The 57671-nt window shown below is 71.8% G+C and carries 50 protein-coding genes (1 of these 50 cut by a window edge); 18 read left to right on the forward strand and 32 right to left on the reverse strand.

What is annotated here, in order from left to right:
* Positions 1-241 precede the first annotated feature (241 nt).
* The 11 genes from M8I34_RS05175 to M8I34_RS05225 all read left to right on the forward strand — a co-directional run bounded on the left by M8I34_RS05175 (position 242) and on the right by M8I34_RS05225 (position 13661).
* Positions 242-1012, forward strand: a complete 771-nt coding sequence (locus M8I34_RS05175; RefSeq protein ID WP_250048105.1) for a GntR family transcriptional regulator — start codon at positions 242-244, stop codon at positions 1010-1012.
* A gap of 76 nt (positions 1013-1088) precedes the next feature.
* Complete coding sequence (locus tag M8I34_RS05180; RefSeq protein ID WP_030982496.1) at positions 1089-1316, forward strand: ferredoxin family protein; 228 nt, start codon at positions 1089-1091, stop codon at positions 1314-1316.
* Between the two features lie 13 nt (positions 1317-1329).
* Positions 1330-2775, forward strand: a complete 1446-nt coding sequence (locus tag M8I34_RS05185) for an ABC transporter substrate-binding protein (RefSeq protein WP_250048106.1) — start codon at positions 1330-1332, stop codon at positions 2773-2775.
* Positions 2772-3662 (forward strand): ABC transporter permease, encoded by an 891-nt coding sequence (locus M8I34_RS05190; RefSeq protein WP_250048107.1) that lies wholly within the window; start codon positions 2772-2774, stop codon positions 3660-3662. Before M8I34_RS05185 ends, M8I34_RS05190 begins: the two co-directional genes overlap by 4 nt.
* On the forward strand, positions 3659-4441 hold the full coding sequence (locus tag M8I34_RS05195) for an ABC transporter ATP-binding protein (protein WP_250048108.1): 783 nt from the start codon (positions 3659-3661) through the stop codon (positions 4439-4441). The genes M8I34_RS05190 and M8I34_RS05195 overlap by 4 nt, the downstream gene beginning before the upstream one ends.
* Positions 4442-4547: 106 nt before the next feature.
* On the forward strand, positions 4548-7328 hold the full coding sequence (locus M8I34_RS05200; RefSeq protein WP_250048109.1) for a fumarate reductase/succinate dehydrogenase flavoprotein subunit: 2781 nt from the start codon (positions 4548-4550) through the stop codon (positions 7326-7328).
* A 165-nt stretch (positions 7329-7493) separates the two neighbouring features.
* Positions 7494-8618: a PP2C family protein-serine/threonine phosphatase gene (locus M8I34_RS05205; protein ID WP_250048110.1), complete on the forward strand. Its 1125-nt coding sequence runs from the start codon at positions 7494-7496 to the stop codon at positions 8616-8618.
* 209 nt (positions 8619-8827) lie between these two features.
* Positions 8828-9013: a hypothetical protein gene (locus M8I34_RS05210; protein ID WP_244417136.1), complete on the forward strand. Its 186-nt coding sequence runs from the start codon at positions 8828-8830 to the stop codon at positions 9011-9013.
* A gap of 705 nt (positions 9014-9718) precedes the next feature.
* A complete protein-coding gene (locus M8I34_RS05215; protein WP_244417137.1) occupies positions 9719-10024 on the forward strand; it encodes a hypothetical protein in 306 nt (101 codons plus the stop codon).
* 448 nt (positions 10025-10472) lie between these two features.
* The gene (locus M8I34_RS05220; protein ID WP_250048111.1) at positions 10473-12284 is read left to right on the forward strand and encodes a M4 family metallopeptidase; all 1812 of its coding nucleotides are present in this window, start codon (positions 10473-10475) and stop codon (positions 12282-12284) included.
* Between the two features lie 177 nt (positions 12285-12461).
* Complete coding sequence (locus M8I34_RS05225; protein WP_250048112.1) at positions 12462-13661, forward strand: MFS transporter; 1200 nt, start codon at positions 12462-12464, stop codon at positions 13659-13661.
* A gap of 108 nt (positions 13662-13769) precedes the next feature.
* On the opposite strand, the gene M8I34_RS05230 is transcribed toward M8I34_RS05225, so the two are convergent.
* Positions 13770-15038 (reverse strand): cytochrome P450, encoded by a 1269-nt coding sequence (locus M8I34_RS05230; RefSeq protein ID WP_250048113.1) that lies wholly within the window; start codon positions 15036-15038, stop codon positions 13770-13772.
* Between the two features lie 339 nt (positions 15039-15377).
* On the opposite strand from M8I34_RS05230, the gene M8I34_RS05235 reads away from it, so the two are divergent.
* The gene (locus M8I34_RS05235) at positions 15378-15662 is read left to right on the forward strand and encodes a hypothetical protein (RefSeq protein ID WP_250048114.1); all 285 of its coding nucleotides are present in this window, start codon (positions 15378-15380) and stop codon (positions 15660-15662) included.
* An 80-nt stretch (positions 15663-15742) separates the two neighbouring features.
* On the forward strand, positions 15743-16570 hold the full coding sequence (locus M8I34_RS05240; protein WP_250048115.1) for an alpha/beta fold hydrolase: 828 nt from the start codon (positions 15743-15745) through the stop codon (positions 16568-16570).
* A gap of 96 nt (positions 16571-16666) precedes the next feature.
* On the opposite strand, the gene M8I34_RS05245 is transcribed toward M8I34_RS05240, so the two are convergent.
* The 7 genes from M8I34_RS05245 to M8I34_RS05275 all read right to left on the reverse strand — a co-directional run bounded on the left by M8I34_RS05245 (position 16667) and on the right by M8I34_RS05275 (position 25254).
* Positions 16667-16924 (reverse strand): hypothetical protein, encoded by a 258-nt coding sequence (locus M8I34_RS05245; RefSeq protein ID WP_250048116.1) that lies wholly within the window; start codon positions 16922-16924, stop codon positions 16667-16669.
* A 362-nt stretch (positions 16925-17286) separates the two neighbouring features.
* Complete coding sequence (locus tag M8I34_RS05250; RefSeq protein ID WP_250048117.1) at positions 17287-18618, reverse strand: MFS transporter; 1332 nt, start codon at positions 18616-18618, stop codon at positions 17287-17289.
* Positions 18615-19706 (reverse strand): 4-hydroxythreonine-4-phosphate dehydrogenase PdxA, encoded by a 1092-nt coding sequence (gene pdxA / locus M8I34_RS05255; protein ID WP_250048118.1) that lies wholly within the window; start codon positions 19704-19706, stop codon positions 18615-18617. The genes M8I34_RS05250 and pdxA overlap by 4 nt, the downstream gene beginning before the upstream one ends.
* A gap of 25 nt (positions 19707-19731) precedes the next feature.
* Positions 19732-21021, reverse strand: coding sequence for a four-carbon acid sugar kinase family protein (locus M8I34_RS05260; RefSeq protein ID WP_250048119.1), 1290 nt, complete (start codon positions 21019-21021; stop codon positions 19732-19734).
* A 127-nt stretch (positions 21022-21148) separates the two neighbouring features.
* Positions 21149-21946 carry a DeoR/GlpR family DNA-binding transcription regulator gene (locus tag M8I34_RS05265; protein WP_250048120.1) on the reverse strand — a complete coding sequence of 266 codons (798 nt, stop codon included), beginning with the start codon at positions 21944-21946 and terminating at the stop codon, positions 21149-21151.
* A 136-nt stretch (positions 21947-22082) separates the two neighbouring features.
* On the reverse strand, positions 22083-22475 hold the full coding sequence (locus M8I34_RS05270) for an SHOCT domain-containing protein (RefSeq protein ID WP_244417148.1): 393 nt from the start codon (positions 22473-22475) through the stop codon (positions 22083-22085).
* A 49-nt stretch (positions 22476-22524) separates the two neighbouring features.
* Positions 22525-25254 (reverse strand): SpoIIE family protein phosphatase/ATP-binding protein, encoded by a 2730-nt coding sequence (locus M8I34_RS05275; protein ID WP_250048121.1) that lies wholly within the window; start codon positions 25252-25254, stop codon positions 22525-22527.
* 448 nt (positions 25255-25702) lie between these two features.
* On the opposite strand from M8I34_RS05275, the gene M8I34_RS05280 reads away from it, so the two are divergent.
* A complete protein-coding gene (locus M8I34_RS05280; protein WP_250048122.1) occupies positions 25703-26041 on the forward strand; it encodes a hypothetical protein in 339 nt (112 codons plus the stop codon).
* Between the two features lie 59 nt (positions 26042-26100).
* Here the strand turns inward: M8I34_RS05280 and M8I34_RS05285 are convergent, their stop codons facing one another.
* Positions 26101-27558 (reverse strand): APC family permease, encoded by a 1458-nt coding sequence (locus tag M8I34_RS05285; RefSeq protein ID WP_250048123.1) that lies wholly within the window; start codon positions 27556-27558, stop codon positions 26101-26103.
* A gap of 315 nt (positions 27559-27873) precedes the next feature.
* Positions 27874-29958: a SpoIIE family protein phosphatase gene (locus M8I34_RS05290; RefSeq protein ID WP_250048124.1), complete on the reverse strand. Its 2085-nt coding sequence runs from the start codon at positions 29956-29958 to the stop codon at positions 27874-27876.
* Between the two features lie 446 nt (positions 29959-30404).
* Between M8I34_RS05290 and M8I34_RS05295 the strand changes: the two genes are divergently transcribed.
* The gene (locus M8I34_RS05295; protein ID WP_250048125.1) at positions 30405-31952 is read left to right on the forward strand and encodes an AMP-binding protein; all 1548 of its coding nucleotides are present in this window, start codon (positions 30405-30407) and stop codon (positions 31950-31952) included.
* A 55-nt stretch (positions 31953-32007) separates the two neighbouring features.
* Here the strand turns inward: M8I34_RS05295 and M8I34_RS05300 are convergent, their stop codons facing one another.
* From M8I34_RS05300 to ligD, 3 genes are all read right to left on the reverse strand, one after another.
* Positions 32008-32343, reverse strand: a complete 336-nt coding sequence (locus tag M8I34_RS05300) for a hypothetical protein (protein WP_250048126.1) — start codon at positions 32341-32343, stop codon at positions 32008-32010.
* 153 nt (positions 32344-32496) lie between these two features.
* Positions 32497-33723 (reverse strand): SpoIIE family protein phosphatase, encoded by a 1227-nt coding sequence (locus M8I34_RS05305; RefSeq protein WP_250048127.1) that lies wholly within the window; start codon positions 33721-33723, stop codon positions 32497-32499.
* Between the two features lie 294 nt (positions 33724-34017).
* On the reverse strand, positions 34018-35031 hold the full coding sequence (gene ligD / locus M8I34_RS05310; protein WP_250048128.1) for a non-homologous end-joining DNA ligase: 1014 nt from the start codon (positions 35029-35031) through the stop codon (positions 34018-34020).
* A gap of 121 nt (positions 35032-35152) precedes the next feature.
* Between ligD and M8I34_RS05315 the strand changes: the two genes are divergently transcribed.
* Positions 35153-36214: an ATP-dependent DNA ligase gene (locus M8I34_RS05315; RefSeq protein ID WP_250048129.1), complete on the forward strand. Its 1062-nt coding sequence runs from the start codon at positions 35153-35155 to the stop codon at positions 36212-36214.
* A gap of 39 nt (positions 36215-36253) precedes the next feature.
* Here the strand turns inward: M8I34_RS05315 and M8I34_RS05320 are convergent, their stop codons facing one another.
* From M8I34_RS05320 to M8I34_RS05335, 4 genes are all read right to left on the reverse strand, one after another.
* Entirely contained in the window at positions 36254-37246 is a 993-nt protein-coding gene (locus M8I34_RS05320) for an MASE1 domain-containing protein (RefSeq protein ID WP_284049952.1), read from the reverse strand.
* Positions 37247-37300: 54 nt separating this feature from the next.
* Complete coding sequence (locus tag M8I34_RS05325) at positions 37301-38134, reverse strand: PP2C family protein-serine/threonine phosphatase (RefSeq protein ID WP_250048130.1); 834 nt, start codon at positions 38132-38134, stop codon at positions 37301-37303.
* Between the two features lie 405 nt (positions 38135-38539).
* Entirely contained in the window at positions 38540-40168 is a 1629-nt protein-coding gene (locus M8I34_RS05330) for an APC family permease (protein ID WP_374210854.1), read from the reverse strand.
* Positions 40169-40398: 230 nt separating this feature from the next.
* Complete coding sequence (locus M8I34_RS05335; RefSeq protein WP_250048131.1) at positions 40399-41169, reverse strand: helix-turn-helix transcriptional regulator; 771 nt, start codon at positions 41167-41169, stop codon at positions 40399-40401.
* Positions 41170-41536: 367 nt separating this feature from the next.
* Between M8I34_RS05335 and M8I34_RS05340 the strand changes: the two genes are divergently transcribed.
* The gene (locus tag M8I34_RS05340) at positions 41537-42751 is read left to right on the forward strand and encodes an MFS transporter (RefSeq protein ID WP_250048132.1); all 1215 of its coding nucleotides are present in this window, start codon (positions 41537-41539) and stop codon (positions 42749-42751) included.
* 93 nt (positions 42752-42844) lie between these two features.
* Here the strand turns inward: M8I34_RS05340 and M8I34_RS05345 are convergent, their stop codons facing one another.
* A complete protein-coding gene (locus tag M8I34_RS05345; protein WP_250048133.1) occupies positions 42845-43315 on the reverse strand; it encodes an acyl-CoA carboxylase epsilon subunit in 471 nt (156 codons plus the stop codon).
* Positions 43316-43607: 292 nt separating this feature from the next.
* Between M8I34_RS05345 and M8I34_RS05350 the strand changes: the two genes are divergently transcribed.
* A complete protein-coding gene (locus tag M8I34_RS05350; protein WP_250048134.1) occupies positions 43608-44870 on the forward strand; it encodes a Dyp-type peroxidase in 1263 nt (420 codons plus the stop codon).
* Between the two features lie 69 nt (positions 44871-44939).
* Here the strand turns inward: M8I34_RS05350 and hypE are convergent, their stop codons facing one another.
* The 14 genes from hypE to M8I34_RS05415 all read right to left on the reverse strand — a co-directional run.
* Positions 44940-46064, reverse strand: a complete 1125-nt coding sequence (gene hypE / locus M8I34_RS05355) for a hydrogenase expression/formation protein HypE (protein ID WP_030982431.1) — start codon at positions 46062-46064, stop codon at positions 44940-44942.
* Positions 46057-47181, reverse strand: coding sequence for a hydrogenase formation protein HypD (gene hypD / locus M8I34_RS05360; RefSeq protein ID WP_244417163.1), 1125 nt, complete (start codon positions 47179-47181; stop codon positions 46057-46059). The genes hypE and hypD overlap by 8 nt, the downstream gene beginning before the upstream one ends.
* A complete protein-coding gene (locus M8I34_RS05365) occupies positions 47178-47546 on the reverse strand; it encodes a HypC/HybG/HupF family hydrogenase formation chaperone (protein ID WP_250048135.1) in 369 nt (122 codons plus the stop codon). Before M8I34_RS05365 ends, hypD begins: the two co-directional genes overlap by 4 nt.
* A 52-nt stretch (positions 47547-47598) precedes the next feature.
* Positions 47599-50049, reverse strand: a complete 2451-nt coding sequence (gene hypF / locus M8I34_RS05370) for a carbamoyltransferase HypF (protein ID WP_250048136.1) — start codon at positions 50047-50049, stop codon at positions 47599-47601.
* Positions 50046-50915, reverse strand: a complete 870-nt coding sequence (gene hypB, locus M8I34_RS05375; protein WP_250048137.1) for a hydrogenase nickel incorporation protein HypB — start codon at positions 50913-50915, stop codon at positions 50046-50048. Before hypB ends, hypF begins: the two co-directional genes overlap by 4 nt.
* Before the next feature lie 3 nt (positions 50916-50918).
* The gene (locus M8I34_RS05380) at positions 50919-51299 is read right to left on the reverse strand and encodes a hydrogenase maturation nickel metallochaperone HypA (RefSeq protein WP_250048138.1); all 381 of its coding nucleotides are present in this window, start codon (positions 51297-51299) and stop codon (positions 50919-50921) included.
* Positions 51300-51427: 128 nt separating this feature from the next.
* Positions 51428-51532, reverse strand: a complete 105-nt coding sequence (locus M8I34_RS41835) for a hypothetical protein (protein WP_374210855.1) — start codon at positions 51530-51532, stop codon at positions 51428-51430.
* Positions 51526-52092: a hydrogenase maturation protease gene (locus M8I34_RS05385; RefSeq protein WP_250048139.1), complete on the reverse strand. Its 567-nt coding sequence runs from the start codon at positions 52090-52092 to the stop codon at positions 51526-51528. The genes M8I34_RS41835 and M8I34_RS05385 overlap by 7 nt, the downstream gene beginning before the upstream one ends.
* A complete protein-coding gene (locus M8I34_RS05390; RefSeq protein ID WP_250048140.1) occupies positions 52089-53510 on the reverse strand; it encodes a hypothetical protein in 1422 nt (473 codons plus the stop codon). Before M8I34_RS05390 ends, M8I34_RS05385 begins: the two co-directional genes overlap by 4 nt.
* Positions 53507-54211 carry a DUF6084 family protein gene (locus tag M8I34_RS05395; protein WP_250048141.1) on the reverse strand — a complete coding sequence of 235 codons (705 nt, stop codon included), beginning with the start codon at positions 54209-54211 and terminating at the stop codon, positions 53507-53509. The genes M8I34_RS05390 and M8I34_RS05395 overlap by 4 nt, the downstream gene beginning before the upstream one ends.
* A complete protein-coding gene (locus M8I34_RS05400) occupies positions 54208-54876 on the reverse strand; it encodes a DUF5947 family protein (protein ID WP_308371905.1) in 669 nt (222 codons plus the stop codon). Before M8I34_RS05400 ends, M8I34_RS05395 begins: the two co-directional genes overlap by 4 nt.
* The gene (locus M8I34_RS05405) at positions 54873-55535 is read right to left on the reverse strand and encodes a hypothetical protein (protein WP_250048142.1); all 663 of its coding nucleotides are present in this window, start codon (positions 55533-55535) and stop codon (positions 54873-54875) included. The genes M8I34_RS05400 and M8I34_RS05405 overlap by 4 nt, the downstream gene beginning before the upstream one ends.
* Positions 55532-57316, reverse strand: coding sequence for a nickel-dependent hydrogenase large subunit (locus M8I34_RS05410; protein ID WP_250048143.1), 1785 nt, complete (start codon positions 57314-57316; stop codon positions 55532-55534). Before M8I34_RS05410 ends, M8I34_RS05405 begins: the two co-directional genes overlap by 4 nt.
* An 84-nt stretch (positions 57317-57400) precedes the next feature.
* Positions 57401-57671 carry the final stretch of a hydrogenase expression protein HypE gene (locus M8I34_RS05415; RefSeq protein WP_030982412.1) on the reverse strand. The gene runs 815 nt beyond the window's last position, so the window shows 271 of its 1086 coding nt (coding positions 816-1086); its start codon lies beyond the right edge, outside the window — the gene reads right to left on this strand; its stop codon occupies positions 57401-57403.

The following is a 57671-nucleotide window of genomic DNA, read 5'->3' on the forward strand; positions in this document are numbered from 1 at the left end:
CCGGACGGCCGCATCCGCGGTGCCACGGGGGCAACTGGAAAGGCGGCCGCGGGAGCGCCGGAGGGGGCGGCGCGGGGGTGCCGGAGGGTCGGCGCGGGGGTGCCGGGCGGCCGTGTCCGGGGTGGCAGATCTTGCCGCGGCAGCGCCGTACGCCCAGGTCACAGCCGCTGCCCGGACGGCGGTAGGTGGCGCAATACTGCGGCAACACCACGGGCCGGATCCGCTCGGTAGGGTCCACCGCATGCCAGCCGAACGCACCCGCCAGCACACCACTCCGGTAGCCGCCGCGCGCCGTCGCCGCCTCCGTGCGGACCGCGCCCGGCAGCTCGCCGACCTGCTGCGGCACCAGGTGCTCGGAGGCCTCTTCCCCGACGGGGTACTGCCGCACGAGGAGGTGATCGGCGCGGACTACGGGGTGTCCCGCAACACCGTCCGCCAGGCTCTCGACCTGCTCCGTGCCGAACAGCTCGTGGCCCGCCAGCCGGGTGTGGGAACGGTGGTCGTGGGCCAGAAGTATCCGCATGCGCTCGACCGGTTGATGGGTCTCGCCGAGACCCTGCATTCGCACGGCCGGGTCACCAACGAGGTACGCACCATCAGCCCGGTCTCCGCACCGGCCCCGGTGGCGGACCGGTTGCGGATCCCGCCGCGCGGCGAGGTGCTCTACGTGGAACGGCTGCGCAGGCTCGACGGCCTGCCCCTCTCCCTGGACCTCACCTATATCCCGATGGACATCGGGCTGCCCCTGCTCGACGCCGATCTGGAGAACAACGACGTTTTCCGGCTGATCGAGGAGACCGCGGGACAGCCGCTGGGCACCGCCGAGATCACCCTGGAGGCCGTCAATGCCGACGCGCACTCCGCCGCCGTGCTGGAGGCGCCGCGCGGCACGGCCGTGCTGATGCTCGAACGCCTCACCCATCTCGCCGACGGCACCCCCGTCGACCTGGAGTTCATCCGCTTCCGCGGTGACCGTCTCACCATGCGGGGCCTGTTGCACCGCACCATCTGAGTCCCCGCCCCGCTCCGCCCCGACCGCTTCCCTTCCCCCCGCCATGCCCCTCCCCCGCCATGCCCTGGAGACCGCCATGCCTCTTGCGCCCCAACGCGCCGATGTGCCCGTGACCATCGACGAATCCAAGTGCATCGACGGCTGCACGCTGTGCGTCGACATGTGCCCGCTGGACTCGCTCGCCATCGACCCGGCGAGCAGCAAGGCGTACATGCACGTCGACGAGTGCTGGTACTGCGGGCCGTGCGCCGCGCGCTGTCCCACCGGCGCGGTCACGGTCAACATGCCCTATTTGTTGCGATGAGAGGCCCCCGTTCATGAGCTCCCGACTCACGGGCTCCCCGTTCGTGCCGTCCCCCTCCCCCTCCCGGCGCCCGCCCGCCCCTTCTTCCGCCGCACGCCGTACCGCTCGCCGCAGGGCGCTCGCCGCGGCGCTCCCTGCCGCTCTGCTGGCGGCCTCGCTCAGCGGCTGCGGCACCGCCGCGGACGCCTCGGACGACAAGACCGTCACCGTGACCGTCGGCTACCAGTCCAAGACCATCAACACCGTCACCGCCGGCACCCTGCTGCGCTCGCTGGGCTTCTTCGAACGTGCGCTGCGCGCCCAGGGCAAGCGCGACGGCAGGACGTACAAGGTGCGGTGGCAGGACTACGCGACCGGTGCGCCGATCACCGCGCAGATGGTCGCGGGGAAGGTCGACATCGGCTCGATGGGCGACTTCCCGCTGCTCATCAACGCGGCCCGTGGCAGGCAGCTGCACGCACCGACCCGGCTGGTCTCCGTCACCGGCTACAACCTGCGCGGGGCGCTCAACACCATTGTCACCAAGCCCGGTTCCCGCCTGCGCTCGCTGGCGGACCTGCGCGGCAAGACGGTCTCCAGCAGCGTCGGCTCGGCTTCCGACGGCACTCTCGTACGGGCCCTGCGGCAGGCCGGGATCGATCCGGAAGCGGACATCCACAAGCTCAACCAGCAGCCGGCCGTGGGGGCCTCGGCGCTCCAGTCGGGGACCGCGGACGCCCTCTCCCAGTTCGTGGCCTGGCCGGGGCTGCTCGCCTTCCAGGGCAAGGCCCAGGCGCTCTACGACGGGGGCGCGCTCGGTCTGCCCACCTTCCACGGGGTGACGGTACGCGACGCCTTCGCCGCGCAGCGCCCGGCCGTGGTGCGGGCGTTCCTCACCGCGCAGCGGCAGGCGACGCGCGCGTTGCAGACCCACCCGGTGGATGCCGCCCGGCGGGTCGCCGGGGCCACCGGTCTGCCGCCCGAGGTGGTCTACCTCTACAACGGCGCCGGCGGCCTCGCCACCTTCGATCCGACCCTCAAACCGCAGCTGGTCGCCGCGCTGAAGAAGGATGTGACCGTGCTGCGCGCGGCCAAGCTGACCGGCCCGGTCAATGTTGACTCCTTTGTCAATGACCGTTACGTCAAGCAGAGTTACGGCAGCGGATACGCCAAGGCCCGCAACAGCACCGCCCACCCGTCGCCCGACGAGGTGTGGCTGCGCGGCGAGGACCGTACCCACTCCTTCACCGGCCCGGACGCCCTGCTGCGGTTCGCCGCCGCCCACCACGGCAAGGTGCGGGCCGCGTATGTGGCCGACGCGACGACCGGCACCCGCTGGTTCGCCGACAAATCCGTCTGGGTCCGTGACGGCGCACGGCTGCTGCCCTTCGCCGCGCGGGCCACCGCCGACGCCTGGACGCGCAAGCACCGTGGTGCGCGCCCCCTCAGCTACGCCGCCGCTCTGGAGCAGGCCCGGTGAGCGCGCCCGCCACGGCCGCCCGGACGGGACGGGCGGGCCCGCGCCGGTGGGCCTGGGCCCGCCCTGCCCGCCGCACGGCAGCGGTCCTCGCGGCGCTCGCCGTATGGCAGTTGCTCGCCCAGTTCCGGGTGAACCTGTGGCTGCGGTTCTCCCAGTTCCCGACCGTCACCGAGACGGCCCACGAGTTCGCCCGCCGGCTCGGCACGGCCGCGTACTGGCAGGACGTCTCCGACAGCGTGACCCGGATCGTCGGCGGCTTCGCCCTCGCCGCCGTCCTGGGCGTCGCCGTCGGCACCGCCGTCGCCCGCTCCCCGCTCGCCCTCGACCTTCTCGGCCCGCTGCTCGAAGTGCTGCGCCCCATACCGGCGATCGCGCTGGTACCGGTGGCCATCCTGCTGTTCCCCAGCAATGAACAGGGCATCGTCTTCATCACGTTCGCCGCGGCGTTCTTCCCGGTGACGGTCTCCACCCGGCATGCGGTACGGGCGCTGACGCCCGTCTGGGAGGAGGCGGTCCGCACCATGGGCGGAGGCCGGTGGCGGGTGCTGTGGTCGGTGGTGCTGCCGGGGGCGCTGCCGGGCATCCTCGGCGGGCTGTCGGTGGGCATCGGGGTCTCGTGGATCTGTGTGATCTCCGCCGAGATGATCTCCGGCGAGTACGGCGTGGGCTACCGCACCTGGCAGGACTACACCATCGTCGACTACCCGGGGGTGTTCGTCGGCATGGCCACGATCGGTCTGCTCGGCCGGCTCACCTCCACGGCGGTGGAACGGCTGGGCCGGCGCGCGACGCGGTGGCTGCCGCGGACCGCGGACGACCCGTCCGGATCCACGGGCGGCCGGGTCCGGTGGCGGGTGGCCCGCACGGCGGTCGGAGAGCCCTCATGACCCGTACCGAGATCTCCGCGGCGGTGCCGGCGCAGGAACCCGCCCCTGGCCTCCGGCTGGTCCTCGACGACGCCGTGCTGGGCCGGCCCGGCGCCCCCGTGCTGGACGGTCTGGACCTCGATGTCGCCGCCGGTGAGATCCTCACCGTCGTCGGGCCGTCCGGCTGCGGCAAATCCACTCTGCTGCGCACTCTGGCGGGCCTGCTGCCACTGCTCGGCGGCCGGCTGAGCCAGGACGGCGAACCGGTCACGGGGCCCGCCGCCGACCGTGCGCTGGTCTTCCAGGAGGACGCGCTGCTGCCCTGGCGCACGCTGCGGGCCAATGTGGAACTCCCGCTGGCCATCCGGGGGGTGGCGCGCGCGGAGCGCCGCGCGCGGGCGGACGACTGGCTGGCCCGGGTCGGACTCACCGAACACGCCGCACGTCTGCCGCACCATGTCTCCGGCGGCCAGCGGCAACGCGCCCAGCTGGCCCGTGCGCTCGCCGGGCGGCCGCGTGCGGTCCTGATGGACGAGCCGTTCGGGGCGCTCGACGCACAGACCCGGGCCGGTATGCAGGACTTGCTGGTGACGGCGCTGCGCGGTACCGGCGCCACCGTCGTCTTCGTCACCCACGACGTGGACGAGGCGCTGTTCCTGGGCGACCGGGTGGCTCTGCTGGGCACCGGCCGGGTGCTGGACGTACCGCGGTCACGGGCACGCGCGGCACATGCCGATCCGGCGACGGTCGCGCTGCGCCGCGAAGTCCTCGCGTCGCTGGGCGACCGGCCCGGCCCCTGACCTGCTGTCGATCCCCGGTATGACCCACGACATGACCCATGTGACGGGCGCGTCATACGACGTGACCCGGCAACCGAAAGGCACCGCCATGCCGCAAGGCACCGCCATGGAGACCACGGAAGCCATGGAGATCCCCTCCCTCGACACCGCCGAGGAGCTGTCCTGCGACGTCCTCGTGATCGGTGGCGGCACCGCCGGGACCATGGCGGCGCTCACCGCCGCCGAACACGGCGCCTCCGTGCTGCTGTTGGAGAAGGCACATGTCCGTCACTCCGGTGCGCTCGCCATGGGCATGGACGGGGTCAACAACGCCGTCGTCCCCGGCCGCGCGGAACCCGACGACTATGTCGCCGAGATCACCCGCGCCAACGACGGCATCGTCGACCAGTCCACCGTCCGCCAGACCGCGACCCGCGGCTTTGCGATGGTGCAGCGGCTGGAGTCGTACGGCGTGAAGTTCGAGAAGGACGAGCACGGCGAGTACGCGGTCCGCCAGGTGCACCGCTCCGGCTCGTACGTGCTGCCGATGCCGGAGGGCAAGGACGTCAAGAAGGTCCTCTACCGGCAGCTGCGCCGGCGCGAGATGCGTGAGCGCATCCGCATCGAGAACCGCATCATGCCGGTGCGGGTGCTGACCTCCGGCGGCCGGGCGGTGGGCGCGGCGGGCTTCCACACCCGTACGGGGCGGTTCGTCACGGTCCGGGCCGGCGCGGTGATCCTCGCCACCGGTGCCTGCGGCCGCCTCGGCCTGCCCGCCTCCGGCTACCTCTACGGCACCTACGAGAACCCCACCAACGCGGGCGACGGCTACGCCATGGCGTATCACGCGGGCGCCGAACTGACCGGCATCGAGTGCTTCCAGATCAATCCGCTGATCAAGGACTACAACGGCCCGGCCTGCGCCTATGTCGCCAACCCCTTCGGCGGCTACCAGGTCAACCGGCACGGCGAACGGTTCGGCGAATCCGACTACTGGTCGGGGCAGATGATGGCGGAGTTCGCGGCCGAGGTCGCCTCCGAACGCGGTCCGGTCTATCTGAAGCTCAGTCACCTCCCGGAGGAGTCCGTCTCCGCCCTGGAGACGATCCTGCACACCACCGAGCGCCCCACCCGCGGCACGTTCCACGCCGGGCGCGGCCACGACTACCGCACCCATGACGTGGAGATGCACATCTCCGAGATCGGCCTGTGCGGCGGGCACTCGGCGTCGGGCGTACGCGTCGACGACCATGCCCGCACCACCGTGCCGGGCCTCTATGCGGCGGGCGACCTGGCCTGTGTCCCGCACAACTACATGATCGGCGCGTTCGTCTTCGGCGATCTCGCGGGTGCGGACGCGGCCCGCCACCGTGCGTATGAGGGCAAGTTGCCCGCCGACCAGCTGCGCGAGGCCCATGAACTGGTCTACCGGCCGCTGCGCCACCCCGACGGCCCGCCGCAGCCGCAGGTGGAGTACAAGCTGCGCCGCTTCGTCAACGACTATGTCGCCCCGCCCAAGAGCGGCGCCCGGCTGTCGCTGGCCGTCGAGCACTTCGAGCGGATGCACGCCGATATCGCCGCCATGGGCGCCCGCACGCCGCACGAGCTGATGCGCTGCGCCGAGGTGGGCTTCATCCGCGACTGCGCCGAGATGGCCGCCCGGTCGTCGCTGGCCCGCACGGAGTCCCGCTGGGGCCTCTACCACGAGCGCACGGACCACCCGAAGACCGATGACGAGGACTGGCTGCACCACCTCGATCTGCGCAAGTCGGCCGCGGGGGCGATGGAGTTCACGGCCAGGCCCGTGGCGCCGTATCTCGTCCCGGTCGACGAGTACACCCCGGTGGGCGGCACCCCCCGGTTCCTCGGCGAGGTCCACCCCGAGCAGGTCGCCACGGCCGGGCGGAGGGACACGCCCCCGGTGGGGTCCACGGGCGCGGGCCCGGAAGGGGCGACCGCTGCGGTGCCGGACGGCGCGGCATCAGGGGACGGCATCACGGCCGGGAACCCTCCCGGGGACGGCTCCGCGCCCGGCCCCTCCCCCCGCATCCTCGAACTCCTCGCCCTCGCCGAGGACCAGCCCGACCTCCCGACGCTGCGCCCCTATCTCGCCGACCCCGACCCGGCCGTCCGTCGCGCCGCGGTCGACGCGCTCACCGAAAGCGTTCCGCCCGGCACGGGACGGGCCCTGGCCGCCGCCCTCGCCGATCCCGACCCGGCTGTACGGGCCGCCGCCGGTGCCTCGCTGCGGGAACTGATCGAGGTCCTGACACCGGAGCCCGACCTGCGTACGCCGCTGACCGCCGCCGTGCACGGCCCCGACGCCGTGGTCCGCTCGGCGGCCGTGGAGGTGCTGCGCACGCTCCGCCTCGGCGACCGGGCCCTCTTCGTCACCGCGCTCACCGATCCGGCCGTGGAGGTGCGGATCCAGGCCGTCCGCGCCCTGGTCTCCGTCGACGCCTCCGACGCTCTGCAACGCGCTGCCGCGGACCCCTCGCGCGAGGTCCGGGTCGCCGCCGCGCACGGCCTCGGCACGGTCGGCGGCCCCGACGACCTGGCGGTGCTGCTGCACGACGAGGACCTCCTCGTACGGGCCGCGGCGCTCGCGGCGCTGGCCACCACCGGCTGCCCACCGCCGTACGACACGGCGGCCGTCGCGGCGCTCGGCGACCCGGCCTGGCAGGTCCGGGCCGGCGCCGCCACGGCCCTGGCGGCCGCCGCCCCCGACGTCGCCGTGCCCGCGCTGCGCTCCGCGCTCGCCGACCCGCACGCGGATGTGCGCAAGGCCGGGGTTCTCGCGCTGCGCCCGCACTCCGGCCGCGAGGACGCCCGTCAGGCCTGGGCCTCGGTCGCGGACGACCCGGACGCGGATGTCCGCGCCCACGCCCGGCTCGCCTCGAAGGAGTGACACACGTTCGGGCGTCCCGGGTGCCGGTGGGCCGCGGACTGTGGGCCGAGGGCGCACGGCGGGCGACGCGCCGGCATCGCCCGACCACCGAAGCGCGCTGTATAAATCGGCCCGGAACAGGCATATTCCTGACTACCCGACATGGATGGCTGGTCAGGAATATCTATGCCTTCTTTCTCCCCACGATGGCCCCGATACGTCGAGTTCGCTCCGAGCGTCCTGGTCGCCGGAGGGCTCATCTGGGACGCGTTCTCGCCTGCGGACTACTGGGGCGACCCGATGCTGACGGCGGCCAGCGTGACGGCCGGTGCGCTGCTCTCCCTGCGGCACACCCTGACGATCGGCGCCGCCATCATCGTCGGCGTCTTCGCGCTGACGGTGAAGGACGGCACCGCCGACATCCTGGAAGGCCATCTGGAGCTCATCAACACCCTCTTCGCCGCGCTCATGGGCGTCGGGGTCAACCGGGTGATCGCCCGTCACGGACGCCACCTGGATGTCGTCCGGTCGGTGGCGGAGGCCGCTCAGCGTGCCGTGCTGCCCGCACCGCCGGACCGTATCGGTCCGCTGACCATCGCCGCCCGCTACCAGGCCGCACAGAGCGAGGCCCGGATCGGCGGTGACGCCTACGCCGTCCAGCGCACCCCGTTCGGCGTCCGGCTGCTGATCGCCGATGTGCGCGGCAAGGGACTGGGGGCGGTGAGCGCGGTATCGGTGCTGCTCGGCGCGTTCCGGGAGGCCGCCGAGCAGGAGCCGGAGCTGACGGTGCTGGCCGACCGGATGGAACACGCCCTGCTGCGGGAGAGCGAGCACACCTCGGAGGAGAACCGGCTCGAAGGCTTCATCACGGCCCTGATCTGCGAAGTCGCCCCGGGCGCCACGGCACTGCGACTGCTGAACTGCGGCCATCCCGCGCCGTATCTCTGCCACGACGACGAGGTGCGCGCACTGGAGGTCGGCAATCCGGGCCTTCCGCTGGGGATGGGCGCGCTGGGCGCGGCGCGGACCGGCCCCACCGACTGGGCGTTCCCGGCGGGCAGCACGCTGCTGCTGGTCACCGACGGCGTGACGGAAGCCCGGAACCGTGCCGGGACGTTCTACGACCCCGCGGCACAACTGGCGGACCACGGGCCGTTCCGGGGGCCCCGGGAGTTGATCGACCGTCTGGTGGGGGAGGTCGAGCGCTGGAGCGGCGGGCCGCGCGACGACGATATGGCGGTCCTCGCGATCACCCGGCAGGCGGAGGGCCGCAGGAGGGGCGCGCAGAGCGTGCGGAGCGCCGGACGCTGACCCTGGCGGCCCGGCCCCTGCAAGCCGTTCAAGGCCTGCCTTCTCTTCGCGGCCATAACACGACCCGGACGCCATATTGATGCTTTCCGTCCCCCTTTCGGAATTTTCTCGTGTGCTGCCGAAAATCCGGGGGGTGAGATGAGAAGATCAGTTAGAGCATCAGCATCCGCACCGAGCGATTCATCGCTCCCGCGCAGATCGGAGTTGATGTGTCCGACAACAGATCAACCCTGCTGAGTCAGCGCGCCGCCGTCATTTTTCTGCTTGGCGCCCTCACCGCTATCGGCGCCGGTGTGCTCACCTTTTTCAATGGGGGCACACCGGCTTCCGCAACCCTCGTCGGCGGCGCTGCCTTCGGCGCCGCCGTCACCTTCTTCCATACGGTCATCGACTGAGATTCCGCCGGGGATTTCGGTCGGATGGCTCGGCCCGGTGGCTCACCGTGGCAAGGACAGCCGTAACGGTCCCGGCCCGCTCGATGACCCGTGCGGGCCGGGACCGTACACCCCCACGGGTGCGGTGCGTCCGGAAACGCCCCGGTGAGCGAGCCCGGCCGGCCGTGCGAGGTCATGCTCGATGACGAGCACGGTGTTGCCCAAGTCCATGAGTCGACACGGCACTTGAATCAGGCGGGCGGCGTCGACGGCCGCCGTGCCGGCGACGATGACGCCCCTGCCCGCGGGGCGGCGCGTGCCACGGCAGTCCGGGCAGGTCTTCTTGATCAGTGACAGCTCGGCCGTTTCGCGGTGGGCGACGTCGAAAGGTGCACCGGACATAGCGCCGGACATAGCGCCGCACCAGGGCGGCGACCACGCCCTCACCGCGTCCACGGGCGACCATGGCGGGCAGGCGGGGCAAGCGGACAGGCCGGGCAGGCCCGTGCAGGCAGGCACGGACGGTGACCCATGCTCGCCCGACGGTGATCGAGGCGGTCACCGGCCTGCTGCGCTGACGAGGCCGGCGACCAGGCGCAGCACCTCGTCCCACGACTTTTCCGGAATCCGCGCCACCGCATGCGGTGCGCTCCCGCACCTCAGGTGCCAAACTTGAGACACCGCGCCCGGCCGCCGGCCGGGGCCCTTGCCGCCGAGGGGAACATCATGACCTGGGCATCTTGGACCACTGTCGGGATCCACGCCCTACCCGGCGCGGTTCGCACCGCGGAGATCGGCGTGATCAACGGCGACCTGACCATCCACACGACCTGGTCGGAAGACCTGGCGCATGTAGCTGTGCAGTACACCGGAGCCACGGACTGGTACACCATGGCCGGCAGCCCCGTCCCGTGCCACTCCGAAGAGGCCAGCCGCACCTTCCACCAGGCCGTCGTCGAAGCCGTACGCGGCGGTGAGCGCGCCGACGCCTCCCTTGAGGAACTCTTCCACCCGCAGCCCGGCGCCTTCTGATCCCGGCACTGCGGCCCCCGGCACCGGCCCGGACACCGGCCCCGGCTTGAGAGACCTCGCGAGCGGCCATGCCGTGTCGTGCGGCTTTCCCTCGCCGACGGACTGACCGGCGCCCGGCCCCTCCCCCGTTCCCCTGTTCCGCGCCCGGCAAAGCGCGGCGAACCCTCCGGTGCACGGTCTCGTTTTCGGCGCACCTTCCGAGCAACCATTTCGCGCCACTCCATGTCTCTTCTCATGGAGCACCGTTGGTCACCTTCTGGCTACTTAAAGGTGACCAATTGTTAAATTTCGACCAGGAATCTTGAATCCTGATCTTTTCGCTTTACATGCCCATGCCAGACATACCAGGGTTTGCGCGGGGCCCCACGGCCCCCGCGGTGCACAACAGCACCGCGCGTACGGGCGGTTGGCCAGCCGACCGCCCCCGCAGCGCTAAGGACCCACAGCAGTGCGTAGACCCCACATACGCAGACACCGCCTGGCCATCGCCGTCGCAGTGACGACGGCCGCAACCCTCACTGCGGGGGTGGCGGGCAGTGCCTCCGCCTCCCCCGCGGCCTCGCCGGTCGCTGCCTCCCCCTCCTCCTCAACTCCCGCCCTCCAGAAGGCCGTTGATACGGCCCGTGCCGCCGCGTACGCCCACGCCTCGGCCACCGGAGTCGGCAAGAAAGACACCCTCAAGGCCACGGACGCACTCGTCGACCCCGACGGCCGGCAGCATGTCCGTTTCGTGCGCACCCACCGCGGACTGCCGGTTCTCGGTGGTGACCTCGTCGTCCACCTGACCGCCAAGTCGGCGTACGAGAGCGTGACCCGGGCCTACCGTCATCAGCTCGACGTGTCCGACACGGACCCGAAGCTGTCGGCCGCCGAGGCCCGGACGAAGGCGGCCGCCGTGGCGAAGGGCCACGCCGGTGACGCCGAACTGGTCGTGGATGCCCGCGACAACCGGAGCACGCTGGCCTACCGGGTGCAGGTGGCCGAGAGCCGTACCGCCGAGGCCGAGGGCGCCCGTACGGTCGTCATCGACGCGGCCTCCGGAACGGTGCTGAGCAACGTCCTGGCCAACGACTCGTTCCTGTCGCCCGCCCTCCAGGCCAAGCTGCGGGCACGGGGCGAGCGGCTCAACCCGTCGACCAGCATGCTCGCGCCCACCGCGCCCGCCACCGACAAGGCGGCCAAGGCCAACGGGTTCCCCTCCGCGGCCACCGGCTCCGGCGCGTCGTTCTTCGTCGGCAGTGTGCCGCTGTCGACCACCCGGACCGCGAAGAACTCCTTCACCCTCAAGGACTCCACCCGCGGCAACACCGAGACCCGGGACGCCGGCGACAAGGAGCTGGACAAGTTCGCCGACGGCAAGGCGTTCACCAGCACCACCAACCGCTGGGGCAACGGCACCACGAGCAACCGGGCGACCGCCGCCGTCGATGCCCAGTACGGCATCGCCAGCACGCTGGACTTCTACAAGAAGACCTTCGGCCGCAAGGGCATCAAGAACGACGGCCGCGGGGCGCGCGCCCTGGTGCACTACGGCAAGAAGGTCGGCAACGCCTACTGGTCCCCGGACTGCGGCTGCATGCTCTACGGCGACGGCGACGGCAAGACGTTCGCCAAGCCCCTGGTCGTCCTGGACGTCACGGGCCATGAGCTCAGCCACGGCGTCGTCGACGCGACGGCCAACCTCCAGCCCACCCGCGTCGACGCCGAAGGGAACCAGTTCGGCGAGCCCGGCTCCCTCAACGAGTCGCTGGCGGACATCTTCGGCAGCGCGGTCGAATTCTCGACCAACAACCCGAAGAACCCGCCGAACTATCTGATGGGCGAGAAGCTCGGCCTGGAGCAGAAGTTCCTGCGCCGTCTGGACAAGCCGTCCCTCGACAAGCTCGAAGGCACGGTCGACTACTGGTCGAAGGCGTCCTACGACACCGAGGTGCACGCCGGCTCCGGTGTCTCCTCGCACGCCTACTACCTTCTCGCCGAGGGAAGCGGCAAGAAGACGATCGGTGGCGTCACCTACAACTCGCCCACGTACAAGGGCTCCAAGGTGACGGGCATCGGCCGGAGCAAGGCGACGGCGATCTTCTACCGGGCGCTCACCCGGTACATGGTCTCCACGACCGACTTCCATGACGCCCGGACCGCGACCCTGCGCGCGGCCAAGGACCTGTACGGCGCCGGGAGCACCGCGTACAAGACGGTGGACAAGGCCTGGGCCGCGGTGAATGTGACGGCGGCCAACACGCCCTCCGCCAAGCACTGATCCGCTCCGGACCAGGCACGGTGTGGTGCCCTCGCCGCTCGCGGGGGCACCACACCCGGCCCGTCCACGGGTCAGGGGGTGTCTCCCCGGCCTCCGTGGAGACACCCCCTGACCCGTCGCCCGCGGGTCCCTCCGGTGATTCTCGACGGCACGGCCCACGGGATCTACGTTGAGATCATGATCAGCGATCGCACGAGTGGCAGGCGACGACTCGGCTATCCGGTGGCGGCGGGCGTGTTCGCGATCGGCATGGCCGGGACGACGCTGCCCACCCCGCTGTACGGGCTCTATCGCGAGCAGCTCGGGTTCTCCGAGCTGATGGTGACCGTGGTCTTCGCCGTGTACGCGCTCGGCGTCATCACCGTTCTCCTCCTCGCCGGCAACTTCTCCGACGAGGTGGGCCGGCGCCCGGTGCTGTTCTGCGCGCTGGGGCTGTCGGCGGCGAGCGCACTGTGTTTCGTGTTCGAGGGCGGGCTGCCGATGCTGCTGCTGGGGCGGGTGCTGTCGGGGTTCGCCGCCGGGTTGTTCAGCGGTGCGGCCACCGCGGCCGTGCTGGAGCTTGCGAAGCCCGGCCAGGAAGCACAGGCGGGATTCGCCGCCACCGCCGCGAACATGGGAGGCCTCGGCTGCGGCCCGTTGCTGTCGGGGCTGCTGGCCCAGTACGCGCCGTGGCCGTTGACCCTGCCGTTCCTGGTGCATCTCGCGCTGGTGGCCGTGGCGGCCGTGGCGACCTGGCGCTTGCCGGAGACCGTCGAGCATCCGCACCGCCCGCGCAAACTACAGCCCCAGCGGCTGCGGCTGCCGCCCGAAGTGCGGGGCGTCTTCACCCCCTCGGCCGTCGCCGCGTTCGCCGGTTTCTCCCTCCTGGGGCTGTTCACCGCGGTCGCGCCGAGCTTCGTCGGCGAGACCCTGGGCGTGCACAACCTGGCGGTCGCCGGGCTCATCGTCTTCACGGTCTTCCTGGGATCGACCGTCGGACAGTCCCTCACGGAATGGATCGGCGTACGCAAGGCCCTGCCGGGTGGCTGTCTGGTGCTGGTGGTGGGGCTCGTGCTGGTGGCCACCTCGCTGGCCGTGAGTTCACTGCCGGTGCTGGTCATCGGCGCGGTGTGCGGCGGTATCGGCCAGGGGCTGGCGTTCCGGGCCGGCCTGACCGCCGTGAGCCGCGCGGCACCGCCCGAGCGCCGCGGCGGCACCATCTCGGCCTTCTTCCTCGTCGCCTACCTGGGCATCTCCCTGCCCGTCGTCGGCGTCGGGGCGCTCACCTTGGTGCTCGGCCTGCGCGGCGCGGGCCTGGCCTTCTCCGCCTGTGTGATCGTGCTCGCCGTGACCGTCGGCCTCTACGTACTGCGCCGGCCGCCGACGGCCGACGCCTGACCCCTCCGGCCGCCACACGAACGGCCCGGGGCCCGGACCGCACCACCGCGCCCGGACGTTCGCTCCCTCTCCCTCGTGCCCTCCTCCTGGCGCGTCACGGTGCGGACATCACCGTCCGGACGGGTGCGGGGCAGAGGGAGTGCTACGGGCTCGCGTCCCCGCACCGGGCGTGAGCCGCACCTGGAGCCGCGCCGGGCCCCGGGTGAACACCCCCGCGTCGGGGGGTGCCGTCTCCCCGGCGAAGTCCATGGCGGGGAAGGCGTCGAGCAGTTGGTTGACGCCGACCTCCATCTCGGTCTTGGCCAGCAGAGCGCCCACGCAGAAGTGCCGGCCGAGGGCGAAGGCCACGTGGTCGGCGGCGGCGCTGAAGGCCGTGGCGGGGGTCAGGTCGGTGCGGAAGACGTTGAAGGCGTTGGGCCGGGCGTAGTGGCGCTCGTCGCGGTTCGCGGAGCCGATCAGACAGGTGACCGTGGCGCCCGCGGGGACCGTACCGCCGCTGAGGATGACATCGGCATCCGGCTGACGCATGATCATCTGGACCGGCGGGGTGTAGCGCAGGGTCTCGGCGAAGGCCGCGGTGACCAGCGACCGGTCGGCGCGTACGGCGGCGAGCTGGCCGGGGTGGGCCAGCAGGTTGCGGAACAGGGAGCCGAGGGCCTTGTCTGTCGTTTCGCCCCCGGCGGCCAGCAGCAGGCTGACGAAGGACGTGATGTCCTGATCGTTCATCCGGGTGCCCTCGACCTCTGCGGTGCAGAGGGTGGAGAGCAGGTCGTCGCCGGGTGCGGCTCGCCGTTCGGTCAGCACCGGCCGCAGGTAGGCGGAGAGCTCTTCGCCGGCGCGCAGGCCGGCGGCCGCGACCTCGGGATCCTGGCTCAGGTTGCCCAGGAACCCGACGACGGATTCGTACCAGCCGTGGAAGCGGTCGTGGTCGGCCCGGTCCAGACCGAGCATGTCGACGATGACGTTGATCGGGAAGCGCGTCGCGAACTGCGCCACCAGATCGGCCTCCGCGTCCTCGCGGAAGGCGTCGATCAGCTCCCGCGCGTTGCGCTCGATGACCGGCAGGAACTTCTCCCGCAGCTCCCGCCCCCGGAAGGCGGGGGCCACCAGGGCCCGGCGTACGGCGTGCTCACGGCCGCTCATCTGGGGCAACGTCCGGCCGCCGTGCGCCGGTTCGATCTGCCACTCATAGTTGTCGCTGGTGAACACCGGCTCGCGGAAGGCCCGTGCCACGTCCTCGTACCGCGAGAGCAGATAGCTGTCGGTGCCCTTGTCGTGGAAGAGCGGGTAGTGCGCGCGCAGGATGCGGTACGCGGGGTACGGGTCCGCCGCGAACTCCGGTGACAGGATGTCGGGCGGCGGAGGGATGGTGGTCACAACACGTCCTCGGCTTCCCCTGGTGGAAATCGGACTCGGACGGTGGTGCACGGCCGGCTTGCGACGCTAAGGCACGGCGTCGTGCCCGTCCAGAGCGCCTCCACGGGAAGGCAGGCGGGTACCGGCGGCCGTCTCAGGGAGGGTCGGCCGACCAGGACGGGACCTCGCCTGCGCAGGGCCGCCGGGAAGCACGGCAGGGCCGATCACCACTCGGATGGTCGGCCGTCTTCACCCTTCTGCCTCTCACGACACGCTCTTCCGGCCGAGGCCGGAAACGCTGAGATCCACCGATCCTTCGATCCAGCAGCCTCCCCGTCGAGGCGGAGAAGTGAGAATCGCATGGCCGCACCACCCGCCCCGGGCTCGCCGAGCCGCCTCCGCCGTGGGTCTGCCGTCACCTTCCTGCTCATCGCGTTGTTCCTCACCACCGCCGGGCCGGCCGCCGCCGACGGCGGTGCCGCCACGCCGACCGCACCACGGGCCCTGGCAGCAACGGGCACCAAGCCCCTGGTGTTCATGGGGCTCGGCACGATTGCCGGTCTGACCGTGGTCGCCGGAGCGGGGCTCATCGCGAGTGTCCGCAGACGGCGTGGCGCCGACGCTCCGCCGACGGACCGCTGCTGACCGTCCCGAGAACAGCCACCTCCCGGCTCCCACGGCCACGTCCCGCACACCGGTGAACGGCAGGAAGGACCGACTGCATCATGGGCACCATCACCACCACCGACGGCACGGAGATCTACTACAAGGACTGGGGGGCCGGCCGACCCGTCGTGTTCAGCCACGGCTGGCCGCTGAACGCCGACGCCTGGGACGACCAGATGCACGTGGTCGCCTCCCACGGCTTCCGGGCGGTCGCCCACGACCGCCGCGGACACGGCCGCTCCGGCCAGCCGTGGCACGGCAACGACATGGACACCTACGCGGACGACCTGGCACAGCTGATGGAGGCCCTGGACCTGCGGGAGGCGGTGCTGGTCGGACACTCCACGGGCGGCGGTGAAGTGGCCCGCTACATCGGCCGTCATGGCACCGGCCGGGTGGCCAAGGCGGTCCTGCTCGGCGCCGTCCCGCCGCTGATGCTCAAGACCGAGGCCAACCCGGAGGGGCTGCCCCTGGAGGTCTTCGACGAGATCCGTGCCGGTGTCGCCGCCGACCGTTCGCAGTTCTACAAGGACCTCAGCGAGAGCTTCTACGGTGCCAACCGGCCCGGTTCCACCGTCTCCCAGGGAGTCCGCGAGGCGTTCTGGCTCTGGAGCATGCAGATGGGGATCAAGGGGGCGTACGACTGCGTCAAGCAGTTCTCGGAGACCGATTTCACCGAGGACCTCAAGCGGTTCGACATCCCGACCCTCATCATCCACGGCGACGACGACCAGATCGTGCCGATCGTGGCCGCCGGCCAGAAGTCGGTGAAGCTGGTGAAGGATGCCACGCTCAAGGTCTATCCGGGTGCGCCGCACGGCCTCTCGGCGGTCGGCACGTACAAGGACGACTTCAACGCCGACCTGCTGGCGTTCCTCAACAGCTGACGGGCGGCCCCCGGCGTGCGGCCCGCACATGCAGCCGGTGCCGGCCGATCGGACCTGTGGTCGTCTCGGCCGGCACCGGCTGGACAGCTTTCCGGCTTACCTCCCGTTGCGGCCGCGGTCGCCCCAGCCCCAGCCGCCGTTCTCGCAGCCCTCGCTGAAGACCGGGCCGACCTGGTCGAGGACGCCCGCGGAGAGCCAGCAGGAGCCGTAGTGGCCGTGGCCGCGGTGGTGCTTGTAGTGGTGGCCGTGGTGCTTGTCCTTGTGGTCCTTACCGTGAGCCAGGGCGGCGCTCGCACCGCCCAGGACGATAGTGGTGGCCAGGGCGGTGGCTGCGATCGCGGCGCGGATGCGCATGTCTGCTCCTCAGGAGGATCAAAGGGGTATATCGACCTTTTCAGGGATCACCTTCACGGAACCTCCCAAAACCTTACTCCCCGTCAATTGCGTGAGTCGGAGTAACCGCCCACCGGACCGACAAGAAGAGTGCGCCCGGCCACCGCGGCATCGGCCGGGCACCGCTGAAGGACCTTCATGCCTCCAACTTGCAGACAGGTACGGCCTGTTCACCGTCGCCACGGCCGCCCGGCGCGAGGGGGAGCGAACGCTGCCCCTGCGCCGGGACCGTCTTCCAGGAATTTCCTCAGGGATGTCGCCCGTTCGGGGAGCCGAAACGGGCTCGCCACCACCGGCTTGATGGAGCGTCAGCTGTGCGCCGCTCAGGCCCCCTCCGGCGCCTGCCCGGCCACCTGGGGTACGGGGCGCGCACTCGGGCGCAGCCCCAGTGTCACCAGCGCCACGGCCACGGCGAGGAAGGCGGACAGCACCGCGAAGCCGGTCACGCTGGACCCGGTGACATCGGTCAGCCAGCCGACCAGGTAGGGCCCGGCGAAGCCGCCGAGGTTTCCGAGGGCGTTGATCAGCCCCATCGCCACGGCCACGACTTCGAAGCGCAACAGCTGGCCGGGGATCGCCCAGAACGGTCCGTACGGCGCATAGACCGCGGCGGCCGTCACACACAGCAGCAGCATCCGGGGCAGGGCACCGTCCACCGCCTGTCCCAGCAGCAGCGCGGCGATGCCCACGACGAGCGGGACGGCCACCGCTCGGCGCCTCCTGCCCGTGCGGTCGGACCAGGCGGCATTGGCGATCATCACGATCAGTGCGACGGTGAACGGGATCGCGGTGAGCGCTCCCACCTCGGTGGGCGATCCGTCGTGCGTCAGCTCCTTGATGACCGACGGCAGCCACAGGTTGAAGCCGTAGAAGCCGGTGATCCAGAAGAAGTAGACACCGATGAGGACGAGGACCGATTTCTGTTTGACCGCGTCCAGGTACGAACCGCTGCCCACCGACGGTTTGGCGGCTTCGTCGGCGGCGATCGCGCCTTCCACATGGTCGGCCTCGGCACGGGAGATCCACCGGGCCCGCGCGGGCCGGTCGGCGACCGCGAACCACCAGACCACCGCCCACACCAGGGGCGGGATGCCCTGCATGACCAGGACCCAGCGCCAGGTCCCGTGGTCGAGCATCCACCCCGACAGCGGCGCCATCAGCACCGAGGAGAGCGGCAGACACGCCATCCACAGCGCGTTGGCACGGGCCCGCTCGCGCAGTGGGAACCACGAGGCGAGCAGGATGAGGACGGCGGGCCAGACGCCGCCCTCGAAGAGGCCCAGCACGAAGCGGGCCACGTAGAACTGCGACTTGGTCTGTACGAGACCGGACAGCGACGCGGCCACGCCCCACGCCAGCATGAGGATGAGGACGGTCTTCCGGGCGCTCCAGCGCTGGGCGAGGATCGCGGCCGGGATCTGGAGGAAGACATAGCCGACGAAGAAGATGCCGCCGACCAGCCCCTTGTCGGCGTTGGACAGCTCCAGATCGCCGTGCATGTACGGGAGGATGACGGAGACATTGTTCCGGTCGAGATACGCCAGCATGTACATGATCGCGGCGACCGGGATGACGTACATCCAGCGCTTGGCGGGGGGCGCGGGCGAGGTCTGCGGGATCGACTGCGGTTTCGACTGCGGCTTGGCATCCGTCACTGGGCGGCCGCCGTTCCGTACGCGGCCCGGATCCGGTCGGTGAAGCGGCTGAAGCCGGCGGCGGCCCGGAAGGCCGCGGCCATCGTGCCGTGTGAGGCCCGGCCGCTGCCGGCGATGTCGAACGCGGTGCCGTGGTCGACGGAGGTGCGCAGGATCGGCAGGCCCACGGTGACGGACACGGTGCCGTCGAAGTCGACGGTCTTGGCAGGGATATGACCCTGGTCGTGGAAGTGCGACAGCACTCCGTCGAAGCGGCCTTCGAGGCCCTGGTGGAAGACCGAGTCGGCCGGGATCGGTCCCACGACCCCGAGGCCCTCGGCGGCCGCCTTCTCCACTGCCGGACGCAGGACGGTGATCTCCTCGTCGCCGAAGTGGCCGCCCTCACCGCCGTGCGGGTTGATCGCGGCGACGGCGAGCCGGGGCTCGTCATGGCCGAAGACGCGCAGTGCGGTGGCGGCGTGACGGATGCTCGCGGCGACCCGTTCCTCGGTGATCTGGTCGAGCGCCTTGCGCAGGGCGAGATGGCGGGTGGTGAAGAAGATCTTGAGGCCGCGGACCACGAACATGGTGTCGAAGTGCGCGGCGCCGGTGAGTTCGCCGAGCATCTCGGTGTGACCGAGGTGCGGTGAACCGGCCGCCCAGATCGCCTCCTTGTTGATCGGCGAGGTGACGACGCCGTCGACCTCGCCGGCCAGCGCGGCGCCGGTGGCGGCCTCGATCGCGGCCACGGCGGAGCGGCCCGCCACCGCGTCGACCGTGCCCCAGGGGAGGTCGGCGGGGGCGATGCCGAGGTCGAGCACGTCGATGGTGCCGGGCTCGAAGCGTGCCTCACCGGGCGTGCCGACCGCGTTCACCTCGACGTCCAGACCGCAGACGGCGACGGCGCGGCGCAGTACGGCGGCGTCGCCGACGGCGAGTCCGCGGCCGAGTGCGGTGGTCGCCGGGTCGGCGAGGGTGCGGGCGGTGATCTCGGGGCCGATCCCGACGGGGTCGCCGAGGGTGACGGCGAGGAGCGGCAGCGGGCCGTCGGAGGCGGGACGGCCGGTGGCGGCCGTCCGGTCGTCGGTCGCCTGCTGAGGGTGGGTCATGGGGTCGCCTTTCGGGGTGCCGTGTTCAGGTCGTGCTCAAGGTGGGGCCGAGGGTGTGCCGGGTGCAGGCCGCGCGCAGGTGTTCCAGGCAGTCGCGGGCGGCGTCGGGGCCGCCGATGAGACCGCCCTTCGTGGCGAAGAGCAGTCCGTCGTGGGGGCCGCCCACCAGGTGTCCCGCGATGGCGAGCGGCAGCACCTCGGTCTCGATGGCGAAGCCGTCGGCGCCCAGCGCCGAGGTGACCGCCGTGGCGACATCGCCGCCCGAGGCGTAGAGGCCGCCGGGACACAGCTCGACGACCGCGCGGCGGGCGATCTCGGCGAGCGCGTGGAGGATGCGTGCGGCGGCGCCGGGGTCGGGAGCGGATCCGGCGGTGGTCAGCGGATCGGGAGCCACCCGTACGCCGAGCACCGTGGCCCCCTCCCCCGCCGCCGCGCGCAACTCCGCCAGCACCGCGCCGGGATCCGGCGCGGCGGGGTCGAGCTCGGCCCAGCGGGCGCCGAGCGCGGTTTCCGTACGGGCGAGCTGGGTGCGGGTGCGGTCGGTGACGCTGCCGACGACCGCCAGGATGGGGGCGGGTGCGCCGCCTTCGGGCCGCAGGCCCAGCTCACCGGCGAGGGCCGCGCCGAACGGTCCGGAGTCCAGCGCCACCCAGCGGATACGGTCCTCGACGGCGAGGCGGGCGGCGGCCACCGCGACCGTGCGCAGATGGGCGTTCTCGGTGGCGTCGCAGACCACGGTCTCGGCCGGGCTCGCCCGCAGCGCCGCGGCCACCGCGTCGGGGCCCCGCTCCACCACGTCCAGGGCGAGTTCGCCCGTGCTGCGCCGGCTCTGTGCGCCGAGCACGGCCGCGACGCGTGAGTGCCGGACGGGATCGAACGGATCACGCGCCACGGCCGTACGGGTGAGCGGGACGCCGTCGACGAGGTGCAGACCGCCGACCGTGCTCCGGCCGGCGTCGGGGAAGGCGGGAACGGCCAGCGTCCGGATCCGGGCCGCGGGCTCGCGGGCGGCGAGGACGTCCACCACCGCGTCGAGTTCGCTGCCGGGGTTGCCGCGCAGGGTGGTGTCGACGCGCTTGACGATCAGGGGGGCGTCGCCCGCTGTTTCGGCGGCGGCCCGGACGGCCGCATGGGCGCGATCCGGGGACCAGTGCCGCGAGGCGGTGTTGATGACGAGGACGTCCACCCGGTCCGCGTAGCGCTCCACTTGGGTGAGCGCGCCGACGGTGACGGCCCGCAGGCCCAGTCGCGCATAGAGCGCGCCGGTGGCATTGCTGCCGGTGAGGTCGTCCGCGATGACGAGCACCTGGGCCACGAGGTCTCCTCCTGTCGGCTCCGGTGCCGCCGAGGACCCCGAAGTGACCGGACCACGCATTTTTGATTGCGCGGTTCACGCAATTCAGAGTGGCTACTCGGCGAACGGGCTGTCAAGAGGTGTGCACTCAGGCGCTCTCGACGGGCGCCTGGGCACCGTCCGCGGCGCTGCGCACCGACCACCCCGCATCCGTGAACGCGGCCACCTCCCGCTCGTCACCGCCGGAGATCAGGCCCGTGCCGGCCGGCATCGCCGCCCAGTAGGGGAAGCCCCCTCCCGCGCCGAGCTTGGAGTGGTCGGCGAGCACCCAGGCGGCACGGGCACACTCGGCCATCGTCTCCTTCAGCGCGGCCTGTTCGGGATCGGGGCAGTTGATGCCGCGGCGGGGGTCGAGGCCGTCGACGCCGAGGAAGGCGATGTCCGGGGTGAGCCGGCGCAGCGCCTGTTCGGTCCGGGTGCCCAGCAGCGACTCGTTGGGGCGCCGCAGCCGGCCGCCGAGCACCACGACCTCCACCTCCGCGTCCGCCAGCTCGACGAGCGTGGACAGGCCGTTGGTGACGACGGTCAGATCGCCGCGGTCCCGCAGCTCATGCGCCACCCGGGCGACGGTGCTGCCCGCGTCGAGAAGGACGACGTCACCGCTGCGGACCAGCGCGGCGGCGGTGCGGGCGATGGCGTCCTTCTCGCCCGGCTGCTCGTGCTCCTTGTCGTGCCAGGAGCGTTCCACCGCGCGGGGGTCGACCGCGCCGCCGTAGGTACGGGTGATCCGGCCGAGCGCGGCCAGCGTCGCCAGGTCGCGGCGGACGGTGGACAGCGAGACATCGAACTCGGCGGCGAGATCGTGCACGCTGATGTCCCCGGCGCCGAGCAGTTCCACCATCCGCTCGCGCCGGCGCCGGGTGGCCGAGCGTTCCCCACTGGTCACTTCGCTGCCCGCCTCTGTCTGCCGTCGCCTGCCCGGCACCCCGTTCGGGGCGCCTCTCAAGTTGCGCGTTTCACGCAATTCGAGGTTAGCAGTCGAGGCGACAGCGGCGGCGGTGACCGCGGCATGGTGGCCGCGGTCAGGCGAGGATCTTCGCCTTGGCCTTCTGGAACTCCTCTTCCGTGATGTCGCCGTGGTTCTTCAGGTCGGCGAGCTTCGCCAGGGAATCCGCATGGCTCGTCCCCTCCCCGGTCGCGACGGTGTCCCGGAGGTAGGTCTGAAGCTGCTTTTGCTGCCGCTCGGCCTGGGCGACCTCCCGATCACTCATCCCGTGGCCACGCGCGATCACATAGATGAAGACGCCCAGGAAGGGCAGCACGATCACCAGGATCAGCCACCCCGTCTTGGCCCAGTTGTTGAGGTCCCGGCTGCGGAAGATGTCACCGATGATCCTGAACAGCAGGATCAGCCACAGGACCCACAAGAAGATCAGGCACATCGTCCAGAATGCGTTGAGCAGCGGGTAATCCATCACAGCCTCCTCGTACGCTCGGGGCCCCCGGACTCATCCGTCCCTCGGCTCAAGCATCCTCGTCGTCGTCCTCCACCGCGACCAGGTCGATGCCGGTGAGCGCCTGTTCCGTCCAGATCACCTTGCCGCTGGTGGTGTAGCGGGTCCCCCAGCGTTCGGCCAGTTGGGCGACCAGGAAGAGGCCGCGGCCGCCCTCGTCCGTGGTGGCGGCCTGCCGCAGATGGGGTGAGGTGCTGCTGCTGTCGGAGACCTCGCAGATCAGGGAGGCGTCGCGGATCAGTCGTACGCGGATCGGGCCGGAGGCGTACCGGATGGAGTTGGTGACCAGTTCGCTGAGGATCAGCTCGGCGGTGAACGCCTCCTCCGCCAGGCCCCATTCGATCAGCTTGCGGACCGCGGCGGCCCGTATCTGGGCCACGGCCGAGGGGTCGGGCGGCACCTCCCAGTCGGAGACATGCGCGGTGTCCAGTACCCGGGTGCGGGCCACCAGCAGCGCGATGTCGTCGCTGGGGCGCTCCGGCAGCAGCGCGCCGAGCACGGCCTCGCAGGTCTCCTCCGGAGTGCGGCCGGAGTGCTCGGCCAGGGTGCGGCTCAGCAGCCCGATGCCCTCGTCGAGGTCCCGGTCCCGGTCCTCGACGAGCCCGTCGGTGAAGAGCACCAGCCGGGTCTCCTCGGGCAGTTGCCGCTGCCAGGTCTCGAAGGGCAGCCCGCCGAGCCCGAGGGGCGGGCCGCCGGGCACCTCGGCGGTCTCGGCGGTGCCGTCCGGCAGCAGCAGCATGGGCTGGACGTGGCCTGCGCGCGCCATGGTGCAGTTCCCGGACGCCGGGTCGTAGATCGCATAGAGGCAGGTGGCTCCGGTGACCGAACCCTCGGCTTCCTCGGCGCCCTCGTCCTGGTCGATGCGGGTGACCAGTTCGTCGAGGTGCCAGAGGATCTCGTCGGGCGGCAGGTCCAGGGTGGCGAAGTTGTGCACGGCGGTACGCAGCCGGCCCATGGTGGCGGCGGCGTGCAGTCCGTGCCCCACGACGTCGCCGACGACGAGCGCCACCCGGGCACCGGGCAGCGGGATGATGTCGAACCAGTCGCCGCCCACGCCGCCGAGCCCGCCGAGCCCGGCCTGTGCGGGCAGATAGCGGTAGGCCGCCTCGACGGCGTTCTGCTCCGGCAGGCCGCGCGGCAGCAGACTGCGTTGCAGGGTGACGGCCATGGTGTGCTCGCGGGTGTAGCGGCGGGCGTTGTCGATGCTCACCGCGGCGCGGGCGACCAGTTCCTCGGCGAGGGAGAGTTCCTCGTCCTCGAACGGCTCCGGCTTGTCCGAGCGCCAGAAGATCACCACGCCGAGGATGACGCCACGGGCGCTCAGCGGCACCGCGATCCTCGAATGGATGCCGTGCGCGACGATCTTCCTGGCCCGGCCGGGACTCTGGAGATGCCAGCCGGAGAACGCCGCCAGATCCGCTTCGAGGGCCGCCTTTCCGCTGGTGAGGCTGGCGCCGAGGGCGGTGGCCGGCTCGAAGCGGATCAGCTTGCCGACGGGGTAGAGGCCGCTGTCCGCGGGGGCGCCGCTGGTGGCCGTACGCCGCATCTCGATGGCCGCGCCGGTGGGGGCCGTCGGCTCCTCGCCGATCAGCACGTCCTCGGCCAGGTCGACGGTGACGATATCGGCGAACCGGGCGGAGCCGAACTCCGCGAGTTCCTCGCAGGTGCGCACCACGTCGAGAGTGGTGCCGATCTCCGTGCCGGCGTCGTAGAGCAGCTTCAGGCGGCCGCGGGCCACATCGGCGCGGCCGGTGAGCGCCCGCAGCTCGGTGGTGTCCCGCAGCGTCGTGACGCTGCCGGGCGGTCCGCCGGCCTGCTCCGTGGAGCGCTGGTTGATGGCCAGCAGCCGTTCGCCGACCGGGTGGACCTCGTCGGTGACGACCCGGCCGGAGGCCAGCAGGCGGCGCGTGGCGGGGTCGAGTCCGAGATCGGCGACCGGGCGCCCCTCGACGTCCGCCGACAGGTCGAGCAGCCGGCGTGCCTCGTCGTTGGCGAGCAGCAGACAGCCGTCGCCGCCCACGATGATCACGCCTTCGCGCACCGCGTGCAGCACCGCGTCGTGGTGCTCATACATCCGGGTCATCTCGGCGGGGCCGAGGCCGTGGGTCTGGCGCCGCAGGCGCCGGCTCACCAGCGCCGTACCGCCGGTGGTCAGCAGGAGGATGCCCGCGGCGGCGCCGAACAGCAGCGGGAACTGGTCGTCGACGACACCGCTCACCCGGTTGACGGTGATTCCGGCCGAGACCAGCCCGATGACCTTGCCGTTGTCCTTGCCGCTGTGGCCGTAGACCGGCACCACGGCCTGGACGAGAGGACCGATGGTGCCGGTGATCTTCTCGGTGACCACATGGCCGGACAGTGCCGGTTGCAGGGTGCCGACGAACTTCTTGCCGATGCGGTTGGGGATCGGGTGGGTGTAGCGGATGCCCTCGGTGTTCATCACGACGATGAAGTCGACCTCGGAACTCTTGCGCGCGGCCTCTGTCCGCGGCTGGAGCACCAAGGTCGGATCGGCGCTCTTCAGCGCTGTCTCGATGCCCGGCGCATTGGCGAACGCTTCCGCCACGGCGACGGATCTGTTGCGGGCTTCGCGGTCTCCGTCGGCCCTGGATTGCAGCACAAGCGCCGCAATGGCGGCGGCGACGAGCAACACCACGATCGCCACCTGCAGGAGAAAGACCTGACCTGCGACAGTTCGCATCCTGAGAACCGAACGCGGGCGGCCGTAGCGTCCGGCCATGTCCTCTTTCTACACCTCCCGCATACGGTGGGCGAGCCGCGCGATGCGGAGCGCAGCAGCGGTCAGGGCCCGCGCTGCGCCGGGCGGCCTCACGGGCTGTCCGAGGATGGTCCCGTGATCCGGGGCCGGGCGCCAGAGGGCGGGAAGACCCCCGGGTAGGTTTTGCGGCTACGCATATGCGACAGTATTCGACGAAGAGGACATACGCGGCGGCCGCGTCGCGCCACGGCACTGGGTACAAATCGCCCAGGGGTCGGATGGTTCATGTAACTCTTCCCACAGGCCCGGCGGCTTGCCTGACAGGTGTCTACCAGTCGGGTGAGTGCGGCGCCGGCGCAACATGCCTGGTCAGCCGCTTCGTCCGAGGGACGGAGCCGGCCCGGGGACGGCACCCGCGTCCTCTCTGCCCTCGTCGGACCCGGCGAGGCGGTATGAGACGTTCGTGGGCATGCATGTTCCCGAGGAGATCCGAGCCGAGGCGGCCGCGCTCATCGACCACCACGCGCTCGGTCTGTGGAAGCCCCACGACGCCGACCGGCGAGCCGCCGTGGCGTTGTACCGCTTCCTCGAAACCGGTCAGCCGCTCACCGGCGAGCAGATCCGGTCCGCCCTGGCGCACGAGGAGCCGGCGGCCGACATGAACGAGCGGCTGCGGGAGCTGCTGCACGGGACCGCCGGGCTGCTCGACGACGCAGCGGTGGCCGAGGGCCCCGACGGGCGGGACGCCGTCGACCACGTATGCCTTCTTCTGGACGCGCTCGCGCTCGCCGCACTCACCGGCCGGTAAAGAAAAGAAGGCCCGCCCGGGCCAAGGCCGGGGCGGGCACTTCCTGGGCCTTCAGGGCCCTACGCAGGCAGCGAGGCCGCGGACGGCGCCTCGACGGGAGCCTGCTCGTCCTCGGGTACCGAGATCACCCAGTGCGTCTCCTGGCGCGGGCGCAGGTAGCACGCCCAGTACAGCGCGGCGACGGCCACGATGGCGCCGGTGATGACCAGACTCTTCGCGCTCTGCTGGTAGAGCACCCAGGCCAGCACCACGATCAGCAGCGCCGGGACCGCCGGCCACAGCGGCATCCGCCAGGCCGGGCGGTGCTTGTGCTCGCCGCGGCGCGAGACCAGGGCGCCCAGGGCGACGAAGACGTACATCGCGGCGACGGCCACGCCGGTGACCTCGCTCAGGGTGTCGAGGTTGACGAAGCACAGGGCCGCCCCGGGGACGCCCACCGCGAGGGTGGCCGCCCAGGGGGAGCCGAAGCGCCGGCCGACGTGCGAGAAGACCCGGTTGACGGCCGTCGGCCAGGCCGCGTCACGCGCCGAGGCGAAGACCACGCGGGAGTTCTGGATCACCATCACGATCGCCGCGTTGATGATCGCCAGGGCGATACAGAGGCTGACGAACGTGCCGACCCCCGAGTTGCTCCAGTCCTGCACCATGCCGGCGACGTCCCCGGCACCGAGGGTCTTCAGGTCGGGGGCGCCGAGGGTGATCGCCACCACCGGGATCAGCACGACGGCGACGCCGATGCCGAGGGTCCACAGCACGGTGCGGGAGACGTTGCGGCGGGGGTTGTCCATCTCCTCCGCGAGGTACACGGCGGTGGAGAAGCCCTGAAGGATGAAGAGCGCGGTGGCCAGCCCGGTCACGATGAGGCCGGCGGTGACCGCGGTGCTGTGCCCGTGTCCGGCGTCGATCACGGGGTGCACGAGCACGGACGCGGACCGCTGGGTGTGCGTGAAGCCGAGGAAGGCGACCACCGCGCAGGCGACGACCTCCAGCACCAGGAAGATGCCGGTGATCCAGGCGTTGGCGCGCAGATCCAGCAGGCCCATGGCGGTGGCCAGCAGCATGACACCGGCGGCGGTGAGCTGCGGATCGAGTCGGATGATCGGTGCCAGATAGTCGGCGGTGCCCAGGGCGATGATGGGCGGCACGATCATGACGACGATCAGCGAGAGTATGAAAACCAGCCACCCGGCGAGGCGCCCCATGAGCGTGCCGACCATGGCGTACTCGCCGCCCGAGCTCGGTATCAGCGTGCCGAGTTCGGAGTAGGTGAAGGCCACCCCGATGCACAGCAGAGCCGCGACGGCGATGGTCAGTGCGGTGCCGGTGCCCAGGCCGGCGAACGAGTCCGGCACGATCACGAAGAGCGAGGATGCCGGGGTCAGACAGGACAGCGTGAGCAGGGTGCCACCGACCACGCCGATCGACCGGGTGAGTTTGGGGGAGGTGGAGGCGTCCCCCTCCGTCGCACTACGGGTGTCCCGCTCCGGAGCTGCGGAGGCAACAGGCGTGTAGGGCATATCGGTATCCGTATCCCATCAGTGCTGGCGGCAGAAGGGGCGGCGCCTGGGGGGAAGTACGCCGCAAAGCGGCCCGAACCCGGATATCCCGCAGGCCCCCTTTGGTGACCGAATAAAACCCCCGCCGACGACTCACGTCAAGGTCTTGTTAAGGCCAGCGGACAACGAAATCCGTAGCCCTGAAGGGCCATTGAAGCGCTTATCCACGCCACAGCCGCGGAAATAAGCGAATTCCGCGGCCGAACGAGGGCTGCGCGTTCCTGCCGGGACACCGCCGAATCCGTTGCGGGCCCGCCGGATCCGGTGCCCGTTCGTTCAGTCCTCGTGCGCGTGCACGCGGGCGATGAGCAGTGCCACGTCGTCGTGGTCGTGTTCATCGCGCAGCGCGCCGAGGAGACGGTCGCAGAGGTCCTCCAGATCCCGCTCGGGCTCCGCCAGCAGCTCCAGCAGGATGTCCAGACGGGCGTCTATGGGCTGGTCCCGGGTTTCGATCAGCCCGTCGGTGTAGAGCACCAGCAGATCGCCGTCGCGGAGCGGGACCGTGGTCTGTTCGAAGGGGACGCCGCCGACCCCGAGCGGCGCCCCGGTGGGCAGATCGAGGAGTTCGGGCGGCCGGTCCGGGCGTATCACGATGGGGGGCAGATGCCCGGCGACGGCGATCCGGCACAGGGTGCGGTGCGGGTCGTACACGGCGTACAGACAGGTGGCGAAGGCCGGGTCGAGACCGACGGCGATGTGATCGAGGTGGCGGAGCACCTCGGCCGGATCGAGGTCGAGGTCGGCCAGCGCCCGGGTGGTGGTGCGCAGTTGGCCCATGGTGGCGGCGGCGTTGATTCCGCTGCCCATCACGTCGCCGACCACCAGCGCGGTCTTGTCGCCGGCCACCGGAATGGCGTCGAACCAGTCGCCGCCGACCTCGCTGGCCGCCTGGGCGGGCTGGTAGCGGTAGGCGATCTCCATGGCCGTGGGCTGCGGCGGCCGGTGGTTCATCAGATGGCGCTGGAGGGTGAGCGCGGTGCGGCGTTCGCTCTGGTACGAGCGGGCGTTGTCGATGCAGACCGCCGCCCGGGCGGCCAGCTCGACCGCCAGCACCGCATCGTCCTCGTCGAACGGCTCCTGGTTGCGGACGCGGTACAGCGACAGCGCACCGAGCACCTCGCCGCGGGCGATCAGCGGTACGGCCAGATAGGAGTGCAGTCCGGCCTTGCCCAGGAGGGCGGCGCCCTGCGGGTCCGCGGCGATGTGCGACAGATCGTCCGGACCCACGTGGGCGATGCGCACCGGACGGGCCTCGGTCACACAGCGGGTGATCAGCCGGTCGGCTTCGTAGGAGGCGATCTGGCCGGTGGGGTCGGCGGCGCGGACGGCCTCGGTGGAGTAGGCCGTGGCCACGGCGAGCGCACGGAAGCGGGCGGGGCCGCCGCGGGACAGCGAGGTCGGGCGGCGGCCGTCGAGCACGGCGTCCAGGACATCGACCGCAGCCAGGTCCGCCAGCTCGGGGACGATGACGTCGGCCAGTTCATGGGCGGTCTGGTCGACGTCGAGGGTGGTGCCGACGGTGGCGGAGGCGTCGGCGATGACGGCCAGCCGCCTGCGGGCGCGGGCGGCCTCGGTGGCGGCGCGGTGCTGCTCGGTGACGTCCACGACGGACGTGGCCAGCCCCAGCACCCGGCCGTGGGCGTCCTCCAGCCGGTAGTACGACACCGACCAGGCCCGGTCCGCGTGGGGGTCGGAGGCGGTGCGGCCGACGGTGAACTGGTCGAGCAGCGGTGTCCCGGTGTCGAGGACCTCGCGCATCCTGGACACGATGATGCCGGTGTCCAGAAAGGACAGGGCCTCCCCGACGTCACGGCCGATGTGCTGGTCGGCGGGCAGCTCGTTGATGCGCTCCAGCGCCGGGTTGACCATGACGAAGCGCAGCGCGGTGTCCAGGACCGCCAGGCCGATCGGCGACTGGGCGACCAGGCGCACCGACAGCGCCAGATCCCGCTCGACCCGCCGCAGCACGGCCTGGTCGGTGGCGATGCCCAGGGCGTAGGACTCGCCGCGCTCGTCGAGCAGCCGCATATTGCGGAATTCGACGAGCCGGGTGCTGCCGTCCTTGTGCTGGACCGGGAAGACCCCCGCCCAGCTCTCGCCGCCCGCCATGACCTCGGAGAAGAGACTCAGCACCAGATCGAAGTGCTCGGGTCCGACCAGCAGCTGCGCGGCGGGCCGGCCGAGTGCCTCCTCCGCGCTCCAGCCGAAGAGCTGCTCGGCCTGGGGGCTCCACAGGGTGATCCGCCCGTCCGCGTCCAGCATCACCGCGGCCACGCCCAGCACGTCCATCAGGCCGCCGGGCTGCCCCGGTGTGGCCCCGACAGGGGGAGCACCCTCGGGGAACGCGTCGGTCGCACCCATCCAGGTACTCCTTCCGCCGGTCACCGCAGACCGACAGCCGTGGCGCTCTCCGTACATCGGCCGATTCTCGCTGTGCTTCCGTTGCTCTCCATCATCTCTCGCCACGGGACGGACCCGCAGGGAGAGCGAGATCCGCAGGGCACCGGCGCCCCGTGCGCGAGGGAGCATTATCCGTCGCTGTTCCCTGGTCGGCGAGCGCGTTGACGATATTGGGGGCCATGATTCCGGACGCGCTCGCGGGACGGGCATGCGGGGCGGTGGCCGGACGCCGCAAGGGCTGCGCCGCTGTGTGACCGCTGGGCTTCTCCCAGGCGTCACCGTCCGACTTGGAGATGTCGATCTACAGCGACTACCCTGAGTTTAGTTGCCTCTAGCAACTAAATACATGCATACCGCATCCGGCGTAGCGGACTGCGCCCGCCGGTGTCAGGAGGAAGCCTCACATCATGCCCATCGCCGCCCGGACATTCCGTACCTACGTGGAGGAGAACCTCGATGTCCTTAGCGCCGACCCGGCGCGCGAAGCCCTGGTCCACCAAGGCCGCCGCGTCACCGCAGGTGAGTTCCGCTCACTGGTCCACCGCATGGCACGGGCCCTGCGCGCCCGCGGCGTCGACCGCGGAGCGGCCGTCACGCTGCTGAGCGGCAACCTCCCGGAGATCATCGCCGCCCGTTACGCGGCCAACCTGATCGGCGCCCGGGTCAACTACCTCTACAACAAGCTGTCCGCCGAGTCCCAGGCCGCCATCGTCCGCGATGTCGAGACCCGCGCCCTGATCGTCGACCCGCGCCATGCCGAACGCGCCGCCGAGGTCACCGAGTTGGCGCCGGTGCCCGAGGTCCTCGTCCTCGGCCCCGCCAAGGTGGGCACGGATCTGCTGGAGCTGGCGGCCGGGCAGTCCGACGAGCCGTACGCGAGCCGGGCCCGGCCCGACGATGTGTGCACCATCCGCCACACCGGTGGCACGACCGGCCACCCCAAGGGCATCTGCACCACCTTCGACCAGGCGCGCTGGTTCCACGGCGTGATCCAGCAGGAGCCGGAGTCCGCGCGCCGGCAGCTGGTCTGCACCACCCTCGCGCACGCCGCGGGCCTGATGGCCGACAGCACCCTGCACGCGGGCGGCACCGTCGTCCTGCTCGACGACTTCGACCCGGGCACCGCACTCGCCGCCATCGAACGCGAGCGCATCACCGACATGTTCCTGCTGCCGCCGCTGCTCTACCAGCTGATGGACCACCCCGACGCCCGCCGGACCGACACCTCCAGCCTGCGGCTGCTGACGTACGGCGGCTGCCAGGCCTCCCCCGCCCGGATAGCCGACGCGGTACGGGCCTTCGGCCCGGTGCTGATGCAGGGTTACGGGCAGAACGAGGCCGGCGGCATCAGCGTCCTCACCCAGGAGGACCACGACCCGCAGCGGCCCGAGCGGCTGCGGTCCGCGGGGAAGGCGCTGCCCGATGTCGAGGTGGCGATCCGCGACGAGTCGGGCCGTGATCTGCCGGCCGGCGAGCACGGCGAGGTCTGTGTGCGCTCCGACATGATCATGAAGGGGTACTGGAAGCAGCCCGAGCTGACCGCCGAGGTGCTGCGCGACGGCTGGCTGCACACGGGCGACATCGGCTTCCTCGACGACGAGGGCTACTTGACGATCGTCGACCGGCTCAAGGACATGATCGTCGTGGTCGGCGGCCATGTGTACACCACGGAACTGGAGGACCTGCTGAACTCGCACCCGCAGGTACTACAGAGCGCCGTTTTCGGTGTCCGTGACGCCGACCGCATGGAGCGGGTGCACGCCACGGTGGTGCGGGCGCCCGGCGGCACCGTCGACGAGCGGCAACTGCGCGAGATGGTCTGCGCGGAGCGGGGCGCGATGTACGAACCGGCCCGGATCACCTTTGTCGACGCGCTGCCGCTGACCGATGCCGGGAAGCCCGACAAGAAGGAGCTGCGCCGGCGGGCCGAGCAGGAGGCCGGCACCGTGGCATGACAGCGACGAGCCGCCGCAGCCCAGGGCTGCGGCGGCCTGTCAGTGCTACTGCCGGTCAGAGGATGCCCAGCAGGCCGAAGGGGAAGCCCCCGAAGCCGTAGCCGTAGTTGCCGTAGCCGCAGCCGCCGTAGCCGTTGAAGCCGTTGTAGCCGCCGAAGCCGCCAAAACCGCCGAAGCCGCCGAAGCCGCCAAAACCGTTGAAGCCGTTGAAGCCGCCGTTGTGGTGGCAGTGGTGCCTGTGGTGGTGACCGTGGTGGTGACGACCGTGGTGGTCACCCTTGGACGTTGCGGCCGGCGCCTGCGGGGTGGCCGAAGCCATGCCGGCAAGCGGGAGGACGGTAGCGGCGGCAAGGGCCGCGGTGGCCACGGAGCGGCCTATGAACTTGCGCATTGCGTTTCTCCTGTTTGGCAGGAAATCTGACATTCGATGAGTACCGCGTCCCACCTGAAACCGTGCAGACACGGCGGACAGCCACTCCAACGGCCCCAAGAATTGCTCCACTCGCGGTAATGAATCGGCAAAGCGTCCTGGTGAACGGCCTGGTCAGAGTCGGGTGATGACGAGGGCCGCATCGTCGGTGGCGCCGCCGGGCGGCAGCAGATCCGCCAGCAGCGCGTCGGCCAGCGTCTCGGCATCGGCGCCCCGATGCCGGGTCAGCGCCTCGGCCAGCCGCGCCAGACCGACGTCGATGTCCTCGTGGCGACGCTCGATCAGCCCGTCCGTGTAGAGGACCAGCACGGCATCGTCGGCGAAGGCGACCTGCGCCTCCGGGCGGTCCACATGCTCGGGCCGCGCCCCCAACGGCGGGTCGGTCGCCCGGTCCAGCAGCTCCACGGTGCCGTCCGGGTGCAGCAGGGCCGGCGGGGGATGACCGGCGCTGCTGTAGGAGAGGGTGTGCGTGGACCAGTCGATGACGGCCTGCACCGCGGTGGTGGACTCCGCGCCGTCCACGGAGCGGGCGTAGATCCCCAGTACCTCCAGCGCCCGGGCGGGGCCGTCGGCGACCCGGGCGGCGGCGCTCAGGGCGCTGCGGAGCTGTCCCATGACGCAGGCGGCGGCCAGGCCGTGGCCGACGACATCGCCGACCGCCACCGCCATCCGGTCCCCGGGAAGATCGGCCAGGTCGTACCAGTCGCCGCAGACATTGAGCGCGCCGACCGCGGGCCGGTAGCGCACCGCTGCCCGGTGATGCCCCACGGGCAGGGGCGCGGGCAGCATCGCTTCCTGAAGGGCCAGCACCACCTCCCGCTCCCGGACCTGGGCCAGGCGGAGCCGTTCGTTGACTTCCTGGAGATCCTGGGCGCGGGTGTAGAGCTCGGCCTCCATCCGCACCCGGTCGACGGGATGGTCCCCGGCACCGGCCCGGACGATCTCGGTGACCTCCTCGACCCGGTGCACGATCAGCCGCACCCGTCCGTCGGCGTCGAGCACGGGCGTATTGACCGGGCTCCAGTAGCGCTCCTCGAACGTCCCCGGCCGGCCCGGCGCCTCGACGTCGTAGCGCTGCAACGCCATGGAGTCGCGGACCCCGGTGGCCACCACACGTTCCAGGGACGCCCGGAGATTGCGCATACCCGACGCGTCGGGGTCCTCGGGATTGTCGGGGAAGACATCGAAGAGGGGGCGCCCGATCAGTTCGTGGCGTTCGCGCCCGGCCCGCCACAGCAGCGCCTCGTTGGCATCGGCGATCACCAACTGCGGGGTGAGCAGCAGCACTCCGCCCGGCAGTGCCTGGAAGACCGCCGCATAGTCGATCGGGAAGGCGCTCACGTGCTGCCTGCATCCGGCGAGGGGTGCCGTGGCATCCGGGCCCCCGGATGCAGAAGTGCGTGCGGGTGGTCCGCCTCCGGTGCGTTCCTGTCGTGCGCCACGTGCGGAATGTTCTCGCGCGGACCGGGCGCGCGCATGCCGGGTACGGGGACCGGGCGGCCCGCCGGCAGGCGAACGGCGAGGCCGGTCCCGCCCTGTGGCAGCCGCGGCCGGTACCCCCGTTCGGGTCGGCGGAGCGGGCGGAGCCGGCCGTTGGCCAGGCACCTCGCCGCCTTCAGCCCCGACGTCGCATGCCTAGCGCTTACGGGCCCGGCTCGGCTGGACCCTGGACGGCTCCCCCGGCATCTTCGGGTGGTCGGGGGGATACGGCATATCGCCCAGTCCTTCGTCCGCCTCCTGACGGTCCGCGAGCTCCAGCACGGATTCCAGGCCGAAGGCGTGGTCCGCCATGTCCGCATGGACATCGCCGAGTTCGGCGAATCGCGGGGGGACCGTGCGCAGATCGAAGTCCTCGGGCGCGGCGTCGGACAGCTCGTCCCAGCGCAGCGGTGTGGAGACGGTCGCCCGGGGCCGGGCGCGCAGCGAGTAGGCGGAGGCGATGGTCCGGTCCCGGGCCATCTGGTTGTAGTCGACGAAGACCTTCGCGCCGCGTTCCTCCTTCCACCAGGCCGAGGTCACCAGCTCCGGCATCCGGCGCTCCAGCGCCCGGGCCAGCGTGATCGCGGCCCGTCTGACCTCGGTGAACGTCCAGCGGGGCTGGATCGGCACATAGACGTGCACACCACGGCCACCGGACGTCTTGGGCCAGCCGCGCAGCCCGTGCTCCGCCAGCAGCTCGCGCAGGAGGTGGGCGACCCGGGCGGCGTCCGCGAAGTCGGTGCCGGGCTGCGGGTCGAGGTCGATCCGCAGTTCGTCGGGGTGCTCGGTGTCACCGCGGCGGACGGGCCACGGATGGAACGTCAGACACCCCAGGTTGGCGGCCCAGAGGACCGCCGCGGGCTCGGTGGGGCACATCTCGTCGGCGAACCGTCCGCTGGGGAAGGCGATCCGGGCGGTGGGCAGCCAGTCCGGCAGTCCCTTGGGCGCCCGCTTCTGGTAGAAGAACTCGCCCTCGACGCCGTCGGGGAAGCGCTGCATGGTGGTGGGCCGGTCCCGCAGCCCCCGCAGCACCCCGTCGGCGACCGCGAGGTAGTACTGCGCGACATCCAGCTTCGTGAAACCGCGCTCCGGGTAATACGTCTTGTCGGGGTGCGACAGGCGCACGGTGCGCCCCGCAACGTCCAGCTCCACAGCTCCGGCTCCGGCCATGACTCCACGCTAGATTCCGGGCGCCGCCGCCGCGCGCCGGGAAAAGCGGTGGCCGGCCGGGCGGCCCCCGGGGCTCCCGTCCGGCGCGCGGGAAGCGGCCTCAGCCTTCAGGATCGGGACCATGGACCTGCCCGTCATGCCCCCGGTCTCCCCCATGCTCGCGAAGCTGGTGACCGACATCCCCGCCGGCATGCAGTACGAGGCCAAGTGGGACGGCTTCCGCGTCATCGTCTTCCGGGACGGCGAGGACGTCGAGATCGCCAGCCGCACGACGAAACCGCTCACCCGCTACTTCCCCGAAGTCGTCACCGCGGTACGGGCCGAGCTGCCGCGGCGCTGCGTCGTCGACGGCGAGATCGTCATCGCCCACGACGGCCGGCTGCACTTCGAGGAGCTGCTGGAGCGCATTCACCCGGCGGACTCCCGGGTCCGTACCCTCGCCGAGCGGACGCCCGCCTCGCTGGTCGCCTTCGACCTGCTGGCGCTCGGCTCCGACTCGCTGGTGCACGAGCCGCAGTCGGCCCGCCGGGAAGCCCTGGTCGAGGCGCTGCGACCGGCGCGGGCGCCGGTGTACACGGCGCCCGCGACGACGGATCAGGAGCTGGCACGCAGCTGGTTCACGCAGTTCGAGGGGGCGGGGCTGGACGGGGTGGTCGCCAAGCCGCTCGATCTGCCGTACCGGCCCGGCGACCGCGCCATGTTCAAGATCAAGCATGCCCGCACCGCCGACTGCGTGGTGGCGGGCTACCGCCTGCACAAGAGCGGGCCGGTGGTCGGCTCCCTGTTGCTGGGCCTGCACGACGACGACGGGCAGTTGCAGCACGTCGGGGTGTGCGCCTCGTTCCCCATGGCCAGGCGGCGTGCGCTGGTCGAGGAGCTGGCGCCACTGCGGATGGACGAGGTCTCCGGCCACCCGTGGGGCGCGTGGACCGACGAGGCGGCGCATGCCTCGCGGCGGATGCCCGGCGGGCCCAGCCGCTGGAGCGGCGGCAAGGATCTGTCGTGGGTGCCGCTGCGCCCGGAGCGGGTGTGCGAGGTCGCCTACGACCACATGGAGGGCAGCCGGTTCCGTCATACCGCCCAGTTCCGCCACTGGCGCCCGGACCGTACGCCGGAGAGCTGCACCTATGCCCAGTTGGAGGAGCCGGTGGGCTACGACCTGGGGCAGCTGCTGCCGGACTGACCGGACGGGTCGGCTCACCGGTCACCTCCGGGCGCCGGGTCAGGTGTGGTCACCGTCCGGCGGCCAGCGGCGCCGGCTCTCCCCCGGCGCGAGCCGGTCCACCACGTCGGCCAGTTCGCCGCAGGCCTGCTCGATCTTGCGGCGGATGCTGTTCTGCTCGGTGACGATCGCCGACAGCAGCAGCGCGGTGAGCGCCGCGGACGCGTTGAGGGCCTGAAGATTGACCATCGCCTCCAGAAGGCTCTGGCCCTCGAACGGTCCGGTCCGGGCCTTCGCCGCCGCGATGACCAGGACGGACACCAGCAGCACACAGGGCGCGGCGCCGGCCAGCTGGAAGCGCAGGGCCGCCCACACGATCAGCGGAAAGACCAGGAAGAGCAGCGACAGCTCACTTCGGACCGCCACCAGCGTCACCATCACCGAGACCACCGCCAGGGCCGCCGCCTCGGCCCACCGGTAGCCGGGGACGTCCCGGGGCCACCGGATCGTACGGCAGGCGAGGACGAGCGGAGTGACGACGAGGATGCCCATCGCATCGCCCACCCACCACGCCGCCCAGGTCGGCCAGAAGCCCACGGCCGGCAGCGCGCCCTTGAGGAGGAGCATCGCGGTGCCCAGCGTCGCGCTGATCAGCATCCCGGCGAAGGCGCCGAGGGCGACCAGCGCCACCCCGTCGCGCAGCCGGTCGAGTTCGGGCCGGAAGCCCACCCGGCGGAGCATCAGGAAGGCGCAGACCGGGGCGAGGGTGTTGCCCGCCATGATCCCGAGGACCGAGGCGTCGAGCGGGCTGATCGTGGCAACGACCAGGAAGGTGCCGAGGGCGATGCCCGGCCAGGTCCACAGGCCCAGGAGGAGCAGACAGCTCAGGGAGATGCCCGTCGGCGGCCACAACGGCGTGACCACGGCACCCGCGATCACCACCTGATCCAGCAGACCGATCCGGGCGGACGCGTAGTAGACGCCGGCGAGGCCGAGGATCGTCAGGGCCGGTGCAAGACGTCGGAGTTCCCCGGTGCGCACCACATCGGCCATCAGACAACGCCGAGGGCCGGGCGTCGGCTGCGACACGCGTGCCCGTGCCGCGCTTCACCCGGCTCTGGGCGCGGTCGCGTCGAAGCGCAGCACGATCACTGCGGCGTCGTCGGTGTGCCCGGTGAACTCGGCCACGCTCATCGCCGCGTCGGCCACCGTGGCCGGATCGCCCCCGGCGTTGGCGCTGACCAGTCGGGTCACCTGCGTCAGCCCCGCCTCGATCGGGAACGACGGCCCCTCGACCACTCCGTCGGTGAGCAGCACAAACGCCCCAGCAGTGGCGAATCGGCGGCGGGTGACCGGATATCTCTCGCCCGGCACGATGCCGAGCGGCAGGCCACCGGGGTCATCGGCGAGGCCGGAGCGGCCGTCGGTGGTGGCCCAGATGCCCGGTACATGGCCGGCCCGGGCGCTGGACAGTTCCCAGGCCACCGGGTCGAAGCGGACGAAGGTGCAGGTCGCGAAGAGCCCGCAGTCGACCGAGACCAACAGGTCGTTGGCCCGGCTCAACACCTCTCCCGGGTCCGCGGCGTGACCGGCGACCGCGCGCAGCCCGAAGCGGATCTGTCCCATGAAGGCGGCGGCCTCGACGTCGTGGCCCTGCACATCGCCGATGCAGAAGGCCAGCGAGCCGTCGGGAAGGGTGAAGCCGTCGTACCAGTCGCCCCCGATGTCCAGGCCGTGCCGGGCGGGGGCATAGGTGGCGGCGGCGCGCAGCCCCGGCGTCCCCGGCAGCACGGCCGGCAGCATCTCGTGCTGAAGCGCCTCGGCCAGCTCCACCCGGGCCCGCTGCGTCTCGGCGCCTTCCCGCGCCTGAGCGGTCAGCCGTCCGAGCGTGGTCAACAGGTCGTCAGCGCTCGCGGACCGCGGGGGACGACGCCGAAGCATGGACCGCTCCAAGGTGCATCGGTGTACCGACCAGGGAGCGTGCTCCCGTACGGCAGTCCGCGGGTGGCCGCCCGGCCTGGCCTCTCGGGGCTCCCGGGGAGCCCGCCTTTCCCGATTCATCTTATTTCTGGGGGGTGACTTCCGCTTGACGGCCGCGGGGCAGGGCGGGCGGCCGCGCGGCCGATGGTGCCTGCCGGTCGTCGGCGTGCACGGGGTGCGGCGGGGCTCCCCCCGCCGCGCCCTCCCCGTGATCCCGCCGGGACGGCACCCTCCGCAGTCGGATGTGCGTGCGGAGCAACCCTTTGCTGCGCCGCCCCTCGGAGGCCCGGCCGGTCCCGTACCGCTCCGCCCGTACCGCTCCTCCTGCGCCGCCCCGCGGCCGGGCTCAGGCGTCCGCCGCCGGGCTCAGGCGTCCGTGGCCGGGGACATCGCCAGGTGCCGGACGCCGGACCGTACGGCCCAGAAGAAGACCACGAACGCGAGGGCGGCCACGGTGATCGAGTCGTACGGTGCCGGCAGCCGGCCGGAGCCCTCGAACGTGCCCAGCCAGGAGATCACGGTCAGCGCGATGAGATAGACCACCAGCCAGGCACCGGTGCGGAGTTCGGCGCCGAGCGAGTGGTCCCGGCCGGTGCTGTCGCTTTCGGCGCGTGCCCCGGTGCGGCGCATGGCCAGGAAGATCAGCAGACCCCCGAGTACGAGCGGCAGCGCGAGGCGCAGGTCGTGCCAGCCCGACCAGTAGACGAACTCGCTGGCCACCACGAAGCTGAGCGGCGCGATCCAGCCCAGCCCCGGGATCCAGTCGGCGGTGTGGCCGCCCGGCTCTGCGCGGAACACCGCGACCGCGACCGCGGAGGCGGCGTAGATCAGCAGATACATGTCGCCCATGACGCTGACGATGTCCTGCCAGCCGCCGAACGGCAGCAGGAAGATCATGATGACGACGAGGTTGATCGCCAGGGCCCGGCGCGGGACGCCGAACCGCTCATTGACCTTCATGAAGAACCGCGGAATCGTGCCGTTCTTGGCGAGCGCGTAGGTGTGCCGGGCGTTGATCGCCACGCCCACGTACGCCGAACCGCCGGGCGAGATCACCGCGTCCGCATAGAGCAGGCTGGACAGCCAGTGCAGATTGAGGATCAGAGCGAGCTGGCCGAACGGCGAGTCGAAGGAGACCCCCTTCCAGCCGTGGCCGAGCAGATTCTCGGGGACGGCGAAGAGGAACGCCAGTTGCAGGGCCAGGTACATGATGACGGCGAGGCCGATACCGGTGAGGACCGCGGCGGGGATGGTCCGGCGGGGGTTGCGGGTCTCGCCCGAGAAGTCCAGCGGCGCCTGGAAGCCGTTGACGGAGTAGACGATGCCGCCGCCGGCCAGCGCGGTCAGACACGCGACATAGCCGTACGGTGCGAAGCCGCCGTGGTCCGTCAGACGGCCGGAGTGCCAGCCGGAGGCGATCAGCGCGATCACGGTGACCACCGGGATCACGATCTTGAACACCGAGACCAGGTTGTTGAGTTGGGCGAACATCCGCACCGCGAACCAGTTCAGCGCCGTCAGTACGACGCTGAGCCCGGCGGCCAGGGCCAGCCCGGAGAGGGTGAGGGTGTGCCCGTTGTAGATGCCCGGGAGGTAGTGCGCGGCGTACTGCATGATCGCGCTGATCTCGGCCGCGGTTCCGCCCACCGACAGCAGGGTCGACCAGCCGATGAGGGTACCGACGAGCCGGCCGCTGGCGAACAGCGGCCAGCGGACCGTGCCGCCGCCCTCCGGCCGGGACGCGCCAAGTTCGATCATGACCAGGGCGACCAGGCCGCACAGCAGACCGGCGCCGACCCAGGAGAGCAGCGCCGCGGGGCCGGCGACCTGTGCCGCGTACATCGCGGCGAACAGCCAGCCGGAGCCGACGATATTGGAGAAACCGATCCCCGTCAGGCCCCAGAACCCCAGATCGCGGCGCAATCGGCGCTCCTGCGCCAGCACTTCCGGCGCGCCGGCCCCGTCGCCCCCACCTGACACCTGACGCTCCGTCACGAAAACGGCCTCCTTGATTCTCTGTTCCGGCTCGCCGGACCCTACTCGACGATCGCCGAAGAGGAATCTTCCGCTCCACCAGCGGACACTTCCTATACGCAGCGCATTGATCAAGAACTCAGCGCAGTGGTGAGGCGCTCGACGGACCCCGCCCCCGACTCCGGCCGACGCCGATGCCGATGCCGAGGAGCGGGTCCCGGGTGACGACGCGGACGCCCCCGGGGCAGGCCTCACTCGACCTGGTCGTCCCGGACGCCGAAGGTGGTCGCCAGGCCTTCCCGCCCGGCGTCGGTGAGATGGACGACGCGGCGGTACTTCCCGTGCCGGAGCCACTCCAGGTCGAACAGCCGGGCGGTGAGGGCGGCACCGAGGGCGCCCGCCAGGTGGTGGCGCTGCTCGGCCCAGTCGACGCAGTAGCGGACGGACGCCCGGCGGCGAGGGAGGCGGTCCGTGTCGACGCCGAAGGCGGCCAGCTCCTGGCGGCCGTGCGGGGTCAGGACGTAGGCGACGTCGAGGGAACCGGCACCCGTACCGCCGGAGCCGGCATCGGCATCGGGGGAACCACCGCCGCTCCCCGTCCGCTCGGCGGCGAGAATCTCCCGCTCCTGGAGGGCACTCATCACCGCGACACCGAGCCGGCCCGCCAGATGGTCGTAGCAGAGGCGGGCACGCAGCAGGGCCTTGGCGCGGGTGTCCGCGTTCAGGGACCGCACCGGCAGGGGACGGGCGATCAGGGCGAGCTGTTCGAGGGCGCGGGCGACGTCCGTGGTGGCGAGCCGGTAGTAGCGGTGGCGGCCGTCGAGTTCGACGGTCAGCAGCCGGGCGTCGAGGAGCCTGGCCAGATGGCCGCTGATGGTGGAGTTGCTGACACCGGCCTCGGCGGCGAGGGCGCTGGCCGGCAGCGCGCCGCCCCCGGCGAGGGCCAGCAGCACCTTGGCACGGGAGGGGTCGCCGATCGCCGCCGCGACATGGGCCACGTCGGTCTCGGTCCGGGCATCCATGGGCACGACGGTACGCCGGTCACGCTTCGGCGGATGGCGAAACGTTCTCCCGCTGCCGCCCCGTATGGCGAGAACGTTTCGGCATCTGCCGAACGGATCCGGCAGAACACTGACCGTATGCCCACGATCTCCGCGCCCACCACGGCACAACGGACCGCGCCCCGGCTGTCGCCGCTGCCGCTCGTTGCCGTGTGCCTGGGCTACTTCATGGTCATCCTGGATGTCACCGTCGTCACGGTGGCACTCCCGGCGATCGGCACCGCCCTGCACACCGGGGTGACCGGACTCCAGTGGGTGGTGGACGGCTACACCCTGGTGTTCGCCGGACTGCTGCTCTTCTGCGGCGGGCTCGGCGACCGGCTGGGCGGTGTTCCTCGGCGGCCTGGTGGTGTTCACCCTGGCCTCCGCCGGGTGCGCGCTGGCTCCCACCGCCACGGTCCTGGTCCTGGCCCGGCTGGTGCAGGGGCTGGGGGCGGCACTGATGGTCCCGTCCTCACTGGCACTGCTGCGGACGGCGTACCAGGACCGGGCGGCGCGGGCCCGCGCCTTCGGCGTCTGGGGCACCGTCGCGGGCCTCGCCGCCGGGGCCGGGCCCGTCCTGGGCGGTGTGCTGGTCGCCGGGCTCGGCTGGCGGTCGGTGTTCTTCCTCAATCTGCCCGTCGGCCTCGCCGCACTGTTCCTCGCCCACCGCCACCTCCCGGCCTCCCCCGCCGACCGCGCCCGCCCCGGACTGGACATGCCGGCCCAGGCCGCCGCGACGGTGTGCCTGGCCGCCCTGGCCGCCGGATGCATCGAGGCCGGGGCACTGGGCTGGACGCATCCGGCCGTGCTCGGCGCCTTCGCGGGCTGCCTCGCCGGACTCGTCGCCTTCCTGGCGCTGGAGCGGCGCTCGCCCGCGCCGATGCTGCCGATCGCCCTCTTCCGTACCCGTGCCTTCGCGGCCTCCGCGGTCATCGGCGTGCTGCTCAACACCGGCTTCTACGGGCTGTTGTTCCTGGCCCCGCTGTACTTCCAGCAGGTCGACCACTACAGCGCACTGCGCACCGGTTTCGCGTTGCTGCCCGCCGTCGGCGTGGTGGCCGTCGGCTCCGCGCTGGCCGGGCGGCTCACGGCCCGCACCGGGCCGCGGCTGCCCATGGTGGCGGGCCTGGCCGTGGGCGCGGCCGGACTGGCCGGCTGGCTCGTGGCCGGCCCCGGCACGCCGTACCTCGCGCTGGTGGCCCCCATGGCCTGCGCCGGCTTCGGTACCGCGCTGACCATGCCCGCCTCCCTCGCGGCGGTGATGGAGGCCGCGCCGGACGAGCGCAGCGGCGCCGCCGCCGCGGTGTTCAACGCCGCGCGCCAGATCGGCAGCGCTCTCGGCGTCGCGCTCTTCGGCACGCTGATCACCACCGGCCTCGTCGCGGGCCTGCACACCGCGGTGAGCATCGCTGCCGCGGGGTTCCTCACCGCTGCGGTCCTGGCCGCCCGCTGCATCCCGGGCGGCGGGCAGCCGGGCCACCGGGCGCGTCGGGAGAGAGATGCGCGGGAGCGGAATCCGCGGGACCGCAGGAGGCGGAGCCGCACGGCTCGGCGCAGGTGATGCCCCGCCCGGGACCGTGCATGGCACTGCGTCAAGCCGCGCGCCCCCTCGCCCGACGCGCTCTTCCCCGGAGGTGCCCGCGGCCGGGCGGGTTCAGCCGCAGGACCAGCAGCCCGACCAGCATGCGGTGTGGCGGGCGTGGTGGCGCCGGCCGGCGAGCCGCTCCTCGGTGGGACCGCGCTCGGCGAGGGCGCGCAGGCGGGCGAGCTGGGCGCACAGCACGACGCTGATCGCGGCGATTTCCTCGGGCTCGGCATGGCCCTTCTCGATGCGCAGCCAGGACGGGGGCAGGTCGTCGGGCGGCGTACTCCCGTCGGGGGACACGACGTCATCGACTGCTGTGCACTCCCCGGCGGCCGTGCCCTCGTCGGTGCAGGCGTCCGCACCGGCGGGTGCGGGCCCGCCGAGGCCCGGGCCGTCGGCGCCGACCGTGCCCGCGCCGACGGCGGTGCCCTCGTCGGTGGCGGGACACTCGCCGAGGGCCGTGTTCGCCTCGGTGGATGTGCCGTCACCGACGGGTCTGGCCTCGCCGATGACGGTGCTCGCGTCGGTGGATGTGCTCATGTGTGGGGGTCCATGGGCTCGGTGGCGGTGCGTGGTGCGTGACGGGCTGCCCCGGCATGGCGCTGTGCCGTGTCCGGGCAGGTCACAGGGCCGACGCTAGAAGCGCGCCGGGGCCCTGTCGCGCGGGAGGCGCTCCTGCTGCGCCATTCGGACGACCGGCCCGCGGCCAAGGCGTGATATCCGCCGCCGAGACCGTGTTGCTCCCTGCCGACGCGTCCTGGGCGACGAGCATCGCGCACAGGTTTGTGCAGGCACGCGGCTGCCGGACGACGCAGTCAGGATGGGCGGGACCATGAGATGTGATCAGGCCGGCGACGAACGTGCCCCTGTGCGGGACGACGGGCGCCGGGGCTTTCTCAAGTGCGCGGCCGGGATCGCCGGTGTGGCGGCCGCGACCGGGCTCGGCAAGGAGGCGTCGGCGGCTCCGGCGGACCGTCCCGTGGGCGGGTTCCGCAACAACGCGGGACTGCTGCCCGACCGGGTCCCCTTCCATGGGCGCCACCAGGCCGGCATCGTGACCCCGATGCAGCTCTTCGCCGGGTTCGTCGGCTTCGATGTGCTGGTCGACAACCGTGAAGGCCTGACGGACCTGTTCCAGAAGCTCACCACGCGCGCACGGGTGCTGGCGGCCGGGGTGAAGCCACAGGACGAGCAGACCGCCTCGGAGCAGCCCACCCCCGACTCCCTCAGCATCACGCTCGGCGTGGGCGCCTCCCTGTTCGACGACCGGTTCGGGCTCTCAGGGCACAAGCCCCGGCATCTCAAGGCCATGCCGGCCTTCCCCGACGACCGGCTGGAGCCGTCGCGCTGCCACGGTGACCTCTCCCTCCAGATCTGCGCCCAGCACCCGGACGCCATCGTCCATGTGCTGCGCGATCTGGCGCGGGAGACGGAGGGACTGCTGCGGCCCCGCTGGCGCGCGGACGCCTTCCTCAACCCTTCGCGGCCCTCGGGCTCGCCGCGCACCTTCGTCGGCTTCAAGGACGGGATCGTCAATCCGGACACCGGCTCGGCCAGGGAGATGAACCGGCTGTTGTGGGTGACCCCGCCCTGCGGGGAGCCGGAGTGGGCCCTGGGCGGCAGCTATCAGGTGCTGCGGCTGATCCGCTTCCACATCGAGAAGTGGGACAAGGTGCCGGTAGCACGGCAGGAGAAGATCTTCGGCCGGCGCAAGGCCAGCGGTGCGCCCCTGGGCAGCCGGAACGAGACGGACCCTCCCAGGTACCGCGACGATCCGCACGGCCGGACGATCCCGCTCGACGCACACATCCGACTGGCCAACCCGCGCACCGAGAAGACCGACGACTCCCGTTTCCTGCGCCGGAGTTACAACTACGACCGGGGCTTCGACCGCTCCGGGCGGATGGACCTCGGACTGGTCTTCTGCGGCTACCAGCAGGATCCGGAGCGGCAGTTCGCCACCGTACAGCGGCGCCTGCGGCACGAGCCGCTGTCGAAGTTCATCACCCCGCTCGGCGGCGGCTACTTCTTCATCCTGCCCGGGGTACGGGACGCCGACGACTGGTTCGGATCCCAGCTGTTGAAGAAGGTCTGAGCGGCGGCACACGGACCGAGGGCGGCGCCGGAACGGGCGCCGCCCTCGGACGTATGACGGGAGTTCCGCTCAGCAGATCCGCGGCAACTGCTCCCCCAGCGGGAGATCGACGACGCGGGTGCCGCCCAGCGGTGTGCGGGCCACCACCATGCCGGGGTGGGTCGCGACGGCCTCGCCGATGATCGCGGCGCCGGCGCCCAGAGGGTGCGCACGCATGGCGTCCAGGACGGCATCGGCGTGCTCTCGGGGGACGAAGGCCACCAGTTTGCCCTCGTTGGCGACGTACATCGGGTCCAGGCCGAGGATGGCGCAGGCGTTGGCGACGGCCGGCGGGACGGGGATGGCACGTTCCTGGATGACGATGCCGGTGCAGGAAGCGGTGGCGATCTCGCACAGGGCGGCGGCCAGGCCGCCGCGGGTGGGGTCGCGCAGCACATGCAGGTCGGGGGTGACGGCGAGCATGGTCTCGACGAGGCCACCGAGGGCCGCGCAGTCGCTCTCGATCTCGACACCGAACTCCAGGCCCTCACGGACGCTCATGATCGCCACGCCGTGGAGGCCGATGTCTCCGCTGACGATCACCACGTCGCCGGGGGCGACGCGCTGCGGGCGCAGATCGACGCCCGCCGGGATCAGCCCGATGCCGGCGGTGTTGAGGTAGACACCGTCACCGTGGCCCGCCTCGACGACCTTGGTGTCGCCGGTGGCCACCTCGACCCCGGCGGCCCGCGCGGCCGCGCCCATGGCGTCGGCGACACCGGCCACCACCGGCATCTCCACGCCCTCCTCGAGGATGAAGCCGCAGGAGAGGTAGGCGGCCTTCGCGCCGCTCATGGCAAGGTCGTTGACGGTGCCGTTGACGGCGAGGTCGCCGATGCAGCCGCCGGGGAAGAAGAGCGGCCGGACGACATAGGAGTCGGTGGTGAACGCGAGGCGTACGCCACCGAGGGACACCGCGGCGGAGTCGCCGAGCTGGGCGAGGATCTCGCCGCCGAAGGCGGGGGCGAAGATCTGCTGGACGAGTTCGGCGGAGAGTGCGCCGCCCCCGCCGTGCCCCATGACGACGCGGGGCTGGTCGCGCAACGGGGTGGGGCAGGTCCAGCCGGAGATGTCGACGGTGGGCAGGCCGCGGTCGGCCGGTGTGGGTCCGCCGCGGGTGGGGCCGCCGGGAGTGGGGTGGATGGTGTCAGACAACGGGGCTCGCCTCCTGTGGGGTGGGCGTGGTGCCGAGTCGGCGGTAGAGGTAGTAGGCGGCGCAGGCGCCCTCGCTGGAGACCATGGTGGCGCCGAGCGGGGTGCGCGGAGTGCAGACGGTGCCGAAGGCCGCGCACTCGTGCGGCTTGATCAGTCCCTGGAGGACTTCCCCACTGCGGCAGGCGGCGGGTTCCTTGGTGGTGATGCCGCCGACGGAGAATCGGTATTCGGCGTCGTAGTCGCGGTAGCGCTCCGACAGCCGCCAACCGCTGGCCGGGATGGTGCCGATGCCGCGCCAGGCACGGTCGGTGACCTCGAAGACGTCCGCCAGCATGGCCTGGGCGGCCGGGTTGCCCTCGCTGCGCACCGCGCGCGGATAGGCGTTGTCCACGGTGTGTTCGCCGCGCTCCAGTTGGCGGACGGTGCGGCGGATGCCCTCCAGGATGTCCAGTGGCTCGAAGCCGGTGACCACGATCGGCACCCGGAAGCGGTCGGCAAGTTCGGGGTACTCCCCCATGCCCATCACACTGCACACGTGACCGGCGGCCAGGAAGGCCTGGACCCGGCAGCTGGGCGACGTCATGATCGCCTCGATCGCGGGCGGTACCCGGACGTGTGAGACCAGCAGGCTGAAGTTGGGGATGCCGAGCTTGCGGGCCTGATGGACCGTCATGGCATTGGGCGGTGCGGTGGTCTCGAATCCGATCCCGAAGAACACCACCTCGCGCTCCGGGTTCTGCTGCGCGATCTTCAGCGCGTCGAGCGGGGAGTAGACGACCCGTACGTCGCCGCCCCGGCTGCGCACCTGGAACAGGTCCCGGTCGCTGCCGGGTACGCGGAGCATGTCACCGAAGGAGCAGAAGATCACGTCGGGGCGGGAGGCGATCTCCAGGGCCTTGTCGATGACCTCCAGCGGCGTCACACAGACCGGACAGCCCGGACCGTGGATCAACTCGACCTCGTCGGGCAGCAGTTGGTCGATGCCGTGCCGGATGATGGTGTGGGTCTGGCCGCCGCAGACCTCCATCAGGGCCCAGGGCCGGGTCACCGTGGACCGGATGTCGTCGAGCAGCCGGCGGGCGAGCTCGGGGTTCTGGAATTCGTCGAGGTACTTCACCGGGTCGCCTCCCGCGCTCCGTCGCCGACCGCGGCCGCGGGTGCGGGTGCGGAGCCGGGGGCGGCGCCCGCCCCGTCGCCCGCCTCGTCCCATCCCGGGGGCGCGCCGGCCGCCTCCCACGGATCGCCGAACTCCTCCTGAAGCAGGCCCAGTTCCTCGAAGAGGGCCAGGGTCTGCCGGGCGGATTCCTCGTCCAGCCTCTGAAGCGCGAAGCCGACATGGACGATGGCGTACTCGCCGACCTGGAGGTCGGGGACGTACTCCAGGCACACCTCCTTGACCACACCGCCGAAGTCGACGGTGGCCATACGGGTGCCGTCCCGTTCTTCGATGTCCAACACTTTGCCGGGTACCGCCAGGCACATGGGGGCCTCTCCTCGTCGTGGGTACGTTGCGTCTGCCGCGCGGGGGCGCCGCTCAGCGCGCGGCGGCTCCTGCGGTGCGCGCGGCCACGACGATCTGGCCGAGCGCCAGTCCCCCGTCGTTGGGCGGGACGCGGCGGTGGCGCAGGACGGTGAAGCCGTCCTGCCGCAGGAGGCGGGCGGTGGCCTCGGCCAGCAGGGTGTTGGCGAAGACGCCGCCGGTCAGTGCCACGGTCGTCAGGCCCGCGCGCTCCCGGGCCAGCACGCAGCAGCGCCGGACGAGGTCGGCGACCGCGGTGTGGAAACGGGCCGCGATCAGCGCCGGGGCGGTGCCCGCACGGAGGTCCGCGACGATGGCGGTGAGCACCGGCGCGGGGTCGGCGACGGTGTCGGCGCCCGTCTCGCCCGTCGGTGCGGCGCGCAGCGCGAACGCATAGCCGGGGCCGCGGTCCTCGTCCGCGGTCAGGGCCGCGGCTTCGAGTGCGACGGCGGCCTGGGCCTCGTATCCGGCCTGGTGGCAGACCCCGGCCAGTGAGGAGACGGCGTCGAAGAGACGGCCCATGCTGGAGGTGGGCACACAGTTGAGGTGGCGTTCGAGCTGCCGTGCCAGCAGTCGTCGCTCCTCCGGCGGGCAGGCCGCCACCGGGGGCAGGTCCTCGGCCCAGTCGATGCCGGCGGCGCGCAGATGGGCGAGGGCCATGCGGTAGGGGCGCCGTACGGTGGTGTCGCCGCCGGGCAGCGGGACGTAGGCGAGCTGTCCGAAGCGGCGGTATCCGTCGTAGTCGGCGAGCAGGATCTCGCCGCCCCAGACGGCGTGGTCGTCGCCGTAGCCGGTGCCGTCGAAGGCGACGCCGATGACGGGGTGGCCGTCGCGCAGACCGTGTTCGGCCATGGCCGCGGCGATATGAGCGTGGTGGTGCTGGACACGTACCAGCGGCCGGCCGTCGGTGTGGCGCTGGGCCCACTGCCCGGAGCGGTAGCCGGGGTGCCGGTCGGCGGCGAGGAGTCGGGGACGCACCCCGGTCACCGTCTCCAGATGTGCCTCGGCCCGCTCGAACGCGAGCTGGGTCGCCAGATCGTCCATGTCGCCGATGTGCGCGGACAGCCAGGCACGGTGGCCTTCGGCGAGGCAGAGCACGTTCTTGAGGTCGCCGCCTGCCGCGAGCGCGGGCTGCACCGGCACCGGGAGGGCAATGGGCAGGGGCGCGTATCCACGGGAGCGGCGGACCAGCAGCGGTTCCCCGTCGCTGATGCGGACCACGGAGTCGTCGCACGGGATCCGGATCGGCCGGTCGTGGGTGAGCCAGGCGTCCGCCAGGTGCGCCAGACGCGCTACGGCTTCGTCGTCGTCGGTGACGATCGGTTCGCCCGCGACATTGCCGCTGGTCATGACGAGCAGCCGGGGCCCGTGGGGGTCCCCCCGCTCGGGTGAAGCCGAGAGTGGGGGAGGGTCACCGGGCAGACCGAGCAGCAGATGGTGCAGCGGGGTGTACGGCAGCATGACGCCCAGGTCGGGGCTGCCGGGGGCGACGGCGGCCGACAGCACCGGCGCGTCCGGGGCGGGCGCGGGGGCCGCCAGGCGGCGCAGCAGGACGATGGGGCGTACCGGCCCGGTGAGCAGGGCACGCTCCTCGGCCCGTACGCGGACCAGGTGTGCGATGTCGTCGATATGGCGCGCCATCAGGGCGAAGGGCTTGTCGCCGCGGGCCTTGCGGCGGCGCAGCAGGGCGACGGCGTCGTCGTCGGAGGCGTCACAGACGAGGTGGTAACCACCGAGGCCCTTGACCGCCACGATCGCGCCGGCGGCGAGCAGCCGACGGGTGTCGGCGACCGGGTCGGGGCCGGGCGCCGGGCGCGGTGGGCGGGTGCGGTCGGCCGGGTCCGCGGTCAGCAGGCGCAGGCGGGGGCCGCAGTCGTGGCAGGCGATGGGCTGGGCGTGGAACCGCCGGTCGGCCGGGTCCGCGTACTCCCTGGCGCAGCGGGGGCACATCGGGAAGCGGTCCATGGTCGTCAGCGCACGGTCATAGGGGACCGCGGTGACGATGGTGAAGCGCGGACCGCAGTGGGTGCAGGTGAGGAAGGGGTGCCGGTGGCGCCGGTCGGCCGGGTCGGTCAGCTCGGCGAGGCAGGCGTCGCAGGTGGCGGCGTCCGGGGAGACCAGGGTGCGGGAGAGGCCGTCGGCGCGCGAGGGGAGGATGCGGAATCCGGCGTCGCCGCTCAGCGCGATGTCCTCGCCGTCGACGGCCTCGACCACGGCCAGCGGTGGCGCCTCGGCACTGATCCGCCGGGCGAAGCGGGCGAGCACGGCGGGGGCACCCTCGACCTCGGCGACGACGCCCTCGCCGGTGTTGGTCACATGGCCCGTCAGACCGAGTTCCGTGGCGAGGGTGTGGACGAACGGGCGGAAGCCGACGCCCTGGACGACGCCGCGCACGGTGATCCGGCGGCGTGCGACGGCTGTCGCGGGGGCCGTCGCGGTGACCCCGCCGGCCTGCCCTGTGGTCATGAGCGGCTCGACGCCACGGTGTCGGAGTCGGTCGTGTGCGCGTGGCCGCGGTCCTGCGCCCGCGCGGCGTGGGCGTGCTCCCCGTGGTGGGTGCGGCCCTCGTCGTCGTGGGTGTGACCCTCGTGGGTGTGGCCCTCGTCGTGCGGCTGGCCGTCCTCGGCGTCGTGGACGTGGTGGGACTTGCGGGTCATGACCGGGATGTGCACCGGCGCGCCGTCGCGCGCGGCCAGCGCCCGGTCCAGCAGCAGACCGTCTCCCTCACCGCCGCGCGCCGAGGTGAGGACGACCTCCACGCCCGGGTTGATGCGTTCGACGTTGGCGCGGAACTCCTTCTCGTCGAACGAGACCGCCTCGGCGATGTCCGTCTTGGTGACCACGACCAGATGGGCAAGCCCGAAGGCGGTGGGGTACTTCAGCGGCTTGTCCTCGCCCTCGGTCACCGACGCCAGCACGATGCGCAGCGTCTCCCCCAGGTCGTAGGAGGCCGGGCAGACCAGATTGCCGACGTTCTCGATGAACAGCAGCCGGGTGTCGGCGGGGAGCCAGCCGTGGAGGTGGCCGCCCAGCATTTCGGCCTCCAGGTGGCACAGCCCGTCGGTGAGCACCTGTTTGACGGGCACTCCGGAGCGGGCCAGCCGTACGGCGTCGTTCTCGGTGGCGAGGTCGGCGGTGAGCGCCGCGACGGGGATGCCCCGGCTGTGGGCGAGGGTGAGCTCGCGCTCCAGGAGGGCGGTCTTGCCGCTGCCGGGGCTGGAGAGCAGGTTGACGACCGCGGTGCCACGGGCGGCGAGGTCCTCGCGGAGGGTGTGGGCGCAGGCGTCGTTCTTGGCGAGGACCGCCTGTTGCAGGTCGACGACACGGCACATGGTTCAGCGCTCCTCGTGCGTAGGGACGTGTACCGGGGCGTCGTTCCAGCACACACTGACGATCTGAAGTTCACGGCCGGTCAGCAGCTCCGCCGTCGCCCCGCCGCATCCGGGGCAGCTGAGCTGTGGTGGCATGCCCACCGGCCAGGTGTCCGCGCAGGGGCCGCAGCGGGCGCGGGCCGGGACGGGTTCGGTGACCAGTTCCGCGCCCTCCAGCACCGTTCCGGCGCAGGCGAGTTCGAAGGAGAAGGCCAGCGCGTCGGGGACCACCCCGGCCAGTTCGCCGACCTGGAGCCGGACGCTGTTGACGGTGGTGACCCCGGTGGGCCGGGCCGCGCTCTCGACCTGCTCCACGACCGCAAGCGCGATGGACATCTCGTGCATCGGTCCCTCTCTGGTGCGGGGACGGCCGGGGGCCTCTCGGCTTCATTAGACGGCGGGTCCGGAGGGCCGCCGCGGTGCCTCGCCGCGGCGGTGCGGTGGCGTACACCGTTCGGTGCAGCGCCGCCCGGTCACATGGAGCGGATACGCAGGTAGCGCTTGATGTCCGGCAGTACGGACTTGAGGGCGAGGGCGAGCGCGGCGGCGAACGCCCCGCTCAGGGCGAGCTTCAGCATGGTGTCGTGTTCCTCTCGGTGGTGTGCGGTCCGGCGGCGGACGGTGCCGGCTCGGCCGCGCCGACCAGCCGCAGGATCAGCTCCACGGCCTCGTCGACCGCGGCGGCGACCGGTTCGCTGAGCCCGATGCCTTCGGCGACATCGGCGGGTTCGCAGCCGACGACCAGGACGCGCTCGGGGCGCCGGCCGTCGGTGCCCGCGCTGAGCGTGTCGAGCAGCGCGAGCACGGCATCGGGGGTCATGTGGTGGCCGTCGAGCGCGGTGTCCGGGGGGCGGGTGCCGGCCGGAGTGGTGGCGTCGAGGAGGTAGACGGTGCCGGGTTCGCCGCCGCGCGCGGAGGCGTCCACGAGGAGCACCGTGTGGTAACCGTCCAGCATCTGGTAGGCGAGGTGGACGCCGCGTACGCCGATGTCGACGACCTCGACCCCGTCGGGGAGCGGGTGCTCGCCCAGCCGGCGGACGGCCTCGACGCCGAAGCCGTCGTCGCCGAGGAAGAGGTTGCCGACCCCGGCGATCAGGGTCTTCGCGGGCGGCCCGGCGACGGGTGCGGCGGCGTTCACACGTCCTCCAGCGGAGCGATCTCATCGGGTTGGAAGTACAGGAAGCGGCCCTGCTCGCGACGGATGTCGGCACCCGGGTCGCCCTCCACGGTCACCGCGAGGTGCACCCCGCCGTCGACGTCGTGCAGGACGGCCTCCACCTGGGCGGCGCGGCCCTGGAGGAAGAGGTCCTGGGCGTCGGTGCGCCGCAGACCGGGCCGCAGCAGCACCCGGCTGCCGGCGCCGACCGAGTGCCCGTCGACCGTGATCCGGTCGCGTACGGGATCGACGCTGCGGTCGCTCTCCGGGTCCCACCAGGGGGTGTCGGGGCGCAGGCCCGGCACGTCAGGGGTCAGGTCGTCGGGGGCGTCCGGACCGGGTCCGGTGACCTCGCGCAGTGCCCGTACGGCGCCGTGCAGGCGCTCCAGCACCTCGGGCGGCATGGTGTCGGCGAGCTCGATGACCTCGGCGGCGCGGGGGTCGGTGCCGCGGGCCTCGCGCTTCTCCTGGTCGGTGAGGGCAGCGGTGCGCAGGGCGAGGATCTCGTCGATCTCCAGGGCGTCGTAGAGCGCGCCGGGGCTCTCGGGGGCGATGGCCGGGTGGTCCTCCAGGATGATCGGGGAGGACAGGACCACGTCGGCGCGGCCGCCGGCGCCGGCCAGCACCGGCCAGGCGTGTGCGTTGCGGCAGGCCGCCACAGCGCCTCTGGCCCACTCCGGCGGGTCGGTCATGGACACGAACGAGCCCGCGCTCAGGCCGAGGAGGAGATGGGCGCCGACCAGGGAATGGGGCAGCGCCGCATCACGGTCGGCGCCGGTGTCGTCCGGCTGCCAGCCGCTGGTGTTCTCGACGGTCGCGGTCAGCCGCAGCGCCGTGTACGGACCGTCGAGTTCACTCGCGGTCAGCCGTACGTGGCCCTGGACCTCCGCGCAGCGGCGCACCAGTCGGCCGACGAGCTTCCCGTCGGCGTCGTGCACCGGCTCGGTCTCCTCCCGCGCCGGCCGGGTGAACGGGACGGTAACGCCCTCCCCGGCCAGTTTGGAGATGTCGGCCACGAGCGTGACGCGCTCCTCGGAGCCCTCGTCCCAGGGGACCAGAACCCGGTCGGGCAGTTCGAGTTCCTCGACGGTCTCGAACCCGCCGGCCGGGGACAGGCGTTGGACGGTTCGCCGCTGGGCGTGCAGAAACCGCAGCTCGGCCGAGAGCCGGGCGCCGGACCGGGGCTCCATGAGGCATTCGGTGCGCTGGAAGGAGTGCTCCGCGCTCTCGGCACCCCAGTGGGGCGGTACGAGGACGCCGAACTGCCAGCGGAGTTTGTTCTTGGCGGCGGAGGCGCGGTACGGGTAGAGCACATAGCCCTCGAACAGCACGGCGTCGGCCACTTGGCGGGCGGTGGCGAAGTGGTCCGCCGTCTCGTCGGGCAGGACGCTGGTCGTCACGGCGCGGTCCTCTCGCTGACGGGGCGGGCGGCGGCGCCGGGGAAGAGCCGGGCGCGCGGTGCGGGCGGTTCGGGGTCGCCGGCCGTGGCCAGCAGCGACTCGACGGTCGCCTGCCAGGAGGGCAGGGCGTGCCGGGAGCGGTGGGCGAGCAGCGCGTCGAGGGTCTCGCGGGGCAGCCGGAGCCAGCCGCAGCCGGGGAAGTGCGTGTCGGTCATCTCCTGCCAGACCGCCACCGGCATCCGCACGGACGCCTCCTTGCTCCAGGGCACCGGTTCGACGTGGAAGCCGCCGGCCCCGGCGAACACCGTGCCGGAGAACAGCAGCAGCATCGGGACCTCGCCGTCGCGCAGCGCATGGAAGTAGCGGCCGACCGCGACGTCCAGGTCGTAGCTGCACGGGACCGGGAGGTCCACCTCGGTCTCGCCGGTGAAGCCGGGGACGACCAGGGAGACCTGGGCGAACTGGAGGGGGTGCAGGGTGCTGCCCCAGCGGGACCGCTCGCCGAAGAGGTCGGACAGCGCCTCGGCCTCGTCGGACCGGTAGCCGCGCCGGGCCGGTTCGATGCGGAGCTGGCAGCGCAGCGCGAGGGCGTGCACCCGTTCCGCTGCGGCGGCGGTGATGCGCAGCCGGAAGAGGAGGGTGGGGGCGGCGGCGTAGCGGTCGGCGCGTACACCGGTGCAGACGAAGGACAGGTCGGTCACGTCCGGTCGGCCTCCTTCGGCTCACGGGCCCGGCGGGCGACCTTGGTGAAGAAGTCGGAGAGTGCGGCGCGTGCCTCGGCGCCGCCGTCGAAGCCCTGCCACAACAGGCGCATCCGGCCGACGAGTTCGTAGCAGATGTCGACGGGCACCAGATAGCAGTCGATACGGCCCTCGGAGCGGCGCAGCAGCAGCGCCTCCACATCGGACTGGAGGAGGCCGGCCAGCCGGCTGGCGGCGAGCACGGCCTCCCACGTCGACGGGTCGAGTTCGCTCTCCGTGGCGCCGGCCGGGCTGGGGTAGAGCGCGACCAGCCGGTCGAGGTCGGTATGGCGCAGGAAGAAGGCGACACCGACGGGGATCTGGAGCAGGTCCCAGGCCGCGTCGTCGAGGGTGTGGCCGGAGTCGACGAGATAGCGGTCCGGAACCGTACGGAACTGTCCGCTGCCGGCACCGGGCCGCTCGAAGAGCAGCGCGCAGGGGATGCAGGCGCAGGCCAGTGCGCGGCGTTCGGTGTGGACCAGGTGGCGGTGGTTGTGCTCGCCGAGCACCACGCCGCACAGCTCACAGCGCTCCGGAGCGGGGGGCACCGGTGCGCGGAAGCGGCGCAGGCCGCGGTGGGCGGTCGGCGGTCCGAGCCGCGGGGGCGCCGCCTGCCGGGCGCTCACGGGGCGGTGGCGGCGGTCGGCGGTCGGCGGGAGATCTGAAGCAGCGCCGGTTCTTTTCCGGCTCCCGCCGCCTCCCACTGCACCGAGGTCACCTCGGGCGCGAAACAGGACACGGCGGCCTCGACGGCCTGTTGGGCCTGCTGGTTCGTGCTCGGGCAGCCGCAGCCTCCCAAGTCGCCGGAGCGAAGTCGCAGCGCTCCGCTGTCCGCGTCGAACTCCGCCACCTCGGCGGGGTGTTGCCGGCGGACGCTGTCCAGGGCGCGGCCGATGCGTGCCGCGGTGTCCTCGGGGTGCAGATCGTGCAGCACCAGCAGGCTGGTCACCAGCTCGTCGCGGAGCAGCGCCGCCCCGGGGCCGCCGTTGTCCGTGCCGCCTCCCAGGAGGTGCATGATCCGGGCGAGTCCCGCGCCGTAGAAGTCCATCAGGACGCGGACGAGCTCCTCGGCGGCGGCGCCGGCCTCGCGGTCGTCACGCTGTGCGAGGCGGTCCAGTACCTCTTCGACGCGCCGGCCGGTCGCCTCGGCGTTGGGTGCGGCGGCGTGGGGCGCGGCGCCATGGGGTGCGTCTGCCTGCACTGTGGCGGCCTGCGGTCCGTCGTCGACCTGCGGTGCGTCGGCCTGCGCGGCGGCGGCCGGTGCCGTGGTGGCCCGGGCGCTCATCCGGACAGCCCGCTCAGGCCGGTGGGCACATGCATCTTCTGTACGGACTTGCCGTTGCCGACGTACATGTGGACGCCGCAGGGCAGACACGGGTCGAAGCTGCGCACCGCGCGCATGATGTCGATGCCCTTGAAGTTCTCCGGGGAGTTCTCCTCGAAGATCGGGGTGTTCTGGACGGCGTCCTCGTAGGGGCCGGGGGTGCCGTAGGTGTCGCGGGTGCTGGCGTTCCACGGGGTCGGCGGGTACGGGTGATAGTTGGCGATCTTCCCGTCCCGGATGACCATGTGGTGCGAGAGGACGCCGCGTACCGCCTCGGTGAAGCCGCAGCCGATGGACTCGTCGGGAACCTCGAACTTCTCCCACGTCTGGGTGCGTCCGGCCCTGACCTCGTTGAGCGCCTGCTCCGCGAAGTGCAGCGCCATGGCGGCCGTGTACGCCTGGAAGTAGGTGCGGGAGCGATTGCGTTCCAGCGCGTTGCTCCACTTCGGGATCTTCCACTCGAAGCGGGTCGCGGGCTTGGTCATGCTGCGCGGCAGGTCGATGACGACGCTCCGGCCGGTGGCCTTGACGTACGGGGTGTCGACGAGCCCGGACAGCGCGGTGGACCACAGCCGGGCGATCGGGCCGCCGCCGGTGTCCAGCGCCAGGTGCTCCTTGCCGTCGAACCAGCGCGGGGACATCACCCAGCTGTACTTGTCGCTGAAGTCGCGCTTCTGCGGGGCCGGGATGGTGTGCTGGTTCCAGGGGTGGCGGGGGTCGACGGGGTTGCCGAGCGGGTCGTGGGTGACGAACTGCTCCTGGCCCTCCCAGTCCTGGTAGTAGGAGCTTCCCAGCAGGATCCGGATGCCGAGGTTGATCTCGGTGAGGTCGTTGGTGACCAGCTTGCCGTCGACGATGATGCCGGGGGTGACGAACATCTTCCGCCCCCAGTCCGTCATGTTGCGATAGGTGAAGTCGCAGTGGTCGGGGTCGTTGAGCGCGCCCCAGCAGCCGAGCAGCACCCGCCGCCGGCCGACTTCCTCGTATCCGGGCAGCGCCTCGTAGAAGAAGTCGAACAGGTCGTCATGGAGCGGGACGACCCGCTTCATGAACTCGACGTAGCGCATCAGCCGGCTGAGGTAGTCGGTGAACAGCTGGACGCTCGCGACGGTGCCGACGCCGCCCGGGTAGAGCGTGGAGGGGTGCACATGGCGGCCCTCCATGAGGCAGAACATCTCCCGGGTGTAGCGGCTGACCTGGAGCGCCTCGCGGTAGAACTCGCCCTCGATGGGGTTGAGGGAGCTCATGATGTCGGCGATGGTGCGGTAGCCGTGGTCGCCCGCGTGGGGGGCTTCGGTGCGCTGGGCGAGCTCCCACACACCGGGGTTGGTCTCGCGGACCATCTTTTCGCAGTAGTCGACCCCGACCAGGTTCTCCTGGAAGATGTTGTGGTCGAACATGTACTCGGCGGACTCGCCGAGGTTGATGATCCACTCCCCCAGGTGCGGAGGCTTCACCCCGTAGGCCATGTTCTGCGTGTACACCGAGCAGGTGGCGTGGTTGTCACCGCAGATGCCGCAGATCCGGCTGGTGATGAAGTGGGCGTCGCGCGGGTCCTTGCCCCGCATGAAGACGCTGTAGCCGCGGAAGACGGACGAGGTGCTGTAGCACTCGGCGACCCGCTTCTGCTTGAAGTCGATCTTGGTGTGGATACCGAGGCTGCCCACGATCCGGGTGATCGGATCCCAGGACATCTCCGTCAGACCGCTGCCGTCACCGGCCGCCTTTGTCTTCGGTGCCATCGTGAGTGCCGTGCCCTTCTGTTGCGCGCGGAGGTGAGGTCGGACGGAGGTCCGGGGTGCCGGACGCCTACTGGCGGGGTGCGCTCACCACGGCTTGCGGTAGCCGGTGGTCAGCTGGTCGCCGCGATGGCGCCACTTGGGCTCGTGGTCGACGGTCTTGGCCGTGATGTCCCGCAGCCTGCGGATGACGCTGCCGTACGCGGCACTGGCGGTGCTGGAGATCTTGCCGCCGGGCGGCTCGTCCATGAACGGCATGAACTTGTCGGGGAAGCCGGGCATGGTGCAGGCGATACAGATACCGCCGACGTTCGGGCAGCCGCCGATTCCGTCCATCCAGCCCCGCTTGGGCACGTTG

The organism is Streptomyces sp. MCA2, from assembly GCF_023544705.1.
GTDB lineage: Bacteria > Actinomycetota > Actinomycetes > Streptomycetales > Streptomycetaceae > Streptomyces > Streptomyces decoyicus.

Excerpts from the sequence above, each read along its gene's own strand:
- ligD (WP_250048128.1), bottom strand. The coding sequence starts at position 35,031 with ATGGCCGGAGCCGGAGCTGTGGAGCTGGACGTTGCGGGGCGCACCGTG.
- M8I34_RS05275 (WP_250048121.1), bottom strand. The coding sequence starts at position 25,254 with ATGGCCGGACGCTACGGCCGCCCGCGTTCGGTTCTCAGGATGCGAACT.
- M8I34_RS41835 (WP_374210855.1), bottom strand. The coding sequence starts at position 51,532 with ATGCTGAAGCTCGCCCTGAGCGGGGCGTTCGCCGCCGCGCTCGCCCTC.
- M8I34_RS05405 (WP_250048142.1), bottom strand. The coding sequence starts at position 55,535 with ATGAGCGCCCGGGCCACCACGGCACCGGCCGCCGCCGCGCAGGCCGAC.
- M8I34_RS05300 (WP_250048126.1), bottom strand. The coding sequence starts at position 32,343 with ATGCGCAAGTTCATAGGCCGCTCCGTGGCCACCGCGGCCCTTGCCGCC.
- M8I34_RS05225 (WP_250048112.1), top strand. The coding sequence starts at position 12,462 with ATGATCAGCGATCGCACGAGTGGCAGGCGACGACTCGGCTATCCGGTG.
- M8I34_RS05245 (WP_250048116.1), bottom strand. The coding sequence starts at position 16,924 with ATGCGCATCCGCGCCGCGATCGCAGCCACCGCCCTGGCCACCACTATC.
- M8I34_RS05185 (WP_250048106.1), top strand. The coding sequence starts at position 1,330 with ATGAGCTCCCGACTCACGGGCTCCCCGTTCGTGCCGTCCCCCTCCCCC.
- M8I34_RS05235 (WP_250048114.1), top strand. The coding sequence starts at position 15,378 with ATGGCCGCACCACCCGCCCCGGGCTCGCCGAGCCGCCTCCGCCGTGGG.
- M8I34_RS05290 (WP_250048124.1), bottom strand. The coding sequence starts at position 29,958 with ATGGGTGCGACCGACGCGTTCCCCGAGGGTGCTCCCCCTGTCGGGGCC.
- pdxA (WP_250048118.1), bottom strand. The coding sequence starts at position 19,706 with ATGACCCACCCTCAGCAGGCGACCGACGACCGGACGGCCGCCACCGGC.
- hypB (WP_250048137.1), bottom strand. The coding sequence starts at position 50,915 with ATGTGCCGTGTCGTCGACCTGCAACAGGCGGTCCTCGCCAAGAACGAC.
- M8I34_RS05365 (WP_250048135.1), bottom strand. The coding sequence starts at position 47,546 with ATGTGCCTGGCGGTACCCGGCAAAGTGTTGGACATCGAAGAACGGGAC.
- M8I34_RS05285 (WP_250048123.1), bottom strand. The coding sequence starts at position 27,558 with ATGCCCTACACGCCTGTTGCCTCCGCAGCTCCGGAGCGGGACACCCGT.
- M8I34_RS05315 (WP_250048129.1), top strand. The coding sequence starts at position 35,153 with ATGGACCTGCCCGTCATGCCCCCGGTCTCCCCCATGCTCGCGAAGCTG.
- M8I34_RS05205 (WP_250048110.1), top strand. The coding sequence starts at position 7,494 with ATGCCTTCTTTCTCCCCACGATGGCCCCGATACGTCGAGTTCGCTCCG.
- M8I34_RS05335 (WP_250048131.1), bottom strand. The coding sequence starts at position 41,169 with ATGGATGCCCGGACCGAGACCGACGTGGCCCATGTCGCGGCGGCGATC.
- M8I34_RS05240 (WP_250048115.1), top strand. The coding sequence starts at position 15,743 with ATGGGCACCATCACCACCACCGACGGCACGGAGATCTACTACAAGGAC.
- M8I34_RS05410 (WP_250048143.1), bottom strand. The coding sequence starts at position 57,316 with ATGGCACCGAAGACAAAGGCGGCCGGTGACGGCAGCGGTCTGACGGAG.
- M8I34_RS05200 (WP_250048109.1), top strand. The coding sequence starts at position 4,548 with ATGGAGACCACGGAAGCCATGGAGATCCCCTCCCTCGACACCGCCGAG.
- M8I34_RS05295 (WP_250048125.1), top strand. The coding sequence starts at position 30,405 with ATGCCCATCGCCGCCCGGACATTCCGTACCTACGTGGAGGAGAACCTC.
- M8I34_RS05320 (WP_284049952.1), bottom strand. The coding sequence starts at position 37,246 with ATGGCCGATGTGGTGCGCACCGGGGAACTCCGACGTCTTGCACCGGCC.
- M8I34_RS05195 (WP_250048108.1), top strand. The coding sequence starts at position 3,659 with ATGACCCGTACCGAGATCTCCGCGGCGGTGCCGGCGCAGGAACCCGCC.
- M8I34_RS05280 (WP_250048122.1), top strand. The coding sequence starts at position 25,703 with ATGCATGTTCCCGAGGAGATCCGAGCCGAGGCGGCCGCGCTCATCGAC.
- M8I34_RS05345 (WP_250048133.1), bottom strand. The coding sequence starts at position 43,315 with ATGAGCACATCCACCGACGCGAGCACCGTCATCGGCGAGGCCAGACCC.
- M8I34_RS05180 (WP_030982496.1), top strand. The coding sequence starts at position 1,089 with ATGCCTCTTGCGCCCCAACGCGCCGATGTGCCCGTGACCATCGACGAA.
- M8I34_RS05215 (WP_244417137.1), top strand. The coding sequence starts at position 9,719 with ATGACCTGGGCATCTTGGACCACTGTCGGGATCCACGCCCTACCCGGC.
- M8I34_RS05350 (WP_250048134.1), top strand. The coding sequence starts at position 43,608 with ATGAGATGTGATCAGGCCGGCGACGAACGTGCCCCTGTGCGGGACGAC.
- M8I34_RS05325 (WP_250048130.1), bottom strand. The coding sequence starts at position 38,134 with ATGCTTCGGCGTCGTCCCCCGCGGTCCGCGAGCGCTGACGACCTGTTG.
- M8I34_RS05175 (WP_250048105.1), top strand. The coding sequence starts at position 242 with ATGCCAGCCGAACGCACCCGCCAGCACACCACTCCGGTAGCCGCCGCG.
- M8I34_RS05270 (WP_244417148.1), bottom strand. The coding sequence starts at position 22,475 with ATGGATTACCCGCTGCTCAACGCATTCTGGACGATGTGCCTGATCTTC.
- hypF (WP_250048136.1), bottom strand. The coding sequence starts at position 50,049 with ATGACCACAGGGCAGGCCGGCGGGGTCACCGCGACGGCCCCCGCGACA.
- M8I34_RS05380 (WP_250048138.1), bottom strand. The coding sequence starts at position 51,299 with ATGCACGAGATGTCCATCGCGCTTGCGGTCGTGGAGCAGGTCGAGAGC.